Source organism: Streptomyces radicis (assembly GCF_003626575.1).
Taxonomy (GTDB): domain Bacteria; phylum Actinomycetota; class Actinomycetes; order Streptomycetales; family Streptomycetaceae; genus Streptomyces; species Streptomyces radicis.
Map to the genome: position 1 here is coordinate 171,534 of NZ_RBDY01000008.1, position 57,435 is coordinate 228,968.

47 protein-coding genes, 1 pseudogene and 1 riboswitch (2 of these 49 running past the window's edge) are annotated in these 57,435 nt (G+C 73.8%); of the genes and pseudogenes, 33 read left to right on the forward strand and 15 right to left on the reverse strand.

The annotated features are described in order from the left end of the window. Positions 1-47, forward strand: the end of a protein-coding gene (locus tag D7318_RS13975) for an MFS transporter (RefSeq protein WP_120697283.1). Its footprint begins 1,147 nt before the window's first position; only the last 47 of its 1,194 coding nucleotides appear in the window; its start codon lies beyond the left edge, outside the window; its stop codon occupies positions 45-47. Positions 48-108: 61 nt separating this feature from the next. Here D7318_RS13975 and D7318_RS13980 read toward each other — a convergent pair whose 3' ends face one another. Next, entirely contained in the window at positions 109-894 is a 786-nt protein-coding gene (locus D7318_RS13980) for a transglycosylase SLT domain-containing protein (RefSeq protein ID WP_120697284.1), read from the reverse strand. A gap of 409 nt (positions 895-1,303) precedes the next feature. On the opposite strand from D7318_RS13980, the gene D7318_RS13985 reads away from it, so the two are divergent. Both D7318_RS13985 and D7318_RS13990 read left to right on the forward strand, forming a co-directional pair. Further along, on the forward strand, positions 1,304-1,834 hold the full coding sequence (locus tag D7318_RS13985) for a molybdopterin-binding protein (protein WP_230423718.1): 531 nt from the start codon (positions 1,304-1,306) through the stop codon (positions 1,832-1,834). A 212-nt stretch (positions 1,835-2,046) separates the two neighbouring features. Then, positions 2,047-3,015, forward strand: coding sequence for a lysylphosphatidylglycerol synthase transmembrane domain-containing protein (locus tag D7318_RS13990; RefSeq protein WP_120697285.1), 969 nt, complete (start codon positions 2,047-2,049; stop codon positions 3,013-3,015). Between the two features lie 37 nt (positions 3,016-3,052). Here the strand turns inward: D7318_RS13990 and D7318_RS13995 are convergent, their stop codons facing one another. Genes D7318_RS13995 through gcvT form a run of 3 tightly spaced genes read right to left on the reverse strand, consistent with a single transcriptional unit; the run spans position 3,053 to position 6,047 of the window. Further along, positions 3,053-4,435, reverse strand: a complete 1,383-nt coding sequence (locus D7318_RS13995; protein WP_120697286.1) for an L-serine ammonia-lyase — start codon at positions 4,433-4,435, stop codon at positions 3,053-3,055. Between the two features lie 7 nt (positions 4,436-4,442). Continuing rightward, positions 4,443-4,829, reverse strand: coding sequence for a glycine cleavage system protein GcvH (gcvH, locus tag D7318_RS14000; protein WP_120697287.1), 387 nt, complete (start codon positions 4,827-4,829; stop codon positions 4,443-4,445). A 51-nt stretch (positions 4,830-4,880) separates the two neighbouring features. Then, on the reverse strand, positions 4,881-6,047 hold the full coding sequence (gene gcvT / locus D7318_RS14005; RefSeq protein WP_120697353.1) for a glycine cleavage system aminomethyltransferase GcvT: 1,167 nt from the start codon (positions 6,045-6,047) through the stop codon (positions 4,881-4,883). A gap of 155 nt (positions 6,048-6,202) precedes the next feature. Continuing rightward, a riboswitch (glycine riboswitch) is annotated at positions 6,203-6,299 on the reverse strand. A 220-nt stretch (positions 6,300-6,519) separates the two neighbouring features. Between gcvT and D7318_RS14010 the strand changes: the two genes are divergently transcribed. The 3 genes from D7318_RS14010 to D7318_RS14020 all read left to right on the forward strand — a co-directional run bounded on the left by D7318_RS14010 (position 6,520) and on the right by D7318_RS14020 (position 8,802). After that, the gene (locus D7318_RS14010) at positions 6,520-7,287 is read left to right on the forward strand and encodes an enhanced serine sensitivity protein SseB (protein ID WP_120697288.1); all 768 of its coding nucleotides are present in this window, start codon (positions 6,520-6,522) and stop codon (positions 7,285-7,287) included. A gap of 65 nt (positions 7,288-7,352) precedes the next feature. Continuing rightward, positions 7,353-8,126, forward strand: a complete 774-nt coding sequence (locus D7318_RS14015; protein ID WP_230423720.1) for an enhanced serine sensitivity protein SseB C-terminal domain-containing protein — start codon at positions 7,353-7,355, stop codon at positions 8,124-8,126. A gap of 202 nt (positions 8,127-8,328) precedes the next feature. Continuing rightward, on the forward strand, positions 8,329-8,802 hold the full coding sequence (locus D7318_RS14020; RefSeq protein ID WP_120697289.1) for a Dps family protein: 474 nt from the start codon (positions 8,329-8,331) through the stop codon (positions 8,800-8,802). A 97-nt stretch (positions 8,803-8,899) separates the two neighbouring features. On the opposite strand, the gene D7318_RS14025 is transcribed toward D7318_RS14020, so the two are convergent. Next, positions 8,900-9,760 (reverse strand): pentapeptide repeat-containing protein, encoded by an 861-nt coding sequence (locus D7318_RS14025; protein ID WP_408055486.1) that lies wholly within the window; start codon positions 9,758-9,760, stop codon positions 8,900-8,902. Between the two features lie 58 nt (positions 9,761-9,818). Here D7318_RS14025 and D7318_RS14030 point away from each other — a divergent pair, with 58 nt between their 5' ends. Beyond that, a complete protein-coding gene (locus tag D7318_RS14030) occupies positions 9,819-10,025 on the forward strand; it encodes a hypothetical protein (protein ID WP_120697291.1) in 207 nt (68 codons plus the stop codon). Positions 10,026-10,068: 43 nt separating this feature from the next. Here D7318_RS14030 and D7318_RS14035 read toward each other — a convergent pair whose 3' ends face one another. The 5 genes from D7318_RS14035 to D7318_RS14055 form a co-directional block, all read right to left on the reverse strand. Beyond that, a complete protein-coding gene (locus D7318_RS14035; RefSeq protein WP_120697292.1) occupies positions 10,069-11,241 on the reverse strand; it encodes a glycerate kinase family protein in 1,173 nt (390 codons plus the stop codon). Positions 11,242-11,251: 10 nt separating this feature from the next. Beyond that, the gene (locus tag D7318_RS14040; RefSeq protein WP_120697293.1) at positions 11,252-12,667 is read right to left on the reverse strand and encodes an SLC13 family permease; all 1,416 of its coding nucleotides are present in this window, start codon (positions 12,665-12,667) and stop codon (positions 11,252-11,254) included. 85 nt (positions 12,668-12,752) lie between these two features. After that, positions 12,753-13,415, reverse strand: coding sequence for a response regulator transcription factor (locus D7318_RS14045; RefSeq protein WP_120697294.1), 663 nt, complete (start codon positions 13,413-13,415; stop codon positions 12,753-12,755). After that, positions 13,412-14,917, reverse strand: a complete 1,506-nt coding sequence (locus D7318_RS14050; RefSeq protein WP_120697295.1) for a sensor histidine kinase — start codon at positions 14,915-14,917, stop codon at positions 13,412-13,414. The genes D7318_RS14045 and D7318_RS14050 overlap by 4 nt, the downstream gene beginning before the upstream one ends. After that, positions 14,865-15,194 carry a small secreted hydrophilic protein gene (locus D7318_RS14055; RefSeq protein ID WP_120697296.1) on the reverse strand — a complete coding sequence of 110 codons (330 nt, stop codon included), beginning with the start codon at positions 15,192-15,194 and terminating at the stop codon, positions 14,865-14,867. The genes D7318_RS14050 and D7318_RS14055 overlap by 53 nt, the downstream gene beginning before the upstream one ends. A 222-nt stretch (positions 15,195-15,416) precedes the next feature. Here D7318_RS14055 and D7318_RS14060 point away from each other — a divergent pair. Continuing rightward, positions 15,417-16,046 (forward strand): annotated as a pseudogene (locus tag D7318_RS14060) (peptidoglycan recognition protein family protein); the annotation flags it as partial. Between the two features lie 100 nt (positions 16,047-16,146). On the opposite strand, the gene D7318_RS14065 reads toward D7318_RS14060, so the two are convergent. Beyond that, positions 16,147-16,827 (reverse strand): N-acetylmuramoyl-L-alanine amidase, encoded by a 681-nt coding sequence (locus D7318_RS14065; RefSeq protein WP_120697298.1) that lies wholly within the window; start codon positions 16,825-16,827, stop codon positions 16,147-16,149. A 94-nt stretch (positions 16,828-16,921) separates the two neighbouring features. Between D7318_RS14065 and D7318_RS14070 the strand changes: the two genes are divergently transcribed. Both D7318_RS14070 and mnmA read left to right on the forward strand, forming a co-directional pair. Beyond that, positions 16,922-18,091, forward strand: coding sequence for a cysteine desulfurase family protein (locus D7318_RS14070; protein WP_120697299.1), 1,170 nt, complete (start codon positions 16,922-16,924; stop codon positions 18,089-18,091). Positions 18,092-18,133: 42 nt separating this feature from the next. Then, positions 18,134-19,279 (forward strand): tRNA 2-thiouridine(34) synthase MnmA, encoded by a 1,146-nt coding sequence (gene mnmA, locus D7318_RS14075; protein ID WP_120697300.1) that lies wholly within the window; start codon positions 18,134-18,136, stop codon positions 19,277-19,279. Between the two features lie 18 nt (positions 19,280-19,297). Here the strand turns inward: mnmA and D7318_RS14080 are convergent, their stop codons facing one another. Then, on the reverse strand, positions 19,298-20,098 hold the full coding sequence (locus D7318_RS14080; protein WP_120697301.1) for a carbon-nitrogen hydrolase family protein: 801 nt from the start codon (positions 20,096-20,098) through the stop codon (positions 19,298-19,300). A 43-nt stretch (positions 20,099-20,141) separates the two neighbouring features. On the opposite strand from D7318_RS14080, the gene D7318_RS14085 reads away from it, so the two are divergent. The 11 genes from D7318_RS14085 to D7318_RS14140 all read left to right on the forward strand — a co-directional run bounded on the left by D7318_RS14085 (position 20,142) and on the right by D7318_RS14140 (position 36,937). Further along, the gene (locus tag D7318_RS14085; RefSeq protein WP_120697302.1) at positions 20,142-20,831 is read left to right on the forward strand and encodes an SDR family oxidoreductase; all 690 of its coding nucleotides are present in this window, start codon (positions 20,142-20,144) and stop codon (positions 20,829-20,831) included. A 27-nt stretch (positions 20,832-20,858) separates the two neighbouring features. Beyond that, a complete protein-coding gene (locus tag D7318_RS14090; protein WP_120697303.1) occupies positions 20,859-21,881 on the forward strand; it encodes a methionine synthase in 1,023 nt (340 codons plus the stop codon). A gap of 21 nt (positions 21,882-21,902) precedes the next feature. Then, positions 21,903-24,104 carry an NAD-dependent DNA ligase LigA gene (gene ligA, locus D7318_RS14095; protein ID WP_120697304.1) on the forward strand — a complete coding sequence of 734 codons (2,202 nt, stop codon included), beginning with the start codon at positions 21,903-21,905 and terminating at the stop codon, positions 24,102-24,104. A gap of 174 nt (positions 24,105-24,278) precedes the next feature. Further along, a complete protein-coding gene (locus D7318_RS14100; RefSeq protein WP_120697305.1) occupies positions 24,279-26,423 on the forward strand; it encodes a putative bifunctional diguanylate cyclase/phosphodiesterase in 2,145 nt (714 codons plus the stop codon). A 121-nt stretch (positions 26,424-26,544) separates the two neighbouring features. Further along, positions 26,545-26,841: an Asp-tRNA(Asn)/Glu-tRNA(Gln) amidotransferase subunit GatC gene (gene gatC, locus D7318_RS14105; protein WP_120697306.1), complete on the forward strand. Its 297-nt coding sequence runs from the start codon at positions 26,545-26,547 to the stop codon at positions 26,839-26,841. Positions 26,842-26,846: 5 nt separating this feature from the next. Then, positions 26,847-28,340 carry an Asp-tRNA(Asn)/Glu-tRNA(Gln) amidotransferase subunit GatA gene (gatA, locus tag D7318_RS14110; protein ID WP_120697307.1) on the forward strand — a complete coding sequence of 498 codons (1,494 nt, stop codon included), beginning with the start codon at positions 26,847-26,849 and terminating at the stop codon, positions 28,338-28,340. Next, on the forward strand, positions 28,337-28,564 hold the full coding sequence (locus D7318_RS14115; RefSeq protein WP_113687159.1) for a hypothetical protein: 228 nt from the start codon (positions 28,337-28,339) through the stop codon (positions 28,562-28,564). Before gatA ends, D7318_RS14115 begins: the two co-directional genes overlap by 4 nt. 33 nt (positions 28,565-28,597) lie before the next feature. Then, entirely contained in the window at positions 28,598-30,106 is a 1,509-nt protein-coding gene (gene gatB, locus D7318_RS14120) for an Asp-tRNA(Asn)/Glu-tRNA(Gln) amidotransferase subunit GatB (RefSeq protein ID WP_120697308.1), read from the forward strand. Positions 30,107-30,473: 367 nt separating this feature from the next. After that, entirely contained in the window at positions 30,474-33,491 is a 3,018-nt protein-coding gene (locus D7318_RS14130; RefSeq protein WP_120697357.1) for a helix-turn-helix transcriptional regulator, read from the forward strand. Between the two features lie 145 nt (positions 33,492-33,636). Further along, on the forward strand, positions 33,637-33,873 hold the full coding sequence (locus D7318_RS14135) for a hypothetical protein (protein ID WP_120697310.1): 237 nt from the start codon (positions 33,637-33,639) through the stop codon (positions 33,871-33,873). Between the two features lie 46 nt (positions 33,874-33,919). Next, entirely contained in the window at positions 33,920-36,937 is a 3,018-nt protein-coding gene (locus D7318_RS14140; protein ID WP_230423722.1) for a helix-turn-helix transcriptional regulator, read from the forward strand. A gap of 32 nt (positions 36,938-36,969) precedes the next feature. Here the strand turns inward: D7318_RS14140 and D7318_RS14145 are convergent, their stop codons facing one another. Next, entirely contained in the window at positions 36,970-38,181 is a 1,212-nt protein-coding gene (locus D7318_RS14145) for a PQQ-dependent sugar dehydrogenase (RefSeq protein WP_230423723.1), read from the reverse strand. Positions 38,182-38,303: 122 nt separating this feature from the next. Between D7318_RS14145 and D7318_RS14150 the strand changes: the two genes are divergently transcribed. The 6 genes from D7318_RS14150 (at position 38,304) to serA (ending at position 47,931) form a co-directional block, all read left to right on the forward strand. Continuing rightward, entirely contained in the window at positions 38,304-39,260 is a 957-nt protein-coding gene (locus tag D7318_RS14150) for a 2-hydroxyacid dehydrogenase (RefSeq protein WP_120697312.1), read from the forward strand. A gap of 116 nt (positions 39,261-39,376) precedes the next feature. Further along, positions 39,377-42,286, forward strand: coding sequence for a putative bifunctional diguanylate cyclase/phosphodiesterase (locus D7318_RS14155; RefSeq protein WP_120697313.1), 2,910 nt, complete (start codon positions 39,377-39,379; stop codon positions 42,284-42,286). Positions 42,287-42,535: 249 nt separating this feature from the next. Beyond that, on the forward strand, positions 42,536-44,425 hold the full coding sequence (locus D7318_RS14160) for an acetolactate synthase large subunit (protein WP_120697314.1): 1,890 nt from the start codon (positions 42,536-42,538) through the stop codon (positions 44,423-44,425). 56 nt (positions 44,426-44,481) lie between these two features. Further along, on the forward strand, positions 44,482-45,006 hold the full coding sequence (ilvN, locus tag D7318_RS14165; protein ID WP_120697315.1) for an acetolactate synthase small subunit: 525 nt from the start codon (positions 44,482-44,484) through the stop codon (positions 45,004-45,006). 83 nt (positions 45,007-45,089) lie between these two features. Further along, positions 45,090-46,088, forward strand: coding sequence for a ketol-acid reductoisomerase (gene ilvC, locus D7318_RS14170; protein WP_120697316.1), 999 nt, complete (start codon positions 45,090-45,092; stop codon positions 46,086-46,088). A gap of 253 nt (positions 46,089-46,341) precedes the next feature. After that, positions 46,342-47,931 (forward strand): phosphoglycerate dehydrogenase, encoded by a 1,590-nt coding sequence (serA, locus tag D7318_RS14175; protein WP_120697317.1) that lies wholly within the window; start codon positions 46,342-46,344, stop codon positions 47,929-47,931. A 129-nt stretch (positions 47,932-48,060) separates the two neighbouring features. On the opposite strand, the gene D7318_RS14180 is transcribed toward serA, so the two are convergent. Continuing rightward, on the reverse strand, positions 48,061-49,056 hold the full coding sequence (locus D7318_RS14180; protein ID WP_230423727.1) for a glycoside hydrolase family 6 protein: 996 nt from the start codon (positions 49,054-49,056) through the stop codon (positions 48,061-48,063). Positions 49,057-49,209: 153 nt separating this feature from the next. Next, on the reverse strand, positions 49,210-50,325 hold the full coding sequence (locus D7318_RS14185) for a PucR family transcriptional regulator (protein ID WP_120697361.1): 1,116 nt from the start codon (positions 50,323-50,325) through the stop codon (positions 49,210-49,212). A 222-nt stretch (positions 50,326-50,547) separates the two neighbouring features. Here D7318_RS14185 and D7318_RS14190 point away from each other — a divergent pair, with 222 nt between their 5' ends. The 6 genes from D7318_RS14190 to cimA all read left to right on the forward strand — a co-directional run. Next, complete coding sequence (locus tag D7318_RS14190; protein ID WP_120697319.1) at positions 50,548-51,474, forward strand: proline dehydrogenase family protein; 927 nt, start codon at positions 50,548-50,550, stop codon at positions 51,472-51,474. 61 nt (positions 51,475-51,535) lie between these two features. Beyond that, a complete protein-coding gene (gene pruA, locus D7318_RS14195; protein WP_120697320.1) occupies positions 51,536-53,167 on the forward strand; it encodes an L-glutamate gamma-semialdehyde dehydrogenase in 1,632 nt (543 codons plus the stop codon). 227 nt (positions 53,168-53,394) lie between these two features. Further along, the gene (locus D7318_RS14200) at positions 53,395-53,574 is read left to right on the forward strand and encodes a hypothetical protein (protein WP_120697321.1); all 180 of its coding nucleotides are present in this window, start codon (positions 53,395-53,397) and stop codon (positions 53,572-53,574) included. Positions 53,575-53,664: 90 nt separating this feature from the next. After that, entirely contained in the window at positions 53,665-54,708 is a 1,044-nt protein-coding gene (locus D7318_RS14205) for a 3-isopropylmalate dehydrogenase (protein ID WP_120697322.1), read from the forward strand. 246 nt (positions 54,709-54,954) lie between these two features. Then, entirely contained in the window at positions 54,955-56,064 is a 1,110-nt protein-coding gene (locus D7318_RS14210; RefSeq protein ID WP_120697363.1) for a branched-chain amino acid aminotransferase, read from the forward strand. A gap of 282 nt (positions 56,065-56,346) precedes the next feature. Beyond that, positions 56,347-57,435 carry the 5' portion of a citramalate synthase gene (cimA, locus tag D7318_RS14215; RefSeq protein ID WP_120697323.1) on the forward strand. Its footprint extends 543 nt past the window's final position, so 1,089 of the gene's 1,632 nt are visible here — the first part of the coding sequence; the start codon lies at positions 56,347-56,349; the stop codon falls past the right edge of the window.

A 57,435-nucleotide genomic window follows, 5' to 3' on the forward strand; every position in this document is an offset into this window, starting at 1 on the left:
TGCTGACCTCGGGCATACTCGAGGGCCGCCGCCCCGCGAAGGGGTGACGGCCCTCGAGCCCGCGATCCGTGTGTCCGATCCGTGTGGGGGACGGACGGTGGGGACGGATCAGTAGGCGCTGTCGACGTTGTCCATCGAGCCGTAGCGGTCGGCGGCGTAGTTGCAGGCCGCGACGATGTTGGCGACCGGGTCGTACTGGTCGTACGCGGTGCCCTCGACGTGGTAGGCGTCGAACGTGGGCTTGATGACCTGGAGCAGGCCCTTGGAGGGAACGCCGTTCCGGGCGTTGATGTCCCAGTTGTTGATCGCGTTCGGGTCGCCGCTCGACTCCCGCATGATGTTGCGGTGGATGCCCTCGTAGCTGCCGGGTATGTCGTGCTCGTCCATGATGGCGAGGGCCTCGCGGATCCAGCCGTCGAGGTTGTCCGGGTACTCCTCCTCCTGGGGCTCCTCGGCCTCCGCGGCCTTCTCGCCGCCCTGGCCCTCGGCGCCCTCGGCGGCCTTCTCGGCCTTCTCGTCCTTGGCCTCGGCCTCGGGCTTGTCGTTGGAGCCGGAGTCCGAGCCGGAGCCCGAGTCGTCGGAGTTGTCGGAGTCTTCGGCCGGGGCGGCCGAGGGGCGCTCGGCGGGCTGGCCCGGCAGCGCGAGCGCGGTCTGCTGGCTGCCGAGGCCACTGGCGGCGGTGGTCGCGTCGGTGCCCTGGAGGTTCGTGGTGAACGCCACGGGTGACGCGGTGCTCGAGGCCACGCGCTCGGGGGCCACGGGCGAGGCCGAGGCATCGCTCGGGACGAGCGAGACGGCCACCGCGGCGGCCCCTGCGGCGGCGATGCCGGCGAGCGAGACCTTGCGGGCCGTGATCCGGCTCGTGCCGGAGGTCGGGGTGCGGGTCGCGGACATGGAGTCGCATACCTCTTCGGAGTGGGGGGAATTACCACAATCTGTGGATGCCAGCCATTCTTAGCGGGTGCCTCACCGGCGGACAAAGGTGCGATCTACGGCCCTCCCTCGGAGAGGCCGGGGCCGCCGCCCCCGCGACCCGCGCCAGCCGCGGCCTCCGCCTCCACCGGGACCGCTATCGCCCTTCGTATGTGGCGCTGGTCACGTGCGGTGGGTCACACTCTGGCCGCTGATTCCTTACACGCGGTGAGCGAGACGTTGCCTTGCCGCGGGGTGGCGATCCGCAGATGCGGGGTGATGCGCGCCAGCGATGCGCGGATGCCATGGGAACCAGCCGTTTCACCGGCATCCGCGGATGGGCGCGCCCGCCTGGGGTAGCCAACCGGTGGTGCCGAGCGAAAGGCCGCCCATGGACCCGCTCATCTCATCCCCGCGCGCCGCGGTCGCCCTGACCGGCGAGGTCGCGCGCCCCGCGCTCCTGACCGTCGACGACCTCGTCGACTCCGCCGCGTGGCCCGTCCACCACGCCGAAGTGACGTTTCTCTGCTCGACCAGCGGGGCCCGGCGGCACCGTTTCTCGGGGCCCGCGCTGCACGACGTGGTGCTCTCGGCCGCGCCCGCGTTCCCCTCGGGGCGCCGCAAGGACCGGACGCGCTTCCTGCTGGTGGTCGCCGGGGCGGACGGCCATGTGGCCGTGCTGTCCTGGGCGGAGATCGACCCCGACTTCGCCGGGTCCGCCGTGCTGCTCGCCACGCACGCCGACGGCAGCTCGCTCGCCGGGCCCGGGCCGCAGCTTGTCGTCCCCGGGGACCGTTACGGCGCCCGCTGCGTCAGCCGCGTCGGCCGGGTCGGCGTCCACCGGGCCGGGGCGGACACGGGGGATCAGGGCGAGCGGCGCGGTCCCGCGACCACGAGCCCCATCGGGCGGCGCGCGTCGTGACGGAGGTGGTCGCGGGCGCCCGCGCAGAGCCCTTCGACGCCGCGGCTCCGGCGGCGTCTTCCGGATCGAGGGGCGCGGGGCGGCGGTGGTGCGCGGGAGTGCGCGCCGTCACGCGCTAGCATCGGCCGCGTGCTGCGAGTGACCGACGATCGGTGAGCCGGGGGAGGCGGGCTCGGGGCGAGCGACGGGCCGGAAGACGCTGGTGGTGGCTGGTGACCGCGGCGTTGATCACGGTCGGCCTGCTGGTCGCCGTCTCACGTCGGGGCGAGCTCGGCGACGCCTGGCACCTCCTGACGCATGTGAGCCCTCAGAAGGCGGCCGTCGCGCTGCTCTGCGAGGCCGCGTCCCTCCTGTGCCTTGCCGCGCTGCAACGGTGGCTGCTCGCCACCGGAGGCGTGCGGCTGTCGTTGGCCACCATGACGCCCCTGGAGCTGGGAGCCAACGCGATGGCGGGCGCCGTGCCGGGCGGGGCCGCCTTCGGCGCCGCATGGCTCTACCGCCAGTTCCGCCGCCGAGGCGCCGACCAGGCCCTGACCGCGACGACCCTGGCGATGGCGGGCGCGTTCTCCGCGATGGCCCTGCTGCTCATCATGGTGCTCGGCGCGCTCACGGCCGGGTCCCGCGGCCCGGGGGCGCTGCTGCTTCGGGTGGTCGCGGTGCTCGCGCTCGTGGCCCTTGGCGCCGTCCTCCTGCTGCGCATCGCCGCCGTCCGCCGGGCCGTCAGCCGCGGCTGCCGCAGGACCGAGGCCAGGTTCGGCCGGATCGGGAAGGCCGACGCGGCGCTGCGGCGCGTGGTGCGCCAGGCCAGAGCGGTGCAGCCCGGCGTGCGGCCCTGGCTGTGGCCGAGCGCGCTGGCCGTGCTCAACTGGGCCTTCGACGCGGCATGCCTGGTGGCCAGCCTGTGGGCACTCGACATCCCGGTGCCATGGCAGGGCGTGCTGCTCGCCTACGGCCTGGTCCAGATCCCCGGCAGCCTCCGCCTGACCCCGGGCGGCGTCGGCATCGTCGAGGCCGGGCTGACCGGCCTGCTCGTGGTCTACGGCCTGCCGACGAGCCAGGCGTTCGCCGGTGCCCTGCTCTACCGCATCTGGAACTACTGGCTCCTCCAGCCCATCGGCTGGGCCTGCTGGGCCGCGATCACCTTCCGCAACCGGCGCTCCGCGCCCCCGCCGGAGGGGTGACCGACCGGTCGCCGTGCCCGCCGCCGGGGGCGGTTTCTCAGCACTCGATGATGTTGACCGCGAGCCCGCCGCGGGCCGTTTCCTTGTATTTGACCGACATGTCAGCACCGGTCTCCTTCATCGTGCGGATCGCCTGGTCGAGCGACACATGGTGGCGGCCGTCCCCGCGCAGGGCCAGGCGGGCCGCGGTGATCGCCTTCACGGCGGCCATGCCGTTGCGTTCGATGCACGGGATCTGGACCAGGCCGCCGACCGGGTCGCACGTCAGGCCGAGGTTGTGCTCGATGCCGATCTCGGCGGCGTTCTCGACCTGTTCGGGCGAGCCGCCGAGCACCTCGGCCAGGCCGCCGGCGGCCATCGAGCAGGCCGAGCCCACCTCGCCCTGGCAGCCGACCTCGGCGCCCGAGATGGAGGCGTTCTCCTTGAACAGCATCCCGATCGCCGAGGCCGCGAGCAGGAACCTGACCACGCCGTCCTCGTCGGCGCCCGGCACATGGTCCAGGTAGTGGCGGATCACCGCGGGGATGATGCCCGCGGCGCCGTTGGTGGGGGCGGTCACGACGCGGCCGCCCGCGGCGTTCTCCTCGTTGACCGCCATCGCGTGCAGCGTCGCCCACTCGAGCGCCCGGTCCCCGCCGCCGCCCTCCGCGCGCAGCCGCCGGGCCGAGGCCGCGGCGCGGCGGCGCACCCTGAGGCCGCCGGGCAGCACGCCCTCCTCGCGCAGGCCGCGTTCCACGCAGTCGCGCATCACGGCCCAGATCCGCAGCAGCCCGGCGCGGATCTCGTCGTCGGTGCGCCAGGAGCGTTCGTTCTCCAGCATCAACGCCGAGACCGAGAGGCCCGTCTCGCGGGTCAGCCGCAGGAGCTCGTCGCCCGTGCGGAAGGGGTGGCGCAGCGCCGTGTCGTCCAGCCGGACGCGGTCGGCGCCCACCGCGTCCTCGTCCACGACGAAGCCGCCGCCGACCGAGTAGTACGTCCTGGCGAGCAACGTCAGGCCCTCCGCGTCGTCGGCGCGCAGGGTCATGCCGTTGGCGTGGTAGGGCAGCGCGCGGCGCCGGTGGAGCACCAGGTCGGTGTCGGGGTCGAACGGCACGACGTGCGCGTCGCCGACCTCGGCGCCGAGCAGCCGCAGCCGCCGGGTGGCGTGGACGCGCGCCACCTCGTCGTCGGCGCGCGTCACGTCCACGGTGTCGGGGGCGTGGCCCTCGAGGCCGAGCAGCACGGCCTTGGGGGTGCCATGGCCGTGCCCGGTCGCGCCGAGCGAGCCGAACAGCTCCACCCTGACGGCGGCGGTGTGCGCCAGCAGCCCCTCGTTCTTCAGCCGCCGGGCGAACATCCGGGCCGCCCGCATCGGGCCGACCGTGTGCGAGCTCGAAGGGCCGATGCCGATGGAGAACAGGTCGAAGGCGGAGAGGGCCACGGCCGGATCACTCGCTGGTGAAGTCGGTGTACTCGGCGGCGGACAGCAGGTCGGCGGGCTCGCCCGCGGCGGGGTCGAGCCGCACCCGGAACAGCCAACCGGCATCGTACGGGGCGGAGTTGACCAACGCGGGGTCGTCGACCACGTTCTGGTTGACCTCGGTGACCTCGCCGGTGACGGGGGAGTAGAGGTCGCTGACCGACTTGGTCGACTCGAGCTCGCCACACGTCTCGCCCGCGCTCACCGTCGATCCGGTCTCGGGGAGCTGCACGAAGACGACGTCGCCCAGCGCGTCGGCGGCGAACTCGGTGATGCCGACCGTGGCCACGCCGTCCTCGACGGCGGAGAGCCACTCGTGCTCCTTGCTGTAACGCAGCTGCTCGGGGGTGCTCATGACGGTGATCTTCTCCTGATCCGGGGGGAGGGGTGGTGGGCGGTGACGACGTCACGTGGCGCGGGCGTAGAACGGCAGCGCCACCACGTCGTGCGGCTCGACGGTGCCGCGGATGTCCACGCCGACGCCCTCGGTGCCGGGCGCGGCGTGCTCGGGGCTGACATAGGCCATCGCGATGGGACGGCCCAGGGTGGGCGAGGGCGCTCCCGAGGTGACCTCGCCGATGACGGCGCCCGAGGCGTCGACCACGGGGTAGCCCGAGCGCGGCACGCGGCGGCCGCGGGCGATCAGGCCGACCAGGGTGCGCGGCGGGTGCGACGCGGCGCGGGCGGCGGCGGCCTCGAGGGGGCCGCGGCCGACGAAGTCGCCCGGCTTGTCGAGCTTGACGACCCGGCCGAGACCGGCGTCGAACGGGGTGGTGGCGGTGGTCAGTTCGTTGCCGTAGAGGGGCATGCCCGCCTCGAGGCGCAACGTGTCGCGGCACGCGAGGCCGCAGGGGACCAGACCGTCATCGCGCCCGGCCTCGGTGAGCGCGTGCCACAGCGGCTCGGCGTCGCCCGGGGCGCAGAACAGCTCGAACCCGTCCTCCCCGGTGTATCCGGTGCGGGCGATCAGCGCCCGGCGCCCGGCGACCGTGCCGGGCAGACCGGTGTAGTACTTCAGCCCCGGCAGGTCGGCGTCGGTCAGGCGGCCCAGGATCGCGGGCGAGGCCGGGCCCTGCACGGCGAGCAGCGCGTAGGCGTCCCGGTCGTCCCGAACGTTCGCGTCGAACCCCGCGCCGCGCTCGGTCAGGGCGGCAAGAACGGTGGCGGCGTTGGCCGCGTTGGCGACGACGAGGTAGGTGTCGTCGGCCAGCCGGTAGACGATGAGGTCGTCCAGGATGCCGCCGTTCGCGTCGCAGATCATGGTGTAGCGGGCGCGGCCCACGCGCAGCGCGCCCAGGCGGCCGACCAGCGCGTGGTCGAGCAGGTCGCCCGCGGCGGGACCCTCGACGGTGACCTCGCCCATGTGTGACAGGTCGAAGAGGCCCGCGGCGGTCCGCACGGCCTGGTGCTCGGCGCGTTCGCTGCCGTAGCGCAGCGGCATCGACCAGCCCGCGAAGTCGGTCATGGTGGCGCCGAGTGCGCGGTGGACGGCGCCGAGGGCCGTGGTGCGGGGGGCGTGCGCGGTGCGGGGCGTGCGGGGGGCGCGGGGCGCGTCAGGGGTGTCTTCCGTCATGGGCTCGCTCCAGAAGGGCATGGTCAAGGGCGGCAGCGCCCTCCCCATCTGTCATCGGCACCTGAGAGGTTCGCCACGACCCGCGCGGGGCCGGTGGCTTGCACCGTGGGTGGGGCCCGCCGGGGTCAGGCGGCCGGCCCGCTTTTCAGATGTGCCTCCCGCGCGCGGTATAGGGGGCCTGAGAGATTCAAGGGAGGTCTTGCTCCTTCGGCGCCCCGGTGCATGGACCGGGGACTCTCCCGCGCGTGGTCGAACGGCCGTTATGCGGTTGTGGTGCGTGGTGAAACAGGGTGATACGGGGTGTCGCTGGCACATCATCGCATGAACGGCGGTGGCTGTGGACAACGGGCGGGGGTCGGGGGCGGGCAGCCGTTAGGGTTCCCACTGCGGCGATCCGGCCGTGCTGATCCGATCGCCGTGGCCGGACCGCGGTGGCCGGACTTGGTATGTGACGAGATGGTGGTCGAGCGAGATGAGCGTTCCACGGCAGGGCCCGGGCTTCGGGGGCGGCTGGCCGAGCAACGAGCTGGAGGAGACCCTGGCGGCCGTGCTGGGCGCCAAGGACGCCGGGCCCCGGGTCCTCGAGGTGCTGGGGCGCAGCAGCCTCTGGATACCCCTGCCCGAGGGCGGCGGCCCCGCGAGCCGCACCCTCGACCTGCCGACCGTCGACCTGTACGGCGGGGTGTTCGTCCCGGTGTTCAGCTCCGCCGAGCAGCTGCATCTGGCCGGTGCCTCGCACCTGCCGTTCAGCGTGGCGCCCTCGCGTGACTTCGCCCGCGGGCTGCCGCCCCAGGTCGGCATCGCGGTGAACCCAGGGGGCACCGTCGGCATACCCCTGCCTCCCGCGGCCGTCGCGCAGCTGTGCCGCACCACCCCGGGGCGGCGCACGCCGGGCGTGCCCACCGGCGCGCGGATGCGGCTGTTCCAGCCCGACTGGCAGGACGAGCCGATGGACTTCCTGCGCACCGCGGCCACCGAGCTGGCCGCCCTGGGGCTCGTGCGGACGGCCAGGCGCGGCCTGGCCAGCACGGAGGGCGGCCCGCCCTCGCTGTTCCTCGGCGTGGAGCTGGACCGGGTCGACCCGGACGTCCAGCAGGCGGTGAACGGCGCGTTGGGGCGCGCCCTGGCCGCCTGCCCCGTGGTCTGGCCGGTGCAGCTCATCCTGCTGGATGCCGCGGACGATCCGGTGGTGGACTGGTTGCGGGAGTGTGTGAAGCCCTTCTACTCGCGGGACGCCTAAGCCGGTGCCGTGACGGGCATGTGAGGGGAGGTTGGCGGGCGCGGCGCGAGGAGGTCAGGTTCGAGGTGAGCGCGGGAGAAGGCGTCGAGGCTCTGCTGCCCCGGATCACCCCCGACCGCCTCGACGCCTACGAGGAGTTGCTTGCCGCGCTCGCCGAGAGCCAGGTGTGGATGCTGCTGTGGCACGGCGGTCCCGGGGAGCCCGAGGCGCAGTACGGCAGCGTCGAGGTGGAGGGCCACGGGTACGCGCCCTGCGTCACCTCCGAGCGCGAGCTGCGCGAGAGCGGCTGGACCCGCAGCCACGAGGTGGTCGGCGGCCGGGACATCGCCGCCGCGCTCTACCCCGAGCACTGGGGACTGTGGCTCAACCCCCATGCCCCCGGCGGCGGTCTCGGCATCCCCTGGCTCGACCTGCGCCGCATCGCGGGCGGCCTCGACCGGCTCCCCGCGGGGCCCCTGGTGATCAGCGAGCCCAGCATCCGCGCCGACGCGTTCTACGAGCGCCTCACCCTGCACGCCCGGCGCACGCCGGTGCTGCGCAGTCTGCGCCGTGCCTGGGTGCGCCCGGCGGTGGGCCCTGCGTATCTGGTGATCGGCCTCGAGGTGGACGAGCCCGGCGAGCGCACCGCCCGGGCCGTGCGGCACATGATGCGGCAGGCGATCGCCGCCGTGCCGGACGGGCTGCCGGTGGGCACGGTCGCGATGGCGGACGCGTTCGACCCTGTCGCGATGTGGCTGCGGGCCAACGCCCGCCCGTTCTACGACCGCGACGGGATCCACCGCTCCGGCCCCGGCCCGGCGGCCCGCCCGCACGGATACGGCTACCCCGGGCCCTACTGATCCCCGGCCCTCCTGACCTCCCGGCCCTCCTGACCTCCGCGGAGCCGGGCCGACGCCCCGGCGTTCCACGCCGTGGTCGGCGGCGGAGGCGGGCGCGCCCTGATCGGTTGCGGTGGCGTGAGGCGGGTACCCGGTGCGGTGGCGCCACGCGTCGCCATCGACGCGTCGCCGGACGCACGAGCTCCGAAAGGGGAGGCACCGCATGTACGCCATCAAGAGCACACTGCCGGACGCCACGCTGAAGATCGTCGGGGAGGCGCTCCAGGGTGCGCTGGTGGACCTCATCGATCTCTCGCTGGTCGCCAAGCAGACCCACTGGAACATCGTCGGCGCCCGTTTCCGCTCGGTCCACCTCCAGCTCGACGAGGTGGTGGAGACCGCGCGGTCGCACTCCGACACGGTCGCCGAACGTGCCGCCGCCCTCGGCCTCTCCCCCGACGGCCGCGCCACCACGGTCGCGGCCCGCACGGGCATTCCCGCGATCGCGGAGGGCTGGCAGAAGGACGACGAGGCCATCCGCACGATGGTCGACGCCCTCGGCGCGGTCATCCTCCGGACGCGTGAGCGCCTCGACGAGGTCGGCCCCGTCGACACCGTCACCGAGGACGTGCTCATCCAGCTTACGAAGGAGCTGGAGAAGCACCACTGGATGTTCCAGGCCGAGAACGCCGGCTGAGGCCGAGTGGCCCGCGGCGGCCACCGCGGAACACCCCCGGAATCCCGCCGCCCGACCGGAACGGCTCCGGAACGTCCTGGGCGCCGAGGACCCGGGATCACCAGTGCCGCGGGTGGGGCAGGGCGGCGGGCAGGCGGGTGGTCGCGCTGCCGCGGGCGGACGTCAGCTGCGCGGCGGTCAGGAACAACGCGCCCCGCAGATCCGCCCCCGCCAGGTCCGCGCCGCGCAGATCGCTGCCCAGCAGGTCGGCGTCGCGCAGGTCGGCTCCGCCGAGATCCGCGCCGATCAGCCGGGCCCCGCGCAGCGTCGCCCCGCGCAGGCGCGCCCCCGCCAGCCGGGCCCCGACCAGGTCCGCGCCCCGGTGGTCGCGTCGGCGGCCGGGGACGGCCGAGCGCGCCAGCTCGCTGGCCCGCCCCAGCAACTCCCCGACCCGCCGCCGATGCGGCGCCACATCGAGGGCCTCCAACTCCCGTGCGCCGCCCTCCGCCAGGGCCGCGACCTCGTCCCACGCGCGGCGCAGCTCCCCGCGCAGCGGTCGCGCCCGCGGCAGCTCCAACGCCTCCCGCAGGTACCACAGCAGCTCGTGCAGCTCCCGCATCACCGGGAACACCGCGAACATCGTCCGCGCCTCACCCGGGTGCCGCCGCCAGTCCCGCCCGCCGAACGTCACCCGCGAGACCCGCTGCCCCGCCCCGAAGCAGTCGAACACCGTGCACCCCGAGAACCCCGCCTCCCGCAGCCCCTCGTGGATGCCGCAGCCGAAGTCGGCGCGCAGATGCCCACAGGGCTCCCCGGCCCGCTTGTCCACCGCGAAGTCGGCCGACGCGGTGAACGGCAGCGCCACACAGCACAGCCCGAAGCAGCTCCCGCAGTCGGCGCTCAGCGCAGGGCCGCGATCGGGAGCCCGGCCAGGAGCCCGGTCGGGAACGCGGTCGGGAACGGCGGGTCGGCTGGACACGCCCTCATTCTGCTCCCCCGGGCTGCGCTCGGTGCCGGGTGGGTGCAGGCTGGAGCGCATGGCCAGGGTGCGCGTTGTCGTCTACCCGCTCACCGCGGGCGGCGGCCGGAGGGTGCGGGCGAACGGCGAGATCCTGGGCCGCGCCCGCTCGCTGGGCGAACTGCTCGAGTTCCTCAGAAGAGCGGGCCTCGACCCCGAGGACGTGGACCTGCGCGACAAGGAGCTGTTCGAATGGCGCGGCGGCGGTCCCGACACCTGGGGCTAGGTGTATTGGCCCTGGGGTCCGAGCCGCTGTCGGACGACGTGCCTCACCCCCGCACCGCCGCGCGCGCCAGGCGGCTGCCGAGCAGGACCATGCGCAGGGCCCGCTCCGCCGCGTCCGTCAGGAACTCCCCGCCACGCGCCAGCGCCTCGGGCAGCGCCACCGGGGCCGGAAGGATCCCGCTGTAGGCGTCCACGCCGAGCAGCCGCACCTCGTGCGCCCCCTCGCCGATCGTGCCCGCGAGCACCAGCACCGGGATGCCGAGCGCCTTGGCGCGGCGCGCCACCTCTCCCGGGATCTTCCCGCGCGACGTCTGCGCGTCCAGCGCGCCCTCGGCCGTCACCACCAGATCGGCGCGGGCCAGCCGGGCGTTGAGGTCGAGATGGTCGAGCAGCACTTCGAACCGTGGCACCAGCCGGGCGCCCACCGCAGCCAACCCCGCGCCGAGACCGCCCGACGCGCCGGTGCCCGCGCCCGTGCGGAGGTCGATGCCCCGGGGCGCCAGGTCCCGCTCCAGCACCTCCGCCCACCGGTCGAGCGCCGCCGACAGCTCCTCCACCTCGCGTGGCCCCGCCCCCTTCTGCGGCCCGAAGACCCGCGCCACGCCGCGTGGCCCGCACAGGACGTTGTACGGGTTGCACGCGACCACGATCTCGGTGGTGCGCAGCCGGGGGTCGAGCCCCGTGGCGTCGATCCGCGCCAGCCGGAGCAACGCCCGCCCGCCCGGCTCCAGCTCGCGGCCCTCGGCGTCGAGCAGCCGCGCGCCCAGCGCCTGCAACGCGCCCGCGCCGCCGTCCGACGTGCCCGAGTCCCCGCAGCCGACCAGCACCCGCTCCACCCCGGAGTCCAGCGCGGCCCCGATCAGCTGGCCCACGCCGAGCGTCGTGGTGGCGCCCGGGTCCCGCAGGTCCGGGGGGACCAGGGAGAGCCCGGCCACCGCGGCCATCTCCACCACCGCCGTGGAGTCGAGCAGGGCGAAGTGGGTCGCGACGGGGACGCCCACGGGTCCGGTGGCGGCGCGCCGCACCAGCCGCCCGCCGCCCGCGGCGGCGAGCGCCTCGGCCGTGCCCTCGCCGCCGTCGACCAGCGGTAGCAGGTCGATCTCGGCCCCGGGCGCGGCTCTGAGCAGGCCCTCGGCGATGGCCTCGGCCGCCGCCGAGGCGGACAGGGACTCCTTGAGCCCGCTGGGGGCCACGGCGAATCGGTAGGGGGGGATCATCGGTATCTCCTCAGGGAGCCACGCCGAACAGCGGCCAGACAGCAAGCGCGAACACCAGGACGAGCACCGCGGTGAGCGGCGCCAGCACCGCCGAGAGCCGCAGCAGATCGCCCGGGGTGTAGGTGGGGGTGCCGGGAACGTCGGCGAACAGCGCCACCGGCTTGGCGGACGCGGGCAGGGTGTGGCAGAACCCCGCCGCCGCCGTGGAGGCCAGGGCCGCGGCCACCGGGTCGACCCCCGCGGCGGGCGCCGCGGCCACCACCAGGGGCACCAGCACGCTCGAGCGGGCGGAACGCGACTGGAGCACCAGGTGCGCGGCCGTGCTGACGGCGATCACCACCGCGAGGAACGCCCAGGTCGGGACCGCGCCGTCGCCGGGTATGCCGGATATCAGCCAGCCCGCCGCGCCCGAGTCGGTCAGCGCCATGCCCATCGCCATCGTCGCCGCCATGAACAGCAGCAGCGACCAGGGCACGGTCGCCAGGGCGTCCTTGAGCCGTATCGTGCCGAGGGTGGGCGCCGTCACGATCACCGCGCCGATCAGTGCGACCACCGCGGGTGCCACCCCGTGCACCGGCTCGCTGCACCACAGCGCCACCACCGTGCCAAGGAGCGCGAGGCACCGCGTCTCCTCCGGCGTGAAGCGGCCGGTGACCGGCCGCTCGCTGTGCCGCTGGATCTCCTCGGCGGTGATCAGCACGGGCCCGCGCCGGTCCTCGCGGCGGGTGGTCACCAGCAGCACCACCTCGGCCGCCAGGTGCGACGAGACCACCGCGAGCGGCAGCCCGAGCAGCAGCCACTGGTGGAAGCCGACGCGCTCGCCCGTGGCCTCCCACAGCACCGACACGGTGATCAGGTGGGCGCCCGCGCCGATCAGCGTCGCCACCGCCGAGAGCAGGATGACGGTCGGGAACAGCAGCGCCAGCGCGACCACCAGGCGCTTCCGCTCGCCCAACGCCCGTGCCAGCGCCAGGAAGACGGGCAGCGCGAGCGCCGCGCGGCCCGAGGTGGCGGGCACGGCGAACGCCGAGACCACCAGCGCCGCCGTGGTCAGATGGACCAGCTGCCGCACCGTGCGCGCCCCGCCCACCAGGAACGCCGCCGCCCGCCCCGCGAGACCGCTGCCCGCCACGGCGGCGGCCAGCACGAACGCGCAGATCAGCAGCCAGACCGTGGCGTCGCCCAGGGTCCCGAACAGCGCGTCAGGGCTGGTCACGCCCGTCACGGTGAGCGCGAGCCCGGCACCGAGCGCCACCAGGGTGTCGTCGAGCGAGGTGCCGATCCAGGCGCAGGTGGCCAGCGCGAACACCACGAGCGTGATCCGCGCGTCACCGCCGAGTCCCGGGAAGTTCGCCGGGATCAGCAGCAACCCGCTCACGCTCAACGCGGCGCTCAGGGTGATGGCCTGACGGGAAGTGAAGGTCACTCATTCAGTCTGGTAACGGACGGTGAGCCCCGGATGAACGTCCCATGAGGACAACTTCATCGACAGGTCACCCGAACACCCGTCCTCACTCGGGCAGTCGATAGCCCATCCCGCGCACCGTCTCGACGCGCTCCGCCCCCAGCTTCTTGCGCAGCGCGCGCACATAGACATCCACGATGTTCGACCCGGGGTCGAAGTCGTACCCCCACACGTGCGACAGGATCTGCTCGCGCGAGAGCACCTGACCCGGGTGCCTGAGGAACAGCTCGAGGAGCACGAACTCACGCGCCGTGAGGTCCACCAGCACCTCCCCGGTCCGCGCCCGCCGCGTGCGCAGGTCCAGGCTCAGGTCGCCGCTGCGCAGCACCGTCACCTCGGGCGCCCTGGCCGCCGTGCGCAGCCGCAGCCGCACCCGGGCCAGCAGCTCCTCGAAGCGGAACGGCTTGGTCATCCAGTCGTCCGCGCCCCCTTCGAGGCCCGCCACGGTGTCCCGCACCGAGTCCCGCGCGGTCAGCACGATCACGGGGACCGACACCCGCGCCTCGCGCAGCTGCCGCAGCACCGTGAAGCCGTCCCGGCCCGGCAGCCCGATGTCCAGGACCACCAGGTCGAAGCCGCCGCCCGCGGCGTGGCCGAACGCGGCGTCGCCGTCGGCGGCGACGGTGGTGATGAATCCGTTGGCCCGCAGGCCCTTCTCGACGAAGGAGGCGATGCGCTCCTCGTCCTCTGCGATCAGAATGCGGTTCACGAGGTCTCCAGTACGAGTTCGAAGGTGGCGCCCCCGCCGGGGGTGGTCCACAGCTCGACGCGGCCGTGGTGCCCCTCGGCGATCGCCTTGACGATGGAAAGGCCGAGCCCGGCGCCGCTGCCCCCGCCCGCCCGTGACCCGCGCCGCCCCGCGGTGGTGCCGCGCCGGAAGCGTTCGAAGATCACCTCGGCGTCCTCGGCGGGAACGCCGGGCCCGGTGTCCGCGACATACAGCCGGGCGCCCCGGTCCGTCAGCTGCGACCCGATCCAGACGCGTTGCCCGGGCTCGGTGTGCTGCACGGCGTTCTGTGCGAGCTGGACCATGGCCTGGGTGATGCGCTGGGCGTCGAGCGACATCTCGCGCTCGGCGACCCCCGCGAGCTCCCAGCGCCGGTCGCCCAGGGCCCTGGCCTTGACGAACACGTCGGCGGTCAGCTCGGCCAGCTGCACAGGGGCGGGCTGCACGAAGTCGGGGCGCTCGGTCTTGGCGAGCAGCAGCAGGTCCTCGACGATGCGGCTCATCCGGTCGAGCTCGTCGGTGACCAGCCGCACCGTCTCCCGCCGGTCCCGCACGCTGTCGGGGCCCTCGCCCTGGCTCATCAGCTCGAGGTGGCCGCGCACGATCGTGATCGGGGTGCGCAGCTCGTGCCCCGCGTCGTCGACGAAGCGCCGCTGCACGGCGAAGGCGCGCTCGAGCCGGTCGAGCATCGCGTTGAACGTCTCCGCGAGCGCCGAGATGTCGTCCCTGCCGCGGATCGGGATGCGGCGGGTGAGGTCCTGCTCGGTCAGCTGCGCCGCCGTCGCCCTCACCAGCCGCACCGGCGCGAGGATGCTGCCCGCCACGGCCCAACTGACGGCGCACGTCATCAGCAGCGCCACCCCGGAGATGGCCAGGAGGATCCCCACGACGTTGTTCACCGAGGACTGCCCGCGGTCGGCGTGGAAGGCCACGATGAACATCGAGGCGGGCTCTCCCTCGCCCCCGGCGATCGGCACCTTGGCCCAGCGGACCTCGCCGCCTCCCGCGCGCAGCGTGCCCGAGCGCTCCGGGGCGTCGGCGATCCGCTCGAGCGAGGCGCGGTCCTCGTAGAGCGGCAGGCGCGTGGAGATCTCCCTCGGCTGCCTTATCACCGTGGGCCGCGGGCTCTCCCTGATGAAGCCGAGCAACTCCTCGGCGGGCTCGGGGAACTGCCGCTGGAGATGAACGGTGAGCAACTCGCGCGCGTCGGTGAACCGCTGGCCCGTGTCGGGATCGCGGCCATGCGTCACGAAGTTGTCGAACTCGGCGGTCTCCTGGGTCAGGATCATGCCGATCCGCTCGTTCAGGTCGCTCTGGAGGATCGAACGCGTCGTCAGCACCACGGTCGTGAGGGCGACGGTCATCACCACCAGGAGCCACACCAGGATCCTGAAGCGCGCGGAGAACCGGGAAGGCGCACGGGCCTTGCCCTCAGTCGTCGTCGAACCCGTCGTCGTCCGCCTCGTCGTCCGCCCCGTCGTCATCGTCGAGGTCGCCGTCGTCGTCGGAATCCTGGCCCGGGTCTGGCTGCTGCGGCTCTTCATCAAGGGGATCCTCGGTCGCCGAGGGGCGTGGCACGACTTCCTCGCGCGGCTCCTCGGTGGGGGGTGGCGCGGAAGGCGACGACGGCTCGCCCAGCTCGACGTCGGAGGGGACCGTCGGCGGGGCGGGGTCGTCACTGAGCAGATAGCTCGTGCCGGCGATGCCCACGGGTATGAGGACAACGGCCGCGAGAGCTGCCATGCGGTGCGAGAAGGCCATGAGTGCCAGGCTGCGGTCGGAGGGCGGTGCGTTGGATGAAGAGGAGATGAGGAAATCTTAATTGTTGAACGAATCGGGATCTTCCGCCGGATTCACCCACTTCGGTGCGGAACGCCAACTGGCCGCCGCTCAGGGCGAGTTGGGCGTCGACCGAGGGTCGGTCACGGTGTGTGCCAACGAACTGCCCTTGCGTGACGGCCGTATTGGTCGTACAAGTCGTATATGGCAACTCCCCTCTCCGGCGACAAGCTGCTGCGCGCTCTCGAGGACGAGGGCGTCCGGATCGTCGAGTACAAGTCCTGGCGCGACAACAACCGCAACAAGGCGGGCCCCTGGGGCCCCGTGCACGGCGTGATGATCCACCACACCGTCACCTCGGGCACCGGGTCGACCGTCGAGCTCTGCTACAAGGGCCGCTCCGACCTGCCGGGCCCGCTGTGCCACGGCGTCATCGCCAAGGACGGCAAGGTCCACCTGGTCGGCAACGGCCGGGCGAACCACGCGGGAAACGGCGACGGCGACGTGCTCGCCGCCGTCATCGCCGAGCGCGGCCTGCCCGACGACAACGACACGGACACCGACGGCAACGCCCACTTCTACGGCTTCGAGTGCGTCAACCTCGGCGACGACAAGGACACCTGGCCCGCGGAGCAGGTGGAGGCGATCGTTCGCGCCTCCGCGGCCATCTGCCGCTCCCATGGCTGGGGCAGGCGGGGCGACACCTCGGTCATCGGCCACCTGGAGTGGCAGCCGGGCAAGGTGGACCCGCGCGGCCCCGGCATCGACATGGGCGACGTGCGCCGCCGCGTGGTCGAGCGGCTCGGACACGGCGCATCCTGGTCCCCCGAGGACTGAGCCGCCCGCGGCGCGGTGCGGGACACCGCGCGCGAGGCGAGAGCGTCGGCCCGCCGCGGGCGGGGAAGCGCCCTCAGCCCGCCGCGGGGAAGCGCCCTCAGCCCACCGCGCCCCTGACCAGCTCCAGGTAGCGGTCCCAGTCCCAGTGCGGTCCCGGGCAGGTCCTGATCACCTCCGGCACTTCGTTGTGCCCCACGATGTGCTCGCGGTCGATCGGGATGCCGTACCGGTCGCAGATCCCGGCCACAAGACGGGCCGACGACTCGTACATGACATCCGTGAGGTAGGACGGGTCGTCCGCCCAGCCCTCGTGCTCGATGCCGACGCTGCGCTCGTTGAACGCCCGGTTCCCGGCGTGATAGGCGACGTCCAGCTCCCGGGCCAGCTGCGCCACATGACCGTCATCGGAGCGCAGGACGTAGTGCGCGGCGGCGCCGTGGCCCGGATCCTGGAAGACCCGCAGCGTGATCGGGTAGGTCGCCTCCGGCATGTGGATGACGACGCGGTCGATGGCGTAGTCCCGAGGGCGGCTCGCCCGCCGGTAGTTGGCCGAGGAGGCCGGGATCCACTCCGCGCCCGGGTGATCCACCTCACCTTCCTCGCGCGGCGTCTCGGTGCCGGAGTACCGCCACCACCACCGGGCCAGCGTGTCCCTGGCCGCGAAGCCGCCCACGCCGATCGCCCCGGCCGCGCCGCCGGCCAGCAGCGTCCGGCGCGTCAGCCTGCGCCGTCGCTCGTCGCGGTCCCCGCGGTCCGGCTCGGCGGAATGCTGTCCCATGCTCTGACCCCCGGCGCGCTTCGATCCCCCGTCGCAGCGGAGAACGCCCGCGCCCGGCGGCCAGTTCCGCGGTGGCTCGTAGAATCGCCTCACCATGCCCTACCTCGACCACGCCGCCACCACGCCCATGCTCCCCGAGGCCATCGAGGCGATGACGACCCAGCTCAGGGCCGTCGGCAACGCCTCGGCCCTCCACGGATCCGGGCGGCGGGCCAGGCGCACCGTCGAGGAGGGCCGCGAGACGCTCGCCGCCGCGCTCGGCGCCCGCCCGAGCGAGGTGGTGTTCACGTCGGGCGGCACCGAGGCGGACAACCTCGCGGTCAAGGGCCTCTACTGGTCGAGGAACGCCGCCGACCCCCGCCGCAACCGGCTGCTGGCCAGCCCCGTCGAGCACCACGCCGTCCTCGACGTCGTCCAGTGGCTCGCGGACCACGAGGGCGCCCGCGTGGACTGGCTGCCCGTGGACCGCCACGGCCGGGTCCACCCCGACGCGCTGCGCGAGGCCATCGCCGACGACCCCGACGACGTGGCCCTCGTCACGGTGATGTGGGCGAACAACGAGGTCGGCACCGTTCTCCCGATCGCCGAGCTGGCCGCGATCGCCGCCGAGCACGGGATCCCGATGCACGCCGACGCCGTGCAGGCCGTCGGCCAGGTCCCCGTGGACTTCGCCGCGTCGAGGCTCGCCGCCCTGACCGTCTCCGGCCACAAGATCGGCGGCCCCTACGGCATAGGCGCCCTGCTGCTCGGCCGCGACTGGACCCCCACCCCCGTGCTGCACGGCGGCGGCCAGGAGCGGGAGATCAGGTCGGGAACGCTCGACGTGCCCGCCGTCGCGGCGTTCGCCGTGGCCGCCCGCCTCGCGAGCGAGCGCCGCGAGGAGAACGCCGCCCGCACGGCCGCCCTGCGCGACCGGCTGATCGACGCGGTGACCACCGCGGTGCCCGACGCCGTGCTCGGCGGCGACCCCGATCCGGCGGGGCGCCTGCCCGCCAACGCGCACTTCGCGTTCCCCGGGTGCGAGGGCGACTCGCTGCTCCTGCTGCTCGACGCCCAGGGCATCGAGTGCTCCACCGGCTCCGCCTGCACCGCGGGCGTCGCCCAGCCGAGCCATGTACTGCTCGCCACCGGCGCCGACCCCGAACTGGCCCGTGGCACCCTCAGGTTCACCCTGGGCCACACGTCGGTGCCCTCGGACGTCGAGGCCGTCGCCGAGGCGATCGGGCCCGCGGTGGAACGCGCCCGCTCCGCCGGGCTCACCTGATCCCGGCGCCCTGTCGGCCCCTCCCCTTACTCTGGACGCGTGATGACTGACTCCCCGCCCGCCACGGGCCGACGCCTGCGCGTGCTGGCCGCGATGTCAGGAGGCGTGGACTCCGCCGTCGCCGCGGCCCGCGCCGCCGACGCCGGGCACGACGTGACCGGCGTCCACCTCGCCCTCTCGGCCAACCCCAGGTCGTTCCGCACCGGGGCGAGGGGCTGTTGCACCGTCGAGGACTCCCGCGACGCGCGCCGCGCCGCCGACGTCATCGGCATCCCCTTCTACGTGTGGGACCTGGCCGAGCGCTTCCGCGCCGACGTCGTCGACGACTTCATCGCCGAGTACCGCGAGGGCCGCACGCCCAACCCCTGCCTGCGGTGCAACGAGAAGATCAAGTTCGCGGCCCTGCTCGACAAGGCCCTGGCCCTGGGCTTCGACGCCGTCTGCACCGGCCACTACGCCACGGTCGTGCGCGGCCCCGACGGGCGCCGCGAGTTGCACCGGTCCGCCGACCTCGGCAAGGACCAGAGCTATGTCCTCGGCGTGCTCGACGAGCGGCAGCTGGCCCACGCGATGTTCCCGCTCGGCGACACCCGCGCCACCAAGGCGGAGATCCGAGCCGAGGCCGAGCGGCGCGGCCTCGCGGTGGCGAGGAAGCCCGACAGCCACGACATCTGCTTCATCGCCGACGGCGACACCCGCGGCTTCCTCGCCGGCCACCTCGGCGCCGCGGAGGGCGACATCCTGGACGAGGAAGGCCACAAGGTCGGCACCCACCAGGGCGCCCACGTGTTCACGATCGGCCAGCGCCGCGGCCTGCGGATCGGCCACCCCGCCCCCGACGGCAAGCCGCGCTACGTCCTCGACATCTCGCCCGTGAGCAACACCGTGACGGTCGGCCCCGCCGAGTCCCTCGACGTCGTCGCGCTGACCGCGATCAAGCCGCGCTGGTGCGGCGCCCCGCCGACAGGGCCTGCCGCGTTCACCGCGCAGCTGCGCGCCCATGGCGCCGAGACCCCGGTGACCGCCGAGCCCACGGGCGAGGAGATCAGGGTCCGCTTCGCCGAGCCGGTGCGTGGCGTCGCGCCCGGCCAGGCGATCGTCCTCTACGACGGCACCCGCGTCGTCGGCTCGGGCACGATAGCGACCACCGAGCGCGCCGTCCCCGCCGCCGCCCCCGACCGCCGCTGACGGCGGATCAGCGAGGCATCAGCCGAGGTCGCGGCGGCGGTTGGCGAGCACGGGGACGGTCGCCCTGGCCCGCTCCGCCTCGGCCGGGTCCACGTCCGTGACCAGCAGCCCCGGCTCGGCGCCAAGCCGCGCGGTGACCTCGCCGAGCGGCGAGACCACCATGCTGTGCCCGATCCCGGTCGGCGCGCTCGTGGACGGCCGCTCGCCCGTGGTGGCCGGGTCGGCCTGCCCCGCCGCGACCACCCAGCACGTGGAGTCGAGGGCCCGCGCCCGCACGAGCAGCTCCCACTGCTCGCGCTTGCCGGGACCCGCTCCCCAGGACGCGGGCAGCAGCACGACCCGGGCGCCGTCCTCCGCGAGCCGCGTGAACAGCGCGGGGAAGCGCACGTCGTAGCACGTGGCGAAGCCCAGCGTCACGCCGTCCACCTCGGCGAGCACGGGCCGTTCGCCGGGCGCCACCGTCCTCGACTCGGTGAAGCCGAACGCGTCGAACAGGTGCAGCTTGTCGTACGAGGTGTCCACGCCGCGGCCCGTGATCAGCAGGGTGTTGCGCACCCGGCCATCGCGCGCCGGCGTGAACATCCCGGCCACCACGAGCACCCCGGCCGCCGCGGCGATCGCCCGCACCCGCGTCGCCCACGGCCCGTCGAGCGGCTCGGCCAGCGGCCCGAGCGGGACCCCGAAGCGAGCCATCGCCGCCTCGGGGAACACCACCACCTCCGCCCCCGCCCCCGCCGCCTTCGCCGTCTGCTCGGCGATGAGCGCGAGGTTCTCCTCCGGTGAGACACCGGCCGCCAGTTGGCTCGCTGCGATGCGCACGGGTCGTTCTCCTTCGGCTCGTGGGTTACGTCACCATGGTCGTATGGCAACCCATGTGATCACCGGTGCGGGGTCGGGAATCGGCGCCGCCGTCGCGCGGCGGCTCGGCGAACGAGGCGACGAGCTCTGGCTGTGGGCGCGCGACGCGGGGCGCGCACGCGAGCTCGAGAAGCAACACCCCGGCGCGCGCACCCTGGTGGGCGACCTCGCCGAGCCCGAACGCCTCTCCTGGGCGCTGGGCCACCAGTCGCCGCCCGACCGCGTCGACGGACTCCTGCACATAGCGGGCGTCCTCGAGCTCGGCCCGGTCGGCGAGCTGACCCCCGCGATCTGGCGGGCCACCCTCGCCGCCAACCTGATGGCCCCGGCCGAGCTGACCCGGCTGCTGCTGCCCCAGGTGCGGGCCGCGCGCGGCCATGTCGTCTTCGTCAATTCAGGGGCGGGGCTGCGCGCGAGCGCCGACTGGAGCGCGTACGCCGCGAGCAAGCACGGCCTGCGCGCCCTCGCCGACTCCCTGCGCGCCGAGGAGGCCCCGCACGGCGTCCGCGTCACCACCGTCTACCCGGGCCGCACCGCGACGCCGATGCAGGAGAAGGTGCACCGCCAGGAGGGCGCGGAGTACGACCCTGAACGCTGGCTGACGCCCGACGCCGTGGCCACCACCGTGCTCACCGCCCTCGACCTGCCCCCGGGCAACGAGATCACCGACCTCACCCTGCGCCCGGGCGGGTGACGCCGGGACTGACCGTACCCTGCGGGGGTGACCGAGAACCTGAAGTTCCCCTGGGGCCCCGCCGCCGCCACCGGGGTCGGCTCGATGCCGGGCGAGGACGCGCGCGAGGCGGTCCGCGTCGTCGTCGGCTCGCTCGACGCGCTGCCGCACCTGCCCGAGCTGCCCGCGCGCGGCCCCGGCGCCGACATGATCGGCCGCACCACGGGCCTGCTCGCCGAGCTGTGGGCGCACGTCGAGCCCAGCGGCTGGCGCGTCAGCGACCGCCCTGGCCGCGACACCCGGCGGGCACGGGCCTGGCTGCGCGAAGACCTCGACGCGCTCGAGGAGTTCACGCAGGGGTACGAGGGGGCGCTCAAGGTCTCGGCCGTCGGGCCCTGGACGCTGGCCGCCTCGCTCGAGCGCCGCAACGGCGAGGCCATGCTCGGCGACCCCGGCGCCCGCAGGGACCTGGCCGCCTCGCTCGCCGAGGGCCTGTCCTCGCACCTCGCCGACGTGCGCCGCCGGGTGCCTGGCGCCACCGTGGTCCTCCAGCTCGACGAGCCGTCCCTGCCCGCCGTGCTCACCGCCCAGGTGCCCACCGCCAGCGGCTACCGCACCCACAGGGCCGTGGACCCCGCGGTGGCCGAGGAGGCGCTGCGCGGGCTGATCGCCGTGGCAGGGGACGACCCGGTGGTGGTCCACTGCTGCGCCCCCGGAGTGCCGTTCGGGCTGCTGCGGCGGGCCGGGGCGACCGGGATCTCGTGCGACATGAGGCTCCTCACCGAGCGTGACGACGACGCGGTGGGGGAGGCGATCGAGGGCGGCGCCGCGCTGTTCGCGGGCGTCGTGCCGGGGGCCGGTGCCGAGCCCGCCGCGTTGTCGGACCCGGCCGGTACTGTCGGTGGAGTCAGGTCGCTGTGGCGCAGGCTGGGGCTGTATCCCGGGCTTCTCGGTGAGTCCGTGGTGATCACCCCGGCCTGCGGTCTGGCGGGCGCGTCCCCCGCGTATGCGCGGGCCGCGCTCGAGACGTGCGCCCGGGCGGCGAGATCCCTCGCGGACAACCCTGAGTGACACAAGGGACGGAGACGAGACATGGCTGGCGATCGGTCGGTCGAGCAGCGGTCAGCGGTGCCCGCCGAGGCGCGTGAGCGCCACGCGCGCCTCGCCGAGCAGGTCGAGGAGCACCGCTTCCGCTATTACGTGAAGACGGCCGTCATCAGCGACGCCGCGTTCGACAAGCTCTTCCGCGAGCTGAGCGAGCTCGAGGACGCGCACCCCGAGCTGCGCACGGCCGACTCGCCGACGCAGCGGGTCGCGGGGACCTATGAGACGGAGTTCACGTCGGTCACCCACCGGGAGCGGATGCTCTCGCTGGACAACGCCTTCGCCGACGAGGACCTCGACACGTGGGCCGACCGGATCGCGGACGAGCTGAGCGGGATCCCGTACCACTTCCTGTGCGAGCTGAAGGTGGACGGGCTCGCGGTCAACCTCACGTATGAGCACGGCAGGCTGACCCGCGCCGCCACCCGCGGCGACGGCCGCACCGGCGAGGACATCACGCCCAACGTCCGCACGATCGAGGACGTGCCGGTCCGCCTCGCCGGCGACGACGTCCCCGCGCTCGTGGAGATCCGCGGCGAGGTGTTCTTCCCGATGGAGCGGTTCGAGGAGCTGAACGCCCGGCTGGTCGAGGCCGGGGACAAGCCGTTCGCCAACCCAAGGAACGCCGCGGCGGGCTCGCTGCGCCAGAAGGACCCCAAGGTCACCGCGGGCCGCCCGCTCCAGCTCGTGGTGCACGGCATCGGCGCGCGGGAGGGCTTCGACATCGACCGGCTCTCGCAGGCGTACGACCTGCTCGAGGGCTGGGGCCTGCCCACCGCCAGGGCCTGCCGGGTGGTCCCGTCGATCGACGAGGTGCGCGCGTTCATCGCGTACTACGGGGAGCACCGGCACGCCGTCGAGCACGAGATCGACGGCGTGGTGATCAAGCTGGACGAGATCCCCCTCCAGGGCCGCCTCGGCTCCACCTCGCGCGCGCCGCGCTGGGCGCTGGCCTGGAAGTACCCCCCCGAGGAGGTCAACACCAAGCTGGTCGACATCCGCGTCGGCGTCGGGCGCACGGGCCGGGTCACGCCGTACGCCGTGGTCGAGCCGGTCACGGTGGCCGGGTCCGAGGTGGAGTTCGCCACCCTGCACAACCAGCAGGTGGTCAAGGCCAAGGGCGTGCTGATCGGCGACACGGTCGCGCTGCGCAAGGCGGGCGATGTCATCCCCGAGATCCTCGGGCCCGTGGCCGATCTGCGGGACGGCGGCGAGCGGGAGTTCGTGATGCCCACGGAGTGCCCCGAGTGCGGCACCCCGCTCAAGCCGATGAAGGAGGAGGACATCGACCTGCGCTGCCCCAACGCCAGGTCGTGCCCCGCCCAGCTGCGCGAGCGGATCTTCTATCTCGCGGGCCGCAGATGCCTGGACATCGACCACTTCGGCTATGTCGCCGCCACCGCGCTGACCCAGCCGCTGGCGCCCGCCGAGCCGCCGCTGAGGGACGAGGGCCGCATCTTCGAGCTGACGGTCGAGGAGCTGCTGCCGATCACGTCCTATGTGCTCGACCAGGACACCGGGCTGCCCAAGCGCGACCCGGAGACGGGGGAGCCCAAGGTCGTCTCCTTCTTCGCCAACCAGCAGGGCGAGCCCAAGAAGAACACCCTGGCCATGCTCGAGGGCATCAGACAGGCCAAGGAGCGCCCGCTGGCCCGGCTGATCACGGGCCTCTCGATCCGGCACGTGGGCCCGGTGGCGGCCGAGGCGCTGGCCCGCGAGTTCAGGTCGCTCGACCGGATCGCCGAGGCGAGCGAGGAGGAGCTGGCGGCGACCGAGGGCGTGGGGCCGACGATCGCGGCCTCGCTCAAGGACTGGTTCGCGGTGGACTGGCACCGGGAGATCGTCGAGCGCTGGCGCGCGGCCGGGGTGCGGCTGGCCGAGCCGGAGCGGGAGGGCGAGGGCCCGCGCCCGCTGGCCGGGATCACCGCCGTGGTCACCGGCACGCTGTCCGGCTTCACGCGGGACGGCGCGAAGGAGGCGTTGCAGAGCCGCGGCGCCAAGGTCACGGGCGCCGTCTCCAAGAAGACCGACTTCGTCGTCGTCGGCGACAGCCCGGGGTCCAAGTACGACAAGGCCGTTCAGTTGAAAGTACCGGTGCTCGACGAGTCGGGTTTCACGGTGCTCCTGGAGCGGGGTCCCGACGCGGCGAGGGAAGCGGCGGTCGTCCCTGATGAGCCGTCACCTGCCTGACATGCGGAGGCGGTTCGTCCGGCGGGCCGGTGGCATATGCCATGGGCATGGGCGCGCGTGAGGAGGGCGTGCCGAGCCTGATCGTTCGCTGCCCCAAGCGCCATCGGGCGGCCTAGGGTGGGGAGTTGCGCCCGTCCCGGGCGCGGGCAACGCCGGCCGTGAGAGGGATCCCGCATGCACGCAGCCCCACGGGGGAGCCGGCCCCCGCGACGCGACCACGGTTGGCTCTCGCCCGCGCTCAGGCCCGCCATCCTCGCCGCGGCGGGCGTGGCCTGCGTGATCGGGATCGCGCGCGTGCTGGCCGAGGGCCGCGCCCTCTTCCCCGGTGAGCGCCCCGGCTGGGGCTTCGCCGTCCTCACCGGGGTGATCGTCACCTACCTCGTCGCGATCGGCCGCGACCGCTCGGGCGGCGGCTCGGGCGCGGGCGCCGCGCTCGCCCTGTCGGTGCTGCTGCTCTACGGCTGGGTGCCCGCCGCGCTGGTGAGCCTCTCGGTGGTCACCCTGGTCGGCGCCGCCCGCCGCGACCGCTGGCTCGACGCCCTGCTGCACGGCGCGATCGACATGCTCGGCGTCGGCGCCGCCGCCCTGGCCCTGGCCCTGTGGGGCACCAAGCCCAGCATCGAACGCCCCTGGCTCCCCGACGACTGGCAGGCGTCGACGCTGCCCCAGCTGCTCCTCGGCGCCTGCGCCTACCTGCTGGTCACCCGCACCCTCCTGTGGGTGTCCACCGCCCCGCCCGGCGGCCTGCCCTCGCTGGCCGCCTCCGACCTGCCGCGCCAGGGACTTGTCGCGCTCGCCCTGCTCGCCATCGCCCCGCTGATCGCGGTGGTCGCCAGCGAACGGCCGTTGCTGCTCCCGCTGTTCGCGGTCCCGCTGATCGCGCTCGACTCGTCGTTCTGGATGGCCCGCGCGCGCGACGAGGAGCAGCTCCTCGACCCGCTGACCCGGCTGCCCAACCGCCAGTGGCTGCTCGAGCGCACCACATCGGCCCTCGACGAGGCCACCAGGACCGGCGACCGGGCCGCCCTCGTCCTGATCGACCTCGACAGCTTCCGATCGGTCAACGACACCCTCGGCCACCTCACCGGCGACCGCCTGCTCCTCCAGGTCTCCGACCGGATCCAGCGCGAGCTGCCCCCGGGCGCCGAGGCGGCCAGGCTCGGCGGCGACGAGTTCGCCGTGCTGCTGCCGCGCGTCGCCTCGGCGACCAGCGCCCAGCGCGCCGCCCGCGCCATCGTCGGCTGCCTCTCCGCCCCGCTCGACCTCGACGGCCTCACCCTGGTGATCGAGGCGAGCGCCGGGGTGGCCGTCTTCCCCGACCACGCGCCGGGCGGCGAGGGGCTGCTGCGCCGCGCCGACGTCGCGATGTACGCCGCCAAGCGCGACCGCAGCGGCGTCGAGGTCTACGACGCGAGCCGCGACGGCAACACCCCCGACCGCCTCGCCCTCCTCGGCGACCTCCGCCGCGCCCTCGACACGGGCCAGGTCGCGCTCCACTACCAGCCCAAGGTCCGCTTCGACGGGGTCGTCGCCGGTCTCGAGGCCCTGCTCCGCTGGGACCACCCGGACCGTGGCCGGGTCCCGCCCGACGAGTTCATCGCGATCGCCGAGACCTCGGGCCTGATGCCCCGGCTGACCGAGTACGTCCTGGAGTGCGCGCTCGGCCAGGTCGCCCGCTGGCGCGCGGACGGGCTCACCGTGCCCGTCGCCGTAAACGTTTCCCCTCGCGACGTCCACACCCCCGGGTTCGCGGGGGCGGTCGCCGCGCGCCTGGCCAGACACGGCGTCCCGCCCGGCTCGCTCCAGCTGGAGATCACCGAGCACGCCATGCTCGAGGACCCGCAGCAGGCGGCCGACACCCTCGCCGGGCTCACCGGGCACGGCGTGCGGATGTCCCTCGACGACTTCGGCACCGGCTACTCCTCGCTCGTGCACCTGCGCCGCCTGCCCGTCAGCGAGCTGAAGATCGACCGCTCCTTCGTGGCCCGCCTCGTCGTGGACAGCGAGGACGCCGAGATCGTGCGCTGCACCGTCGAGTTGGCGCACTCCCTCGGCCTGGTCGTGGTCGCCGAGGGCGTCGAGGACGACGAGACATGGGAACGCCTCAGGGCCCTGGGCTGCGACGCCGTCCAGGGCTGGCTCGTGGCCGCCGCGATGCCCGCCGCGGAGACCACCGCCTGGCTGCGCGCCCGCGACACCGTCCGCGCCGAGGACGCCGCTCCGGCCCCGCCGACCGGACCCGCGGCCCCTGACGGCGCGGCCGCCTCGGCGGATCGGGCCCCGAGACCCGACCCGGCCGACGCCGAGCCGGTGCGCTGAGCGGACGCGCCGTCCCTGGCCTCGATGGGGCCGGGGGAATCGGTGCGCGGGGCCCTTCGCCGTCGCCCTAGGATTGGCCCGAAGAAACCAGCCCGCCCGCGACGAGCAAGAGGATCGCCACATGCCTGGCATCACGCGCGAGGAGGTCGCCCACCTCGCCCGGCTGGCGCGCCTCGAGCTGACCTCCGAAGAACTGGACCACTTCGCCGGTCAGCTCGACGACATCATCAACGCGGTCGCCCGCGTCGCCGATGTCGCCACCGAGGACGTTCCGCCGACCTCCCACCCGCTGCCCCTGACCAACGTCATGCGCCCCGACGAGGTCAGGCCCTCCCTGACCGCCGAGCAAGCGCTCTCCGGGGCGCCCGCCCAGGAGCAGCAGCGTTTCAAGGTGCCGCAGATCCTGGGAGAGGAGTGACCGGCATGTCGGACCTGATCCGGCTCACCGCCGCGGAGCTCGCCGCCCGGGTCGCCGACGGATCCGTGAGCGCGGTCGAGGTGACCGAGGCCCATCTGGCGCGCGTCGACGCGGTGGACGAGAAGGTGCACGCGTTCCTGCACGTCGACCGCGAGGGCGCGCTCGCCCAGGCCCGCGCCGTGGACGACAGGCGCGCCGCGGGGGAGCCGCTCGGCCCGCTCGCCGGGGTGCCGCTGGCGTTGAAGGACATCTTCACCACCGAGGGCGTGCCCACCACCGCGGGCTCCCGGATCCTCGAGGGCTGGATCCCGCCGTACGACGCGACGGTGACCCGGCGCCTCAAGGAGGCCGGGGTCGTCATCCTCGGCAAGACCAACATGGACGAGTTCGCCATGGGCTCATCCACCGAGAACAGCGCCTACGGCCCCACCGGCAACCCCTGGGACCTCACCCGCGTCCCCGGCGGCTCCGGCGGCGGCTCGTCGGCGGCGCTCGCCGCGTTCCAGGCGCCGCTCGCCATCGGCACCGACACCGGCGGCTCGGTGCGCCAGCCCGCCGCCGTCACCGGCACGGTCGGCGTCAAGCCCACCTACGGCGGCGTCTCGCGCTACGGCATGATCGCGTTCTCCTCCTCGCTCGACCAGGCGGGGCCCTGCGCCCGCACCGTGCTCGACGCCGCGCTGCTGCACGAGGTGATCGGCGGCCACGACCCGCTCGACTCCACGTCGATCGACGCGCCCGTCCCGCCGGTCGTCGAGGCCGCGAGGAACGGCACGGCGCGTGGCCTGCGCGTCGGCGTCATCCGCGAGTTCGGGGGCGAGGGCTTCCAGGACGGCGTGATGCGGCGGTTCGGCGAGGCCGTCGAGCTGCTCACCACGCTCGGCGCCGAGGTCACCGAGGTGTCCTGCCCGTCGTTCGAGTCCGCCCTGGCGGCGTACTACCTGATCGCGCCTTCCGAGTGCTCGTCGAACCTCGCCCGCTTCGACGCCATGCGGTACGGCCTGCGGATCGGCGACGACGGCGCGCGCGCGGCCGACGAGGTCACGTCGCTCACCCGCGAGGCGGGCTTCGGCGCGGAGGTCAAGCGCCGCATCATGCTCGGCACCTACGCCCTCTCCTCGGGGTACTACGACGCGTACTACGGCAGCGCCCAGAAGGCCCGCACGCTCGTCGTCCGCGACTTCGCGCGGGCGTTCTCGCAGGTGGACGTCCTGGTCGCGCCGACCACCCCGACCACGGCGTTCGCGATCGGCGAGCGCGCCGACGACCCCATGGCGATGTACCGCGCCGATCTGTGCACCATCCCGGTCAGCCTGGCGGGCAACGCCGCGCTGTCCCTGCCCTGCGGCCTCGCCCCCGAGGACGGCCTCCCGGTCGGGTTGCAGATCATCGCCCCCGCGATGGCCGACGACCGGCTCTACCGCGTCGGAGCCGCGGTCGAGACCGCGTTCGCGGCACGCTGGGGACATTCCCTTCTGGAGGAGGCACCCGCGCTATGAGCAAGAAGCCCAAGTCCAAGGCCAGTCTGTACCTCTCGCTCGGCACGACGCTGTTCGGCACCGTCAGCGTCGCCAGGCGCCTGAAGGACGCCCGCCGCGAGGGCGACACCCTCCAGCTGGCCGACGCCATCGTCTCGGCGGCCTCGATCATCACCGGCGTCGCCCTGCTGGCCCGTGAGCTGCGCCGCCTGAGCGAGGACGGGTCCGACATCCTCGGCGACTGACGCCGGCACGAGCATCCGAGAGGTAGTACCCCTGTGACCGTCATCGACCTGGTGTCGTACGAGGACGCGCTCGCGTCCTACGACCCCGTCATGGGCCTCGAGGTCCATGTGGAGCTCGGCACCCAGACCAAGATGTTCTGCGGCTGCGCCACCACGCTCGGCGCCGAGCCCAACACGCAGACGTGCCCCACGTGCCTCGGGCTCCCCGGCGCGCTCCCCGTGGTGAACGCCACCGCCGTGGAGTCCGCGGTCCGCATCGGCCTCGCGCTCAACTGTGAGATCGCCGAATGGTGCCGCTTCGCCCGGAAGAACTACTTCTATCCGGACATGCCGAAGAACTTCCAGACCTCGCAGTACGACGAGCCGATCGCGTTCAACGGGCACTTGGACGTCCAGCTCGAGGACGGCGAGGTCTTCCGCGTCGGCATCGAGCGCGCCCACATGGAGGAGGACACCGGCAAGTCCACCCACATCGGCGGCGCCACGGGGCGCATCCACGGCGCGTCGCACTCGCTGCTCGACTACAACCGCGCGGGCATCCCGTTGATCGAGATCGTCACCAAGCCGATCACGGGCGCCGGCGCGCGCGCCCCCGAGATCGCGCGCGCCTATGTCGCCGAGCTGCGCGAGCTGATCCGCGCGCTCGGCGTCTCCGAGGCCCGGATGGAGATGGGCCAGATGCGCTGCGACGTCAACCTGTCGCTGCGCCCGCACGGCCGCGAGGCGTTCGGCACCCGCAGCGAGACCAAGAACGTCAACTCCCTGCGCAGCGTCGAGCGCGCGGTGCGCTTCGAGGTCAAGCGGCACGCCGCGGTCCTGGGCGACGGCGGCGTGATCGTGCAGGAGACCCGGCACTTCCACGAGGAGAACGGCACCACCACATCGGGCCGCGTCAAGGAGGAGGCCGAGGACTACCGGTACTTCCCCGAGCCCGACCTGGTGCCGGTGGCGCCCGAGAAGGAGTGGGTGGAGCGGCTGCGCGCCGGGCTGCCCGAGCTGCCGCTGGTCCGCCGCACCCGGCTGCGCGAGGAGTGGGGGGTCTCCGCGCACGAGATGCAGTCCGCGCTCAACGCGGGCGCGGTCGAGCTGATCGTGGCCACCGTCGACGCCGGCGCCGACCAGGCCGCCGCGCGCAAGTGGTGGATGGGCGAGCTGGCCAGGCGGGCGAACGAGCTGGGCGTCGAGCCCGCCGCGCTGCCCATCACTCCGGCCCAGGTCGCCCGCGTCGCGGCCCTGGTCGCCGAGGGCGCGCTCAACGACAAGCTCGCGCGGCAGGTCATCGAGGGCGTGCTCGCGGGCGAGGGCGCCCCCGACGAGGTGGTCGAGAAGCGCGGCCTGCGGATCGTCTCCGACGAGGGCGCGCTCGGCCGGGCGGTGGACGAGGCCATCGCGGCCAACGCCGCCGTCGCCGACAAGATCCGCGGCGGCAAGACGGCCGCGGCGGGCGCCCTGGTCGGCGCGGTCATGAAGGCCACCCGCGGCCAGGCGGACGCGGCCCGCGCGCGGCAGCTGATCCTGGAGCGGCTCGGCGTCACGGAGTAGGCATCGGCTCCTTTCCCCGAGCCCCGTCTAAGGCGGTGCCTAAGGCCCCCCTGACGACCCAGGCGGTCGTCAGGGGGGTCCGGTGTGAGGCGTCGCGACCGGCCAGGACGCGGCAGTCGCCCGATGCGCGGGAGGGGTCGGAACGGCGACCGTGGAGGAACGTTTCCACGCTCCCCGACCTCGACCGGAGGCCCCTGGTGTTCCCGCACCCGTTCCCGCACGACCGACTGCACCTACTGCGCGCCGCCGAGTTGGAGCGCGCCGCCCGGCTCAGCAGGCTGCTGCACGCCGTCAGGAGACGGCGCCGGTGAGCGGCGTCCTCGCGGTCAGGGGGATAAGCGGTACCGCGCTGTCGGAGCGGCGTGCGATGCTCGTCGACGTGGAGAGCCGCAGTGTCAGCCCCGTCTTCGTGGGTCGCGGCCGGGAGTTGGCCGAGCTGTCGAAGGGGCTCGGCCTGGCCGGGCGGCACGAGCCGCAGGCGTTCGTCATCGGCGGCGAGGCGGGCGTGGGGAAGACGAGGCTGCTCGAGGAGTTCCTGGCCGGTGCCAGGGCCGCGGGGGCCGTCACCGCCGTGGGCGGGTGCGTGGAGCTGGGCGCCGACGGCCTGCCGTTCGCCCCGTTCGCCGCCGTGCTGCGCGCGCTGCACCGGCACTTCGGCCCGGAGCTGACCGAGGCCGCGGCGGGGCGCGAGGGCGAGCTGGCCGGGCTGCTGCCCGAGCTGGCCGGGGCAGGGCGGCCCGCGGGCGACGCACCCGACCGGGCCAGGCTGTTCGAGCTGACCGCCCGCCTGCTCGAGCGGCTCGCGGCCGAGCGCCCCCTGGTCGTCGCCGTCGAGGACGTGCACTGGGCCGACCGCTCCACGCGCGAGCTCCTCGGCTACCTCGTCCGCTCGGTGCGGGGCGCGCGGCTCCTGCTGCTCGCCACCTACCGCTCCGACGACATCCACCGCCGCCATCCGCTGCGGCCCTTCCTCGCCGAGCTCGACCGGCTGCGGACGGTGCGCCGGATCGAGCTGGCCCGCTTCACCCAGGGGGAGGTCTCCGCGCAGCTCGCCGGGATCATCGGGGCACCCCCGCGGCCGGGGCACGCCCTGTCGGTGTTCGAGCGCTCCGAGGGGAACGCGTTCTTCGTCGAGGAGCTGGCCACGGGGCGCCCGGGCGGCGGGCTCAGCCAGACGCTGCGCGACCTGCTGCTGGTGCGCGTCGAGGCGCTGCCCGAGGAGGTCCAGGAGGTGCTGCGGGTCGCCGCGGAGGCCGGTGCCTCCGTGGAGTACGCGCTGCTGCGCGCGGTCGTCGGCCTCACCGAGCCCGAGCTGCTCGCCGCGCTGCGCGCCGCGGTGGGCGCCCACCTGCTCGCCCCGACCGACGACGGCGACGGCTACCGCTTCCGGCACGCCCTCGTCCGCGAGGCCGTCGCCGACGACCTGCTCCCCGGGGAGCGCGCCAGGCTCGCCCGCCGCCTGGCCGAGGCGCTCGAGCGCGAGCGCGGCCTCGTCCCCGAGGACGAGCTCGCCGCCCGCCTGGCCAGCCACTGGTACCACGCGGGGGACCGGGCCAAGGCGCTGCCCGCCGTCCTGGACGCCGCCGCGCAGGCGTACCAGCGATACGCGTACGCCGAGCAGCTGCGCCTGCTCGAGCGCGCGATGGAGCTGTGGGACGCGGTCCCCGACGAGGCAAGGGACGGGCTGCGGCCCGTCGGTCCCGTGTGGGGCTATCCGACGGACCCGGCGGACCAGGGGCCGCTGAGCTATGTGGACCTGCTGGCCGAGGCCACCAGGTCGGCGGTGTTCTCCGGGCAGCCTGACCGCACGCTGGCCATGAGCAAGCGGGCCCTGCGCCTGATCGACGAGCGGCGCGAGCCGTTGCGCGCCGCCTGGTTCTGGCTGCAACGGGCCTGGGTCTCCGAGGGGTTGGGCCGCGGCGACGGCTGGCCCGAGCTGGTGCGCGCCCAGGAGCTGGTCCGCGGGCTGCCGCCGTCGTTCGTGCCCGCCCAGGTGCTGGCGCTGACCGCGTCCTGGCAGTCGGTGGGGCGGCGCTCGCCCGAGGTGATCGAGCTGGCCGAGCGCGCGGTGGCGATGGCCCGCCTGGTGGGCGCGGAGAGCACCGAGCGGTACGCCAGGATCACGCTCGCCTGCCTGCGCACCGACGCGGGGGAGGGGGAGGACGGGCTGGCCGAGCTGTTCCACCTCCTCGACCGGATCCTGGAGCGCCGGGAGATCAGCCTGCTCGGCCGCTGCCTGGTCAATGTCCAGTCCGCGCTCGGCATCCAGGGCGACTTCCAACGGGCCGCCGAGTTCGTCGACACGGCCCTGCGCCTGGTCGACCGGTACGGGCTCAGGGAGCCGAGGCGCTGGCTGCTGTCCAACCACGCCCATGTGCTGGTCCAGCTGGGCCGCTGGCGGGAGGCGGCCAGCACCGTGGTGGCGGCGGAGCACCGGTCGATGAACATCTCGCCCCGCATGTTCGCGACGTTGACCGGCGGCCAGCTGGCCGCGCTGCGCGGCGATCTCGCGGAGGCCAAGGCGCGGGTCGCCCTCGCCCGCGGCGAGATCACCACCCCCGACCTGCGGCCCTCGTTCGTGCTCCAGCTGGGCACGGTCGAGCTGGAGATCGCCGCCGTGGAGGGGCGGATCGAGGCGGGCAGGGAGGCGTTCAGGGCGGCGACGGCGCCGGGGCTGCCGTCGTTCACCTCGGGCCTGGCCTGGATCCTGGTGCTCACCGCGGCGCGGGTCGAGGCCGAGTGCCGGGGCCTGCCCGCTGCCGACCGGGACAGGGCCGCCGCGCTCGCCCATGTGCGAACGGTCATGGGCGGCCTGGCGCGGACGGCCCCCGTGTGGGCGGCGATCGGGGCGTACGCGGACGCCCAGCTGCGGCGGGCCGAGGGCCGCGACACCCCGGACCAGTGGGCGGCGGTGGTCGGGGCCCTCGAGCCGCTCGGGCTGCTCCACCACGTGGCGGAGGCGCGGTACTGCTGGGCGGAGTCGCTGCTGGCGGAGGGCGGCACCCTGGGCCGGGAGCGCGCGGCCGAGGCGCTGCGCCCGGCGCTCAAGACGGCGCGCGAGCTGGAAGCACGCCCCCTGGAGGAACGGGCCCGGCGTCTCGTGGCGCGCGGCCGCCTCGCCCTGACGGAACCCGAGCCCGAACGCACCACCGCGGGGGCGGCGGGCGGCGACGCGTCGTTCGGCCTGACGCCCAGGGAGCGGGACGTGCTGGCGCTCGTGGCGGCGGGCCGGAGCAACCGGCAGATAGCCGAGGAGCTGTTCATCTCGCCCAAGACGGCCAGCGTGCACGTCTCCCACATCCTCACCAAGCTCGGGGTCTCGGGCCGGGGCGAGGCCGCCGCGCTCGCCCATCGGCTCCAACTGGTGCCCGCGCCGGGCGCGTAAGGCCCCCTCGCGCTCCCCTAAGGACCCCGGGGCGTGGGAAGTTGCGGAAGCTGCCCGATGTGGCGCCCCCACCTGGGATCGGAGTCTTGGGGTACCGGGACGTCCGGTGACCGGCCCAGCGGCCGGAGCCCCTTGGGAGAGCACCATGCTGTACGACATCGACGCCGTGCGGGCCAGGATCGCCGAGCTCCGTCGGGAGGCCGAGAGCGACCGTGTGGCCGCCGCGGTGCTGAGGGAGCGGCGGGCCCGTCTCGCCGAGGCGCGCGCCGCGAAGCGCGCCGGGGAGCGGGCCGAGAGGCGCGCCGGGGGACGGTCGACCGGCTCGCGGCGGGCGGCGGCGGGCGCGCGGTGGCGGCCCTCCCGCAGGGGAGCCGGGGCCTGACGCGGGCTCGGAAGCGTTGTCAGTGGTGTGTGCCATGCTTCACGACATGCGGACCAATCCCCTCAGCCCGGTATTCGTCGGACGCGGCCCCGAGCGCGCCGCGCTGGCCGAGGGGCTCGCCGCGGCCGACGCGGGCGGGCCCCAGGCCGTGCTGATCGGCGGCGAGGCGGGGGTGGGGAAGACGCGCCTGGTCGATCAGTTCCTCGACGAGGCCAGGGCCCTCGGGGCGTTGACCGCCGTCGGCGCCTGTGTGGAGGCGGGGGCGGACGGCCTGCCGTTCGCCCCGGTGTCCATGGTCCTGCGCGCGCTGCACCGCCAGCTCGGCGAGGAGCTGACGCGAGCGGCCACCGGCTTCGGTGGCGAGCTGGCGCGGCTGCTCCCCGAGTTGGGGGAGCCGACGGCGCCCATGGGCACGGCGCGCGATGTCGAGGTGCGCGCCCGCCTGTTCGAGCTGACGGCCCGGCTGCTCGAGTCGCTGGCCCAGGAGCGCCTGCTGGTCCTGGCCATCGAGGACCTGCACTGGTCGGACCGCTCCACGAGAGAGCTGCTCGCCTATCTCTTCAGGTCGCTCCAGCGCGGGCGGCTGCTGATCATCACGACCTACCGCTCGGACGACATCCACCGGCGCCATCCGCTGCGCCCTTTCCTGGGCGAGCTGGACCGGCTGCGCACGGTCCGCCGCCTCGAGCTCGACCGCTTCACGCGCGACGAGGTGCGCAGCCAGCTCGCCGGGATCAGGGGCAGCCAGCCGTCCGATGACCTGCTCGACCACGTCTACCGCCGCTCGGACGGGAACGCCTTCTTCGTCGAGGAGCTGGCGAGCGTCTCCTGCGGCGCCAGGCCCGGCATGATCAGCGACTCGGTGCGCGACCTGCTGCTCGTGCGCGTGGAGGCGCTGCCCGAGACCGCGCAGCGGGTGGTGAGGATCGCGGCCGAGGGCGGCTCCTGCGTGGAGTACGGGCTGCTGCGCGCCGTCGTGGGCCTGGGCGAGGACGAGCTGATCGAGGCGCTGCGCTCCGCGGTGGGCGCCAGCATCCTCATCCCCCAGGACGACGGCTCGTACGGGTTCAGGCACGCCCTGGTGCGCGAGGCGGTGGACGACGACCTGCTGCCGGGCGAGCGGTCCCGGATCAGCCGCCGGTTCGCCGAGGTGCTCGAGGCGGCGCCCGAGCTGGTGGCGTCGGAGCAGCGGCCCGCCCGCCTCGCGACGTACTGGTACCACGCCCACGACCCGGCCAAGGCGCTGCCCGCGGTGGTCAGCGCGGCCACCGACGCGCGGTGCCGTCACGCGTACGCCGAGCAGCTGCACCTGCTGGAGCGCGGCCTCGAGCTGTGGGACAGCGCCCCCGACGAGGTGCGCAGCGGGCTGCGGGTCGCGTACGAGGCCGAGTCCTATCCGCTGTGCGCGTGCGACGACCCCGCGCTGAGCTTTCTCGACATGCTGGCCGAGATGACGCTCGCGGCCCGCTTCGCGGGCGAGCCCGAGCGCGGCCTGTCCGTGGTCAAGCGGGCCCTGCGGGTCCTGGACACGATGGAGGGCGTGGGGCATCCGTTGCGCGCGGCGTGGTTCTGGACGGAGCGGTCGCGGCTGACGCGCTGGCTAGGCCGGGGCAGCGGCTGGGACGAGCTGGGCACGGCGCAGCGGCTGTTGGAGGGCTTCCCGCCGTCCGGCGTGCACGCGCGGGTCCTCACCGAGGCCGCAGCGTGGGGCGCGGTGCACCAGCCCGACGAGGACAGCCTGGCGCTGGCCGAGCGGGCCGTGGAGCTGTGCCGCGAGGTCGGCGACGAGAAGGCCGAGGTGGACGCGCTGCTGAGCAGGGGCGCGCTGCTGGTCGAGATCGGCAGGGGCGAGGAGGGCCTGGCCGACATGCGGGCGGTGGCCGAGCGGGTCAAGCGGTTCGACCTGGTCGCCGCCTTCACCCGCAGCCATGTGAACCTCCAGTCCGTCCTGGAGTCGATGGGCCGCTCCGACGAGTCCCTCGCCGTGGCCAACGAGGGCATCAGGCTCGCCCACCGGTACGGGCTGCGGGACACCCAGTCCTGGATCCACGGGAATCGCGCGGACGCCCTCTTCTCCCTGGGGCGCTGGGACGAGTCGGAGGCCGCGGCGGTCGACGCGCGCCGCACGGCCCAGCACCCGGTCACCGTCTCGCTTGCCGCCGAGCGCCTGGTCCGCCTGGCGCTGGCCCGCGGCGACCTGGAGACGGCCGAGACCGAGCTGGCGCTGATGAGCGAGCACGGCAGCGTCGCCCCCCAGTACGCCCACCCCCAGGCGCACTACCGGATCACGCTGGCCGCGCTGCGCGGCCGCATCCTGGACGCCCGCCAGCTTCTCGCGGAGGCGATACGCGAAGGGCTCGCGCCCGGCACCGGCGTCTACACCTGGCCCATGGTGGACGCGGGAGCGCAGGCGGAGTCCGCCGCGCGCGGGGTGCCCGCCGCCGAGCCAGGGGCGTCGGAAGCGATCGCGGCGATACGGGAGTTCGCCGCGACGCTGCCGCGGCGCTATCCGGTCTGGGCGGCCTGGGCCCAGCTGGTGGAGGCCGAGCTGCGCCGGGCCGACGGGACGGCGCGGGCGGCCGACTGGGCCGCCGTGGCCGAGGCGTTCGACGGCCTGTCCCGCCCGTTCCAGCGGGCCAGGGTCGAGCTGCGGTGGGCGGAGGCGCTGGTCGCCGAGGGCGACCGGGAGCGCGCGGCCGAGCTGCTCGCGCGGGCGCATGCGGCGGCGCGCCCGATGGGCGCGCGCCTGCTGGTCGAGGAGGCGGAGCGGCTGGCCCAGCGGGCGCGGCTGCCGCTGACGCCCGAGCAGGCGCGGGCCGAGGGGCCCGGCGGCGACGCGTCGTTCGGTCTGACGCCCAGGGAGCGGGACGTGCTGGCGCTCGTGGCGGCGGGCCGGAGCAACCGGCAGATAGCCGAGGAGCTGTTCATCTCGCCCAAGACGGCGAGCGTCCATGTCTCCAACATCCTGGCGAAGCTCGAGGTCTCGGGCCGGGGCGAGGCCGCCGCGCTGGCCCACCGCCTCGGCATCGTGGGCGCCGAGCGGGACGCGACCCCCGCCGCCTGAGCCGGGGCCCGCCCGGGTACCCCTCGGCAGGCCTACGAGACGCGCAGCCGCAGGATCCGGTCGTCGGGGCCCTCGGGGGTGCCCCGGGTGTCGGTCTCGTTGGTCACCAGCAGCAGCTCGTCGTCGCCCGTGGCGAGGAGCGAGCGCAGCCGCCCGTACTCGCCCTCGAAGAACGCCTGGGGCTCGGCCACGGGCTCGCTGCCGTCCAGCGGGATCCGCCAGAGCCGTTCGCCGCGCAGCGAGGCCATCCACAGCGAGCCCGCGCCGTACTCGAGGCCGCTGGGCGACGCCTCCGCCGGGGGCCACTGCTCGACCGGGTCGATGAACCCCTGGTCCTCGCCGCCCTCGCCCTCGACCTCGGGCCAGCCGTAGTTCCCGCCCGGCTCGATCCGGTTCAGCTCGTCCCACGTGTCCTGGCCGAACTCCGCGGACCACAGCGTTCCCCTGGAGTCCCAGGCCAGGCCCTGCACATTGCGGTGGCCCGACGAGTGGACGTACGAGCCGGGGTCGACGTTGTCCTCGGGGACCTGGCCGGTGTCGGGGTCGATGCGCAGGATCTTGCCCGCCAGCGAGCCGGGGTCCTGCGCGGTCGCCGGGTCGCCCGCGTCGCCGGTGGAGGCGTAGAGCATGCCGTCGGGGCCGAACGCCAGGCGTCCGCCGTTGTGGGTCGCCTCCCCGCGTGGGATACCGGTCAGCAGGTGGTCGCCCGGGGTCAGCCGCTCGCCCTCGGGCGCCGACGCGTCATAGGTGAACGCCGTGATCCGGTTGTCGTCGGCGGCGGTCAAGTAGGCGTACAGGCGGTTGTTCGAGGCGAAGTCCGGGTGGGCCGCGAGGCCGAGCAGCCCGCCCTCGCCCGGCTCGTCCGGCAGCTCGGGCACCTCGCCCGCCACGCCGACCTCGCCCGAGTCGGCCGCGACCACGTGCACGGTGCCGCCGTCGCGCGAGCCCACCAGCAGGTCGCCGTCCGGGAGCTCGACGATGCCCCAGGGCGATTCGAGCCCCTCCGCGACCGTCTCCACCACCTCGGCCGAGCCGTCGGCGGGGGCGGCGGTCGGCGTCGGGGAGCCGCCCGGCCCCTCGCCCTCGTCCGACTCCGACGGGGAGGCCGACGACTCGGGGGCGGCCGCGTCGCCTCCGTCGTCTTCGTCGCCGCCGTCGTCGGATGAGCAGCCCGCGGTCAGCAGGCCGAGCGCGGCGACCGCCGCCACCCAGCCGCGCGCCCGGCCCCGCATCGTCACCTTCATGGCAACCTCCCCGCTCGCCCCGCGTCCACGGCTTCAAGCACACCACATGCCACGCACGGACGCTGCTGCCCCGCGCGCCAACCGGGAAACCTCGGCGGGGGCCAGGCCCTACCCTGGCGGGCATGACCACATCGGATGTCTGGCTGCCGTTCCCGCCCGCCGAGCTGCCCGCCCTGCCCGCATCCCTCACGTACCACCACTGGGACGGCGAGGACGAGTTCCCCGCCGACCCCGCCGACTGCGCCTTCTATGTCGTCCCGTACATGAAGGGCCCCGCCGTCGCCCTGCGCCCGCTCGAGCGCATGACGCGGGTCCGCGTGGTGCAGACCCTCACCGCGGGCGTCGAGCACATGCTGCCCGCGGTGCCGGGACTGCCCGCCGGTGCCGTGCTGTGCAACGCCGGGGAGCTGCACAACACCAGCACCGCCGAGCTGGCCCTCGCCCTCACCCTCGCCGCCCAGCGCGGCATACCCGACGCGGTCCGCGCCCAGCCCGAGGCGCGCTGGGAGCCCACCGTGCGCCCCTCGCTCGCCGACCGCCGCGTCCTGATCGTCGGCCACGGAGGCATCGGCGCGGCGATCGAGGACCGGCTCGTGCCGTTCGACGTCGCCGAGGTGATCCGCGTGGCCAGCCGCGCCAGGAGCGCCGAACGCGGCCCGGTGCACGGCGTGGACGAGCTGCCCTCGCTGCTGCCGCGCGCGGAGGTCGTGATCCTCGCCACTCCGCTCACCGAGGCCACCCGCGGCCTGGTCGACGCCGACTTCCTCGCCCTGCTCCCGGACGGCGCCCTGCTGGTGAACGTCGCCCGCGGCGCCGTCGTGGACACCAAGGCGCTGGTCGCCGAGGTGGAGTCGGGCCGCCTGCGGGCCGCGCTCGATGTGACCGACCCCGAGCCCCTGCCGCCCGGTCACCCTCTGTGGCGGGCGGCAGGCGTGCTGATCACGCCCCATGTGGGCGGCCCCTCGACCGCGTTCAGGCCCCGCGCCGAACGTCTACTCCTCGCCCAGTTGGGCAGGTTCGCGTCGGGAGAGCCTCTGCGGCACATCGTCGCCGAGGGGGGCGCGCGCCCGGCGGAGTGAGCCAGATGCTCCCCCCTGATCGTCACTTTCGGTGAGAAGAGTATGTCGCTGAGTGACGAATCTGGTGTATCGTCCGTGACGGGGTGAGCCCGGAACGGAAGGGGGGCGACAGGCGCATGCACCGCTCATGGGGACACCGGCACTTTCCCGAGGGCCTTCAGGCCCGGCGGCTGAGCAGCCCGTTCCCGCGGCTGGTCTTCGCCGCGGTCTGCGCGGCGTACGCCGTGGGCGCCGTGCTCGGCTGGGGGTCGCCGTTCATGGCGGAGGTGATGGGGGACTTCGGGCTGAGCGCCGCGGCGCTCCTGGCCGCGGGCTCGTGCCTGTGGTACGCGGGCCGTCGCACGGGCGCGTTCCGCGCGGCGTGGGCGCTGTTCGGCCTCTCGTCCGTGATGGTCGCCCTGGGGAACGGCATCTGGGGCTGGTACGAGGTGGTGCTCCGCGAGCCGGTGCCCCGCCTCTCCGCCGCCGACCTGTGCTTCCTGATGTTCGCGCCGCTGGCCATCATCGGGCTGCTGATGCTGGCCAAGCGGCCGGTCACGCGGGCGGGTTGGATCTGCCTCGCCCTGGACGCCTGGCTCATCGCCGGGTCGCTCATGACGCTCTCGTGGAGCGTCGCCCTGGCCCAGGCCGCCCAGCGGCAGGGCGAGGTGGTCAGGGCGGCGCTCGCGGTCGGCTATCCGCTGCTCGACATCGCGTTGGTGAGCATCATCCTGGTGCTGCACTTCAGGCGCGGCACCACGCACCGCCCCGCGATCAACGCCGCGATCGGCGCCCTCGCCCTGACGGTGCTGTGCGACGCCCTGTTCACCTCGCCGATGCTGCGCGAGCAGTACAGCTCGGGGCGGCTGCTCGACGCGGGCTGGTTCGCCGGCTCGCTCTTACTCGCGGCCGCGCCCTGGATGGACAGGGGCCAGGAGGAGCCACCGGTCGAGGAGTCCCCGCGGGCCAAGGGCGGGAAGCCGGGGCCCGACGAGGCCGACCGGCCCCAGCTGGCCGGCTCGCTGGCCGCGCTGACGCCCTATCTGGCGGGCGCCGTCTGCATGTTGAGCATCCTGTTCACGATAGTCAACGGGCACCATGTCGACCGGGTCGTCGTCTTCATCGCCTGCGCCGTCGTGCTGTCGCTCCTGGTCCGCCAGGGGATCACGCTGATGGACAACGTCTCGCTGACCAGGGAGCTGGCCCGCAAGGAGAACTACTTCCGGTCCCTCGTCCAGGGATCGAGCGACGTCATCATGATCGCGGCGCCCGGCGGCAGGCTGCGCTACGTCAGCCCGGCCGCCACGGGGGTGTACGGGCGGGAGGCGGAGCGGCTCACCGGCAGCCACCTGTCCGAGCTGATCCACCCCGACGACCTCGGCCGCGTCGAGCACGAGCTGCGCCGCTTCCTCTCGGTGTCACCGGCGCGCGAGACGGGCACCAGGATCGAGTGCCGGGTGCGGCACGGCTCGGGCCACTGGCTCAACGTCGAGTCCAGCGTCAAGCGCCACGAGGGCGGCCTCATCTTCAATTCCAGGGACGTCACCGAGCGGGTGCGGCTCCAGGCACAGCTCCAGCACAGCGCCTCCCACGACGCCCTCACCGACCTGCCCAACCGCGCCCTGTTCACCGAGCGGGTCAGGCTGGCCCTGGGCGGCGGCCACGGCGGGGACCCGGACACCGCGGTGTTCTTCATCGACCTCGACGGCTTCAAGGCGGTCAACGACTCGGTGGGCCACCAGGCGGGCGACGAGCTGCTGATCCAGGCCGCCAAGCGGCTGAAGGAGTCCGTGCGCAGCGGCGACACCACCGCCAGGCTCGGCGGCGACGAGTTCGCCGCGCTCATCGTCGGCGACCCGGCGGGGGACCAGCGGCCACGCGAGTACCGGATCCTGGAGATCGCCGAGCGGGTCCGCGCCGCGCTCAGCCGCCCCTACGCGGTCGACGGGCGCCGGGTCAGGGTCGCGGCCAGCATCGGCATCGCGTTCGCCGAGCCAGGCGCCACCCCCGCCGGGCTGATGCGCAAGGCCGACCTCGCGATGTACCGCGCCAAGCAGTCGGGCAAGGGCCGCGTCGAGCTGTACGCCCCGCAGCTCCAGGCCGAAGCCGTCCGCCGCACCGAGCTGGCCGAGCGGCTGGGCCGGGCCCTGCGCGCCGGGGAGTTCACCCTGCTCCACCAGCCCGTCGTGGAGCTGGCCGACGGGCGGGTCGCCGCGGTCTGCGCCCAGGCCCGCTGGCGCTCCGCCCACGGCCTGCTCACCACCCCGCTCGAGATCCTGCGCGGCGGGCGGCGCGAGCCCCACGGCCCGCTCGCCGCCGACCCGGAGGAGGAGCGGGCCGCCGAGGTCACCGGCTGGCTCATCGACGAGGCGCTCGCGGAGGCGGGCCGCCGCCACCGCAAGGGGCACACCGTCCCGGTCAGCGTCCGGGTCCCCAGCGGCAGGCTCGCCGACCGCGCGCTCGGCGTCGGCGGCGTCGAGGCGCTGCTCAGCAAGCACGGCGTGCCGCCCCAGGCGCTCATGATCGAGCTGCCCGAGGCCGAGTCGGTCCTGGCGAGCGACGAGCTGCGCGACCGCCTGACCGACCTCAGCGGCCTCGGCGTCGGCATCGCCCTGGGCGGATTCGGCAGCGGGGGCACGGCCGCCGCCGCGCTGCACCGCCTCCCGGTCGACCTGGTGCGCCTCGACGGCGAGCTGGTCGACGGGCTGCTCGACTCCCCGCCGTTGCGGAAGATCGCCGCCGGGCTGCTGCGCATGGCCGCCGACCTCGGCGTCGACTCCCTCGCCGACGGCGTGGACCAGCCCGAGCAGGCCAGCGCCCTGCGGGCGTTGGGCTGCCGCCATGGCCAGGGCCTGGCGTTCAGCGAGCCGCTGGAGGCCGCGCGGCTGCGCCGCGTGCTCGACGAGGGGCGGCTCCCCGTGCCCCCCGAGCCCGAGCAGATCCCCGTCCAGCCACCCGCCCCCGCCCGCGAGAGCGACCGGCCCGTGACCGGCCTGGACGCACCCACGGCGGCCGAGTCCACCCCTTCACCCATCGCGCCCACATAGTGAGACGCGATTCGGGCTCGCTTGACAGTCGCAGGAGAGAGGAGGAGGGTCTGACCATGCGCACCCGAATCCTCGTACTCGGACGGCGCGTCGGCTGATCCACGGCTCCCGTGGACCCCCACCGGCGCGCTCCCCTCGAATGCCATCAGGCTCGAGGGGTTTTTTGTTGCACTGGTTTCCGGTGCCACCGCACCACTGATCCGCACCCGCACCAGCTTCACCCTCACTCCCCCCGAGAAGAGAACGACGATGACCGAGCAGGCCACCGGGGCACCGAAGCCGCAGCCCCGGGCCCCCCGAGGCGGGGCGCCGCAGCCCACCACCACCGTCGCGCACGTGACCGGCGCCCAGTCCCTCATCCGCTCCCTCGAAGCGGTGGGCGCCGACACGGTGTTCGGCATCCCCGGGGGCGCCATCCTCCCCGCGTACGACCCGATGATGGACTCCACCGCCGTCCGTCACATCCTGGTCCGCCACGAGCAGGGCGCCGGGCACGCCGCCACCGGCTACGCCCAGGCCACCGGCAAGGTCGGCGTGTGCATGGCCACCTCGGGCCCCGGCGCCACCAACCTGGTCACCCCCATCGCCGACGCGCACATGGACTCCGTGCCCCTGGTGGCCATCACCGGGCAGGTCGCCAGCAAGACCATCGGCACCGACGCGTTCCAGGAAGCCGACATCTGCGGCATCACGCTGCCGATCACCAAGCACAACTTCCTGGTCACCGACCCCGCCGACATCCCGCGCACGATCGCCGAGGCGTTCCACATCGCCTCCACGGGCCGCCCCGGCCCCGTTCTGGTCGACATCGCCAAGGACGCCCTCCAGCGCCGGACGACGTTCAGCTGGCCGCCCACCCCCGAGCTGCCCGGCTACCGGCCCGTGAGCCGCCCGCACGCCAAGCAGATCCGCGAGGCCGCGCGCCTGATTGCCGAGGCGCGCCGCCCGGTCCTCTACGCCGGCGGCGGCGTCATCAAGGCCCGCGCCTCGGCGGAGCTGCGCGCCCTCGCCGAGCTGACCGGCGCGCCCGTCACCACGACGCTGATGGCGCTCGGCGCGTTCCCCGACAGCCACCCCCAGCACCTGGGCATGCCGGGCATGCACGGATCGGTCGCCGCGGTCACCGCGTTGCAGAAGGCCGACCTGATCGTGGCGCTCGGCGCCCGCTTCGACGACCGGGTCACCGGCAGGATCGAGTCGTTCGCGCCGCACGCCAAGATCGTGCACGCCGACATCGACCCCGCCGAGATCGGCAAGAACCGAGTCGCCGACGTCCCCATCGTCGGCGACGTCAAGGACGTCATGAACGACCTGACGTCCGCGCTGCGCGGCGACGCGGGGAGCCAGGCGGGCCCGGCGCGCTACGCCGCGTGGTGGGACCAGCTCAACCGCTGGCGCGAGACCTACCCCCTCGGCTACGACCTGCCGGAGAACGGCTCGCTCTCCCCGCAGCAGGTCATCGAGCGCATCGGGCAGCTGGCCCCCGAGGACACGATCTACACCGCGGGCGTCGGCCAGCACCAGATGTGGGCCGCCCACTACCTGCCGTTCGAGAAGCCCGGCACCTGGCTCAACTCCGGTGGCCTCGGCACCATGGGCTACGCCGTCCCCGCCGCGATGGGCGCCAAGGCGGGCAGCCCCGGCACCACCGTGTGGGCCATCGACGGCGACGGCTGCTTCCAGATGACCAACCAGGAGCTCGCCACCGCCGCGTTGAACAACATCCCGATCAAGGTCGCGATCATCAACAACGGCGCCCTCGGCATGGTCAGGCAGTGGCAGACCCTCTTCTACAACCAGCGGTACTCCAACACCGTGCTGCGCGACGCCCGGGGCGGCGCCTACAGCGGCTCGGTGGGCGAGGGCCACGCCGCCGCCACCTCCACCGGCACCCGGATCCCCGACTTCGTGAAGCTGGCCGAGGCCATGGGCTGCGTCGGCCTGCGCTGCGAGGAGCCCGACCAGCTCGACGCGGTCATCGAGAAGGCCAACGCGATCAACGACCGCCCCGTCGTCGTCGACTTCATCGTCCACGAGGACGCCATGGTCTGGCCGATGGTCGCCGCCGGCACCTCCAACGACGAGGTGATGGCCGCCCGCGGCGTGCGCCCCGACTTCAGCGACGCCGCCGACGACTGACCGCCCCCGCGGACGCGCGCGTCCGCCAGGCCCCAACCCGCCGAGGAATCACCGACATGTCCAAGCACACCCTCTCCGTCCTGGTGGAGAACAAGCCCGGCGTCCTCTCCCGGATCACCTCGCTCTTCTCCCGCCGCGGCTTCAACATCGACTCCCTCGCCGTCGGCACCACCGAGCACCCCGAGGTCTCGCGGATCACCATCGTGGTCAACGTCGAGGCGCTGCCGCTCGAGCAGGTCACCAAGCAGCTCAACAAGCTGGTCAACGTTCTGAAGATCGTGGAGCTCGACCCCCAGGCCGCGATCCACCGCGAGCTGATCCTGGTGAAGGTCCGCGCGGACAACGACACCAGGTCGCAGATCGTCGAGATCGTCCAGCTGTTCCGGGCCAAGACCGTGGACGTCGCCCCCGAGGCCGTCACCATCGAGGCCACGGGCAGCAGCGACAAGCTGGAGGCGATGCTCCGCATGCTGGAGCCGTTCGGTATCAAGGAGCTGGTCCAGTCAGGGGCCATCGCCATCGGCCGGGGCGCCCGTTCCATCACCGACCGGTCGCTGCGCGCCCTGGAGCGGACCGCATAGCGAGACCGTTACCACCGGCCCCGCGCGACGGCCTACGGTGGTCGCCGGGGGAGGACCCCCAAGGACAAGAGGAGAAAACGCAAGTGGCCGAGCTGTTCTACGACGACGACGCCGATCTGTCCATCATCCAGGGCCGCAAGGTCGCGGTGCTCGGGTACGGCAGCCAGGGCCACGCCCACGCGCTGTCCCTGCGCGACTCGGGCGTCGACGTCCGGGTCGGCCTGCACGAGGGCTCGACGTCGCGGGTGAAGGCGGAGGAGCAGGGCCTGCGGGTCACCAGCCCCGCCGAGGCCGCCGCCGAGGCCGACGTGATCATGATCCTGGTCCCCGACCCGATCCAGGGCCGCGTCTACGAGGAGTCCGTGCGGGACAACCTCAAGGCGGGCGACGCGCTCTTCTTCGGCCACGGGCTCAACATCCGGTTCGGGTTCATCGAGCCCCCGGCCGGCGTGGACGTGTGCATGGTCGCCCCCAAGGGCCCGGGCCACCTGGTCCGCCGCCAGTACGAGGAGGGCCGCGGCGTTCCGTGCATCGCGGCCGTCGAACAGGACGCGAGCGGTGGGGCGTTCCCGCTGGCGCTCTCGTACGCCAAGGCCATCGGCGGCACCCGCGCGGGCGTGATCAGGACGACGTTCACCGAGGAGACCGAGACCGACCTCTTCGGCGAGCAGGTCGTGCTGTGCGGCGGCACCTCAGCGCTGGTCAAGGCGGGCTTCGAGACGCTGGTCGAGGCCGGTTACCAGCCGGAGATCGCCTACTTCGAGTGCCTCCACGAGCTCAAGCTGATCGTGGACCTGATGTACGAGGGCGGCCTGTCGAAGATGCGCTGGTCGGTCTCCGAGACCGCCGAGTGGGGCGACTACATCTCGGGCCCGCGGATCATCACCGACGAGACCAAGGCGGAGATGAAGCGCATCCTGGGCGAGATCCAGGACGGCAGCTTCGCGAAGAGCTGGATGGCCGAGTACAACGCCGGTCTCCCCAGGTACAACGAGTACAAGAAGGCGGACGGCGACTCCCTCCTCGAGACCACGGGCCGGGAGCTGCGCAAGCTGATGAGCTGGGTGGACGACGAGGACTGACCCCTCGACCGGGGCCGCGACCCTCCTTGTCGAGGGCCGCTCCGACCCCCCGGAACCCCAGTTCGCCCGCGGGATTCGCTCGATCGAGCGGTGGCCCGGCAGGCGCCTGCCGGGCCCCTCACCGCGCCGATAGACTGCACCGCACAAGCGCGTCACAGGCTCACAGCGTCGTGCGTCTCCACGCGGATGCCCCTCATCTCTCCCGCCGTCGGCCGCCGGGACGCGGCCTTCCGCAAAGGACCAGTGAGATCCAGTGAGCAAGCCTGTCGTACTGATCGCCGAAGAGCTTTCGCCGGCCACTGTCGACGCCTTGGGGCCCGACTTCGAGATCCGGCACTGCGACGGCGCCGACCGCGCCGACCTGTTGAGCGCCATCGCCGACGTGGACGCCGTGCTGATCCGCAGCGCCACCCGCGTCGACGCCGAGGCCATCGCCGCCTCGCGGAAGCTCAAGGTCGTGGCCAGGGCCGGGGTCGGCCTCGACAACGTGGACGTGCCCGCCGCCACCAAGGCCGGGGTCATGGTCGTCAACGCCCCGACGTCCAACATCGTGACCGCCGCCGAGCTGGCCTGCGGCCTGCTCATCTCCACCGCGCGGAACATCCCGCAGGCCAACGCCGCGCTGAAGAACGGCGAGTGGAAGCGGAGCAAGTACACCGGGGTCGAGCTGGCCGAGAAGACCCTCGGCGTGGTGGGCCTCGGCCGCATCGGCGTGCTGGTGGCGCAGCGGATGGCGGCGTTCGGCATGGACATCGTCGCGTACGACCCGTATGTGCAGCCCGCCAGGGCCGCCCAGATGGGGGTCAAGCTGCTGACCCTCGACGAGCTGCTCGCCACCGCTGACTTCATCACCGTGCACCTGCCCAGGACCCCCGAGACGCTGGGCCTGATCGGCGACGAGGCGCTGCACAAGGTCAAGCCGACCGTCCGCATCGTCAACGCCGCGCGCGGCGGCATCGTCGACGAGACCGCGCTGCTCAGCGCGTTGAAGGAGGGCCGCGTCGCGGGCGCGGGGCTCGACGTCTACTCGACCGAGCCGTGCACGGACTCGCCGCTGTTCGAGTTCGACACCGTGGTCGGCACCCCGCACCTGGGCGCCTCGACCGGCGAGGCGCAGGAGAAGGCGGGCGTCTCGGTGGCCAGGTCGGTGCGGCTCGCGCTCGCGGGCGAGTTGGTGCCCGACGCGGTGAACGTCCAGGGCGGCGTCATCGCCGAGGACGTGCGCCCGGGACTTCCGCTGGCCGAGCGCCTCGGCCGGATCTTCACCGCGCTCGCGGGCGAGGTCGCGCAGCGGCTCGACGTCGAGGTGCGCGGTGAGATCACGCAGCACGACGTGAAGGTGCTCGAGCTGTCGGCGCTCAAGGGCGTGTTCGAGGACGTGGTCGCGGAGACCGTGTCGTATGTCAACGCCCCGCTGTTCGCGCAGGAGCGCGGCGTCGAGGTCCGGCTGACCACCAGCTCCGAGTCGCCCGACCACCGGAACCTGATCACCGTGCGCGGGACCCTGACCAGCGGCGAGGTGGTCTCCGTCTCGGGCACGCTCGCGGGTCCCAAGCACCAGCAGAAGATCGTCGGCATCGACCAGCACACGCTGGACCTCGCGGTGGCCGATCACATGGCGTTCCTGCGCTACACCGACCGCCCCGGCGTGGTCGGCACCCTGGGCCGCATCCTCGGCGAGTCGGGCATCAACATCGCGGGCATGCAGGTCGCGCGCGCCGAGGAGGGCGGCGAGGCGCTGATCGCCCTCACGGTGGACGGCACGATCCCGGCCGCGGTGCTCTCCGAGGTCGCCGCCGAGGTGGGCGCGACATCCGCCCGCGGCGTCAACCTGGCGGACTGACCGCCCCGTTGGCCTCCATGGCACGCGGCGCCTTTCCCATGGCGCCGACGACGAAGCCGGTGCCGCCCCGGGAAGGTGGGGGCGGCACCGGTCCGGACGAACGGCCGACGCGCGTGGTGCGAAGAAGCGTCAGCCGCCCGCCAGCTCCACCGCCCTGTCCGGCGAGAACTGCCCGGCGGGCCCGTCGCAGCCGTCGAGCTCACCCGGCGGCTTGACCCACAGGAAGGCGTCGACGAGGTCGCTGCCGGTGTTGACCGTGGGGTTCTCCCCGACCAGCCGCCCCGGCGGGTCGCACCACTCGCTGCCCGCGGGGCCGTTGCCGTTGCGGCTGGTGTCGATCACGGCGCCGAGGTCGGCGGGGGCGCCGAGCGCGTTCAGGACGGCCTCGGTGAAGGGGACCTCGTCCTGCGTGGCGCGGTAGTTGGAGACGTTGGAGAAGACACCGTCGCCGTTCTCCAGGATCCCGGCCTGCCGCAGCACGTCGGCGATCGCCGCGGGCTCGTGCCACGCCGAGTGGCCGATGTCGAAGTAGACCCGCGCCTCCGGGTTGGCCGCGTGCAGGGTGGCGGCGGCCTCGGAGATCGCGTCGAACCTGGCGGTGCGGTCGGCGCCTTCGAGGCAGTCGGACAGGGCGAGCGCGTCCGGCTCCAGGATGACCACGACCGGGTCGTCGCCGAGACCGGCGGCGAAGCCCTCGGTCCAGCCGAGGTAGCTCGGCAGGTCGGGCGCGCCCCCGGCGGAGGCGCCGCCGCAGTCGCGGTCCGGGATCATGTACGAGACCAGCACCGGCACTTCGCCCGCCGCGGAGGCGGCGGATGTGACCTCGGCGACGTCCTGGGTGATGGTCGACGGCTCGTACGAGGAGAACCACACGCCCTGCGGCTGGCTGGTGATCCGCTCGGAGATGACGGCGGCCCTCGGGTCGCCGGGGTTGTCCGCGACCCAGTCGTGGGCCTGGAGCGGGTAGTTGTGGAACACCGTGTCGGCGGGCAGGTCGGCCGCCGTGGCCTCCTGCGCCGCCGTGGCTCCCTGGGCTGAGGAGAGGGCGCCCCAGGTGAAGACGCCACCGATCGCCGTACCGACGGCAAGCAGCGTCCGCATGCGCGCGGCTCGTGGGGTGCGCATCAGGGTTCGTTCCCTTCGTCGGGAGTGGTTGTGGGGGTGATGGGAGCGCTCCCACGCTCCCACTGCCGCCGAACATAGCGGCTCGCGGGGCCGGAGTAAACGGTCAGGACACGGCGGACGTCGCGGGTTCTGGCTCCGGCGCCGCGCCGTGGGTCAGAGACGCGCCGCCTTGAGGGACATGTGCAGCAGGAGGCGGTCCTCGCCGTTCGCGAGGTCGAGGCCCGTCAGCCGCTCGATGCGGGAGAGCCGGTAGTACAGCGTCTGCCGGTGGATCGCCAGGGCGTCGGCCGTCCTGGTCGCCTGGCCCGCGTGGTCAAGGAACGCCTCGGCCGTGCGCGCCAGCTCGCGGTGCTCAACGGCGAGCAGCGGCGCCACCGCGGGGTCGGGCTCCCCGGTGGGCAGCGCGGTCAGCAGGCGGTAGGGGCCGAGGTCCGCCCAGGCCACCACCGGGCCGAACCGGCGCTCCGCCCGCGCCGCGCGCCCCGCGGCCAGCGCCTCGCGCCACGCGCCCGGCAGCTCGTCCACGCCCCGCCGCGGTCCTCCGATCCCGGCCGCCGCGCGCCCGCGCAGCCGTTCCCCCACGGAACGCGCCGCGCCCGGGCGCACGAGCGCCGCCAGCGCGCCGGGGCCCCGCGCCCCCGGCGGCATCGCGCACAGCGCGAGCGCCCCCGGCGGCGCGGCGGGCAGGTCGTCGACGGCCGGCCACTCCACGACGGCCACCACGGTCAACGCCCCCTGCGCGCCGGGCCCCAACGCCGCGGCCAGCGCCCCCGCGGGCCCAGGGCCGCCGTCATCGAGCGCGGCGCGCAGCAGCTCACCCACCCGCGCCCCGGCGCGCGCGTCCGCCGCGAGCAGCGCGCCGATGCGCCCCGCCGTCGCCATGGCCGCGGCGAGTCGCGGGTCGTCCAGCGTCACGGCGCCGTCGTCGAGCAGCCAGATGTAGCCGTAGACCACGGGCCCGTGCCGCACCGGAAGGCAGATCCGCCCGGTCAGCACGCCCGCGGCGGGCTCCGGCGGGATCCGCACCGGCTCCCGCGCGGTGGCGATGCCGAAGCTCTCGAACCACTCACGCACCGCGGGCGTCGAGCGGCGGTTGAGGATGGAACGGGTCCGCACCGGGTCCATCACGCGGTCGTCCGCGCTGTCGTGCGCCCCGAACGCGATGAGCCCGAAGTCGCGCCCCTCCAGCGTCGCCGGGGTGCCGAGCAGCGCGCACACCTCGTCGATCAGCTCCTGGTACTCCGTCCTGGTCCCGCTCCCCGGTCGCATGCCGCCCGCCACCTCCTCCACCCCGTCTCCGCCGCCAGGCCGTCCGGCCCCCAGGCCACCCGGCCGCCACTCGGCCGCTCCGGCGCACACCCCCATTCTCATACATATGTCTGAGAACGCGGCCCCCGATGCTCGACACCTGTCGATGGCCGATGATTCCGGGCGTTCCCTACCTTCTCGGGTAGCTTCGCTTCCACCCTCCAGGCACGCAGGAGGTGCCCCGTGCTGGGACCGGTCCTTCTCGCCGCATCCCGCAGCGACCGCATCCGGCGCGTCGTCTCCGCGGCTCCCGTCACCCGTTCCGTGGTGGAGCGTTTCGTCGCGGGGGAGCGGCTCGACGAGTCCGTCGTGGTCGCCGCCGACCTCGTCGACCGTGGCCTCGCGGTGACGCTCGACCACCTGGGCGAGGACGTCACCGGCAAGGCCGAGGCCCAGCGCAGCCGCGACGCCTACCTCGCGCTGCTCGACCGGCTGTCCGCGTTTGGCCTCGGCGCCCGCGCCGAGGTGTCCGTCAAGCTGTCGGCGTTCGGGCAGGCGCTGCCGGGCGGCCACGACATCGCCCTGCGCAACGTCCTGGACGTGGTCGAGGCCGCCGACGCCGCGGGCACCACGGTCACCCTGGACATGGAGGACCACACGACGGTCGACTCCACGCTGGCGATCCACGCGGACCTGCGCGGCCGCTTCCCCGGCACGGGCGCCGTGCTCCAGTCGTATCTGCACCGCACCGAGGACGACTGCCACGCCCTGGCCGCGTCGGGCTCCCGCGTGCGGCTGGTCAAGGGCGCCTACCGGGAGCCCGCGTCGGCCGCGCTCCAGGACAAGCACGACGTGGACCTCGCCTATGTCCGCTGCCTGCGCGTCCTGCTGGCGGGCGACGGCTACCCCATGGTCGCCACCCATGACCCCCGGCTGATCGCGGTCGCCCAGGCGCTGGCCCCGCGGCTCGGCAGGACGCCCGACGACTACGAGTTCCAGATGCTCTACGGCATACGCGACGCCGAGCAGGCGCGGCTGGCCGCGCGGGGCCATCGGATGCGGGTCTATGTGCCCTACGGCACCGACTGGTACGGCTATTTCATGCGCCGCCTGGCCGAGCGCCCCGCCAACCTGGCCTTCTTCGCGCGGTCCCTCGTCACCCGTGGCTGACCGCCGCCGACCCCGCACGCCCCCCGAACGCTTCCCGCACCTCTCGGAAGGAGACGACGGCATGGACGCCGTGACCGAGGTTCCCCAGCCGGTGAACGAGCCGGTGCTCACCTACGCGCCGGGCTCGCCCGAGCGCGCCCGCCTCGAGCGCAAGCTGAAGGAGTTCGCCTCCCACCCCGTCGACCTGCCCATGACCATCGGGGGCACCCGGCGGATGGGCGGCGGCGAGCGCTTCGACGTCGTGCAGCCGCACCGCCACAAGGCGCGGCTCGGCACCTCAGCCCATGCCACGGCGCAGGACGCCAGGGACGCCGTCGACGCGGCCCTGGCCGCCGCCCCCGCCTGGCGCGCGCTGCCGTTCGACGAGCGGGCCGCGGTCTTCCTGCGCGCGGCCGAGCTGTTGTCAGGGCCGTGGCGCGAGACGATCGCCGCCTCGACGATGCTCGGCCAGTCCAAGACGGTGCAGCAGGCCGAGATCGACGCCCCGTGCGAGCTGATCGACTTCTGGCGCTTCAACGTCCACTTCGCCCGTCAGCTGCTGACCGAGCAGCCGCCCGTCCAGCCCAAGGGCCAGTGGAACCGGATGGACTTCCGGCCGCTCGAGGGCTTCGTCTACGCGATCACGCCGTTCAACTTCACGGCCATCGCGGGCAACCTCCCGACCGCCCCCGCCCTGATGGGCAACGTCGTGGTGTGGAAGCCGTCGCCCACCCAGACCCACTCGGCCGTGCTGCTGATGGAGCTGCTCGAGGAGGCCGGGCTGCCTCCCGGCGTGATCAACCTGGTGACCGGCGACGGCAAGGCCGTCTCCGAGGTCGCGCTGCCCCACCCCGAGCTCGCGGGCATCCACTTCACCGGCTCGACAGGGACGTTCCGCCACCTCTGGCAGCAGGTCGGCGCGCACATCGAGCGCTACCGCGGCTACCCCAGGATCGTCGGCGAGACCGGTGGCAAGGACTTCATCGTCGTCCACCCGGGCGCCGACCCGGCGGCCGTGAAGACGGCGATCACCCGGGGCGCGTTCGAGTACCAGGGCCAGAAGTGCTCGGCCGCCTCCCGCGCCTATGTCCCGCGCTCGCTGTGGGAGGGCGGCCTGCGGGACGCCGTCGCCGAAGAGGTGGACGGGCTCACCATGGGCGACCCGACCGATCTGTCGAACTTCATGGCCGCCGTGATCGACGAGCGCGCCTTCGCCAAGAGCAGGGCCGCGATCGACCGGGCCAAGGCCGACCCCACGTGCGAGATCGTCGCGGGCGGCACCTACGACGACTCCGTCGGGTACTTCGTGCGGCCCACGGTGCTGACCTGTTCGGACCCGGAGAACGAGGTGTTCTCCACCGAGTACTTCGGACCGATCATCGCCGTCCACGTGTACGAGGACGACTCCTTCGACGCCATGCTCGACCAGATGGAGTCCGCCGCCGACTACGCGCTGACCGGAGCCGTCTTCGCCAGGGACCGCGCGGTGGTCGCCGCGGTGAGCGAGCGCCTGAGGTTCGCGGCCGGGAACTTCTACGTCAACGACAAGCCCACGGGCTCCGTCGTCGGACAGCAGCCGTTCGGCGGCGCCCGTGCCTCGGGCACCAACGACAAGGCGGGCTCGAAGTTCAACCTGCTGCGCTGGGTCTCTCCCAGGGCCATCAAGGAGACCCAGGTGTCCCCGACGGACTACCGCTACCCCCACATGGGCTGACCTCGGGAATCGGCCCACGCCCCGGCCGTTGCGGCCACGGCCTCCACCCGCCTCCCACGCCCCATGGGCCACGGGGGCAACCGGTGGGGGCCGTCGCCGTCTCGAATAGTAGGACGCCCAGGTATTTGGCGAGACATCACGGTCGATCACGGCTAGCTTTGTGGACGTTGCACTCAGGGCAGCGCCGCCCCGCAGTCCGACTCCCTCCCCCCTGGAGCTGATCCGCCATGGATGCCATCGCAACGCTGCCCCCGCAGGCCGCCCCGGCGTCGACCACCGTGGACACCGCCCTCGCCAGGGCCCGCGCCGCCGCGAGGGAAGCCCGCGAGGCCAGCCGCCGCCAGGCCGCCGCCGCCCTCCAGCGCGCCCTGGACCGCAGGGACAACGGCGGCGTCGCCGACCGCTGAGTCCACGCCGAGTCCATGCCGAGCCCGCCACCGAGTCCGCATCGTGGACGGCTCATGTCACGCCCTGGGACGGGGCGTTAGGGTCCCCCCATGGCACGGAGCATCGATCTGGCAGTGATCCCCGGCGACGGCATCGGCCCCGAGGTGGTGGGCGAGGGACTCAAGGTCCTGACCGCTGCCCTGCCGGGGGACGTCAAGCTGGAGACCACGGCCTACGATCTGGGCGCCCGCCGCTGGCACGCCACCGGCGAGACGCTGCCCGACTCCGAGCTGGAGCGGCTCAAGGCCCACGACGCGATCCTGCTCGGTGCCATCGGCGACCCGTCCGTCCCCTCGGGCGTCCTGGAGCGCGGCCTGCTGCTCAGGCTGCGCTTCGCGTTCGACCACTATGTGAACCTCCGGCCCAGCCGCCTGTTCCCCAACACCACCACGCCGCTCGCCGGATCGCCCGAGATCGACTTCGTCGTCGTCCGGGAGGGCACCGAGGGCCCGTACGTCGGGAACGGCGGCTCGATGCGCACCGGCACGCCCGCCGAGGTGGCCACCGAGGTCAGCATCAACACCGCCTACGGCGTGGAGCGCGTCGTGCGCGACGCCTTCGAACGCGCCGCCGCGCGCCCGGCGGGGAAGCTGACCCTGGTCCACAAGAACAACGTCCTGGTCCACGCCGGTCACCTCTGGTCGAACACGGTCGCCCGCGTCGCCGAGGAGTACCCCGGCGTCGCCACCGACTACCTGCACGTCGACGCGGCCACGATCTTCCTGGTCACCCAGCCCCAGCGCTTCGACGTGATCGTCACCGACAACCTGTTCGGCGACATCCTCACCGACCTGGCCGCCGCCATCACGGGCGGGATCGGCCTCGCCGCCTCGGGGAACATCAACCCCACCGGCACCTTCCCCTCGATGTTCGAGCCGGTGCACGGCTCCGCGCCCGACATCGCGGGCACCGGCAAGGCCGACCCGACCGCCACGGTGCTGTCCGTCGCCCTGCTGCTGCGCCACCTCGGCCACGAGGCCGAGGCCACCCGGATCGAAGAGGCCGTCACCGCGGACCTCGCCGCCCGCGAAGCCGGATCGCCGCGCACCACCGCGGAGATCGGCGACGCGCTGGCCGCCCGAGTAGCGGGGTAGGGTCCCGGGTCTCCGACAGGAGGAGCCGCCGGGCCCGTGCCCGGCGGCTTCTTGCGGCTGCCGCCGGGTGCCACCATCGTTTCCAGGGCCGCCACGCCGTGCAGCCGTCCGCCGGGGCGTTCACGGGGTGACACATCCCCGATTGCCTCCCCGATTGCTCGGACGTCCTACTATTGCGTCGGGCCCATCGCGTCGGGCGACGGACAGGCGGCCCGCCCGACCACTGACGTGAAGGACGCGCTCACGATGACCACGACGACCCCTCTCACCTTCGACCTCAAGCCGGCCGCCGAGCCGCTGTCCGACCAGGAGCGCGAGGCGGCGCTCGCCGACCCCGGCTTCGGCCGGTACTTCACCGACCACATGGTCACCATCCGCTGGACCGAGGGCCGCGGCTGGCACGACGCGCGCCTCCAGCCCTACGCCCCGATCCCCATGGACCCGGCCACCATGGCCCTGCACTACGGTCAGGAGATCTTCGAGGGGCTCAAGGCGTACCGCCAGCCCGACGGCTCGGTCGCCGTCTTCCGCCCCGAGGCCAACGCCCGGCGCTTCCAGCTCTCCGCGCGCCGCCTGGCGATGCCCGAGCTCCCGGTGGACGCGTTCGTCGAGGCCATCGACCTGCTGGTCCGCCAGGACGTCGCGTGGGTGCCCACCCGGGGCGAGCAGTCGTTGTATCTGCGGCCCTTCATGTTCGCCACCGAGGTCGGCCTCGGCATCAACCGCCCGGCGAACGAGTACCTCTTCATGGTGATCGCCTCCCCGGCCGGCGCGTACTTCCCGCGGGGGATCAAGCCGGTCTCGGTGTGGCTCTCCCGCGAGTACGTCAGGGCGGCCCCCGGTGGCACCGGCGAGGCCAAGTGCGCGGGGAACTACGCGGCGGCCTTCCTCGCCCAGGCCGAGGCCACGCGCAACGGCTGCGACCAGGTCGTCTGGCTCGACGCCACCGAGCGCCGCTGGGTGGAGGAGATGGGCGGGATGAACCTGTACTTCGTCCATGGCGAGGGCGACGCCGCCAGGATCACCACCCCCGAGCTGACCGGCACGCTGCTGCCCGGCATCACGCGCGACTCGCTGCTGACCATCGCCCGCGACCTGGGCCACCCCGTCGACGAGGTGCGCATCTCCACCGACGAGTGGCGGCGCGGGAACGAGGACGGCGCCATCAGCGAGGTCTTCGCGTGCGGCACCGCGGCCGTGATCACCCCGGTCGGCTCGGTCAAGTCGAGCGACGCCGCCTGGCTCGTCGCCGACGGGCAGCCCGGCTCGGTCACCATGCGCCTGCGCGAGGAGCTGCTCGGCATCCAGACCGGCCGGGTCGAGGACCGCCACGGCTGGATGCACCACATCGTCTGACGCCACATCGTCCGACCCCTCGGGGCCCCGGCCCTGGCCCGCGCCGGGACCCGGGTCCGGATCCTGAGACGGCGGGTGGCACAGGCGCCGTCCTGTGCCACACTGCCCTCATGCTTCCGTATGCCCTGATCGACACCATGATTATCGGTGCCCAGCGCGCCGGTCCTCGCTGACAGCGAAGACCCGCGCGCAGACCTCTCGCATCCGCGAGGGGTCTTTTGTTTTGCAGCCCCTCCCCGTGCAGGTACAGCGTTCGCCAGGAAGACACAGGAGCCGAGACCCATGACGAAGGCCGCCCCCGATACCGTCAAGGACGCGCCGAGCGACGCGTTCCACGTCTTCGACACCACGCTGCGCGACGGCGCGCAGCGTGAGGGCATCAACCTCACCGTCGCCGACAAGCTGACCATCGCCCGCCACCTGGACGACTTCGGCGTGGGCTTCATCGAGGGCGGCTGGCCGGGCGCCAACCCCCGCGACACGGAGTTCTTCGCGCGGGCCCGCGCCGAGATCGCGTTCCGCAACGCCGCCCTCGTGGCGTTCGGCGCCACCCGCAGGGCGGGCGTCGACGTCGCCGACGACCCGCAGGTCGCGGCGCTGCTCGACTCCGGCGCCCCCGTGGTCACCCTGGTCGCCAAGTCCCACGACCGCCATGTCGAGCTGGCCCTGCGCACCACCCTCGAGGAGAACCTCGCCATGGTGCGCGACACCGTCGCCCACCTCGTCGCACATGGCCGCCGCGTCTTCGTCGACTGCGAGCACTTCTTCGACGGCTACCTGGCCAACCCCTCCCACGCCCTCGACGTCGTCCGCGCCGCGCACGGCGCGGGCGCCGACGTCGTGGTGCTGTGCGACACCAACGGCGGCATGCTGCCCGCCCAGGTCCAGGCCGTGGTGCGCACCGTCGTCGCCGACACGGGCGCGCGGATCGGCATGCACGCCCAGGACGACAGCGGATGCGCCGTCGCCAACACCCTGGCCGCCGTGGACGCGGGCGCCACCCATGTGCAGTGCACCGCCAACGGCTACGGCGAGCGGGTCGGCAACGCCAACCTCTTCCCCGTGGTCGCCGCCCTCGAGCTCAAGTACGGCCGCCGCGTGCTGCCACCGGGCGCGCTCACCGAGATGACCCGCGTCTCCCACGCCATCGCCGAGGTCGTCAACCTCGCCCCCGCCACCCACCAGCCCTATGTGGGCGTCTCCGCCTTCGCCCACAAGGCCGGGCTGCACGCCTCGGCCATCAAGGTCGACCCCGACCTCTACCAGCACATCGACCCCGAGCTCGTCGGCAACTCGATGCGGATGCTGGTCTCCGACATGGCGGGCCGGGCCTCCGTCGAGCTCAAGGGCAAGGAGCTCGGCTACGACCTC

Excerpts from the sequence above, each read along its gene's own strand:
- ilvN (WP_120697315.1), top strand. The coding sequence starts at position 44,482 with ATGTCCAAGCACACCCTCTCCGTCCTGGTGGAGAACAAGCCCGGCGTC.
- D7318_RS14185 (WP_120697361.1), bottom strand. The coding sequence starts at position 50,325 with ATGCGACCGGGGAGCGGGACCAGGACGGAGTACCAGGAGCTGATCGAC.
- D7318_RS13980 (WP_120697284.1), bottom strand. The coding sequence starts at position 894 with ATGTCCGCGACCCGCACCCCGACCTCCGGCACGAGCCGGATCACGGCC.
- D7318_RS14010 (WP_120697288.1), top strand. The coding sequence starts at position 6,520 with ATGAGCGTTCCACGGCAGGGCCCGGGCTTCGGGGGCGGCTGGCCGAGC.
- pruA (WP_120697320.1), top strand. The coding sequence starts at position 51,536 with ATGGACGCCGTGACCGAGGTTCCCCAGCCGGTGAACGAGCCGGTGCTC.
- D7318_RS13985 (WP_230423718.1), top strand. The coding sequence starts at position 1,304 with ATGGACCCGCTCATCTCATCCCCGCGCGCCGCGGTCGCCCTGACCGGC.
- D7318_RS14030 (WP_120697291.1), top strand. The coding sequence starts at position 9,819 with ATGGCCAGGGTGCGCGTTGTCGTCTACCCGCTCACCGCGGGCGGCGGC.
- D7318_RS14145 (WP_230423723.1), bottom strand. The coding sequence starts at position 38,181 with ATGAAGGTGACGATGCGGGGCCGGGCGCGCGGCTGGGTGGCGGCGGTC.
- D7318_RS14085 (WP_120697302.1), top strand. The coding sequence starts at position 20,142 with ATGGCAACCCATGTGATCACCGGTGCGGGGTCGGGAATCGGCGCCGCC.
- D7318_RS14200 (WP_120697321.1), top strand. The coding sequence starts at position 53,395 with ATGGATGCCATCGCAACGCTGCCCCCGCAGGCCGCCCCGGCGTCGACC.
- D7318_RS14035 (WP_120697292.1), bottom strand. The coding sequence starts at position 11,241 with ATGATCCCCCCCTACCGATTCGCCGTGGCCCCCAGCGGGCTCAAGGAG.
- D7318_RS14205 (WP_120697322.1), top strand. The coding sequence starts at position 53,665 with ATGGCACGGAGCATCGATCTGGCAGTGATCCCCGGCGACGGCATCGGC.
- D7318_RS14150 (WP_120697312.1), top strand. The coding sequence starts at position 38,304 with ATGACCACATCGGATGTCTGGCTGCCGTTCCCGCCCGCCGAGCTGCCC.
- D7318_RS14160 (WP_120697314.1), top strand. The coding sequence starts at position 42,536 with ATGACCGAGCAGGCCACCGGGGCACCGAAGCCGCAGCCCCGGGCCCCC.
- mnmA (WP_120697300.1), top strand. The coding sequence starts at position 18,134 with ATGACTGACTCCCCGCCCGCCACGGGCCGACGCCTGCGCGTGCTGGCC.
- D7318_RS14135 (WP_120697310.1), top strand. The coding sequence starts at position 33,637 with ATGCTGTACGACATCGACGCCGTGCGGGCCAGGATCGCCGAGCTCCGT.
- gatC (WP_120697306.1), top strand. The coding sequence starts at position 26,545 with ATGCCTGGCATCACGCGCGAGGAGGTCGCCCACCTCGCCCGGCTGGCG.
- gcvH (WP_120697287.1), bottom strand. The coding sequence starts at position 4,829 with ATGAGCACCCCCGAGCAGCTGCGTTACAGCAAGGAGCACGAGTGGCTC.
- D7318_RS14115 (WP_113687159.1), top strand. The coding sequence starts at position 28,337 with ATGAGCAAGAAGCCCAAGTCCAAGGCCAGTCTGTACCTCTCGCTCGGC.
- D7318_RS14100 (WP_120697305.1), top strand. The coding sequence starts at position 24,279 with ATGCACGCAGCCCCACGGGGGAGCCGGCCCCCGCGACGCGACCACGGT.
- D7318_RS14210 (WP_120697363.1), top strand. The coding sequence starts at position 54,955 with ATGACCACGACGACCCCTCTCACCTTCGACCTCAAGCCGGCCGCCGAG.
- D7318_RS14050 (WP_120697295.1), bottom strand. The coding sequence starts at position 14,917 with ATGACGACGGGGCGGACGACGAGGCGGACGACGACGGGTTCGACGACG.
- gcvT (WP_120697353.1), bottom strand. The coding sequence starts at position 6,047 with ATGACGGAAGACACCCCTGACGCGCCCCGCGCCCCCCGCACGCCCCGC.
- D7318_RS14065 (WP_120697298.1), bottom strand. The coding sequence starts at position 16,827 with ATGGGACAGCATTCCGCCGAGCCGGACCGCGGGGACCGCGACGAGCGA.
- D7318_RS14180 (WP_230423727.1), bottom strand. The coding sequence starts at position 49,056 with ATGCGCACCCCACGAGCCGCGCGCATGCGGACGCTGCTTGCCGTCGGT.
- gatA (WP_120697307.1), top strand. The coding sequence starts at position 26,847 with ATGTCGGACCTGATCCGGCTCACCGCCGCGGAGCTCGCCGCCCGGGTC.
- D7318_RS14155 (WP_120697313.1), top strand. The coding sequence starts at position 39,377 with ATGCACCGCTCATGGGGACACCGGCACTTTCCCGAGGGCCTTCAGGCC.
- D7318_RS14130 (WP_120697357.1), top strand. The coding sequence starts at position 30,474 with ATGCTCGTCGACGTGGAGAGCCGCAGTGTCAGCCCCGTCTTCGTGGGT.
- ligA (WP_120697304.1), top strand. The coding sequence starts at position 21,903 with ATGGCTGGCGATCGGTCGGTCGAGCAGCGGTCAGCGGTGCCCGCCGAG.
- D7318_RS14055 (WP_120697296.1), bottom strand. The coding sequence starts at position 15,194 with ATGGCCTTCTCGCACCGCATGGCAGCTCTCGCGGCCGTTGTCCTCATA.
- D7318_RS14070 (WP_120697299.1), top strand. The coding sequence starts at position 16,922 with ATGCCCTACCTCGACCACGCCGCCACCACGCCCATGCTCCCCGAGGCC.
- D7318_RS14140 (WP_230423722.1), top strand. The coding sequence starts at position 33,920 with ATGCGGACCAATCCCCTCAGCCCGGTATTCGTCGGACGCGGCCCCGAG.
- D7318_RS14020 (WP_120697289.1), top strand. The coding sequence starts at position 8,329 with ATGTACGCCATCAAGAGCACACTGCCGGACGCCACGCTGAAGATCGTC.